Source organism: Roseobacter cerasinus, assembly GCF_009811755.1.
Taxonomy (GTDB): Bacteria; Pseudomonadota; Alphaproteobacteria; order Rhodobacterales; family Rhodobacteraceae; genus Roseobacter; species Roseobacter cerasinus.
Genome location: NZ_BLIV01000006.1, coordinates 56,724 through 112,464 on the forward strand (window position 1 = coordinate 56,724; position 55,741 = coordinate 112,464).

The window sequence follows — 55,741 nt, forward strand, 5'->3', positions numbered from 1 at the left end:
TCGCAATCAGGGCCAGCACGGAGAGGCTCTCTCCCACGGAGGCGGCATGAAACCAGATCAAAGCCCCGCCACCCCGGCGCGGCGCGCTGGCATTGCCCATGATCTCATGCGCGCGGAGCGCCGGAATGCCCTGTTTGCGCAGCTTGCGGATCTGCGCCCATGCGACAAACGGGGCCAGCAGCACCGTGGCCGCCACATAGAGATGATAGAGCGGCGGCGCGCGCATTGGAGGTCTCAGCCGCCCGTATGGCTCATATGCCGGGGCATCTGACCATCCAGCTGCTGGCGCGAATAGTCAAAGTCGTGCCCTTTGGGTTTGAGCGCGATTGCAGCACGGATCGCATCTTCAAGCGGGCCGTCGTTGGCAGGGTGCGCGCGCAGCGGGGCTCGCAGATCCGCACGATCTTCCTGCCCGAGACACATGTAGATCTCTCCGGTGCAGGTGACGCGCACCCGGTTGCAGCTTTCGCAGAAGTTATGGCTGAGCGGGGTTATGAACCCAACCTTCTGACTTGTCTCCTCCAGCCGGGCATAGCGTGCAGGTCCACCCGTGCGTTCAGCCAGATCGGTGACCGTGTAATGTTCGGCATAGCGCGCGCGCACATCCTTGAGCGACCAGTACTGGCCCAGACGATCCTCGTTTCCGATGTCACCCATCGGCATGACCTCGATCCAGGTCAGATCGATCCCGCGTTTGGTGCACCATTCGGTCATCGAGGGCAGCTCGGCCTCGTTGAACCCTTTCAGCGCCACGGCGTTCAGCTTGACGCGCATGCCAGCGGCCTGCGCCGCATCAATCCCGCGCAAAACCTGAGGCAGGCGGCCCCAGCGGGTAATCTCGGCAAATTTCGCCTCGTCCAGCGTATCGAGCGAGACATTCACCCGGCGGACGCCGGCAGCATAGAGGTCCTTGGCAAAGCGCTCCAGCTGGCTGCCATTGGTCGTCAGCGTCAGCTCTTTCAGCTGGCCAGTCTCCAGATGGCGAGACATGCTTTGAAAGAACGTCATGATGCCTTTGCGCACCAAAGGCTCACCGCCAGTGATCCGCAGTTTCTCGACACCCAGCTGCACAAAGGTGGAGCAGAGCCGGTCCAGCTCTTCCAGCGTCAGCAGCTCTTTCTTGGGCAGAAACGTCATGTTCTCCGACATGCAATACACACAGCGGAAGTCGCAGCGGTCCGTCACCGAGACGCGCAGATAGGTGATGGCGCGGGCAAAAGGATCAATCAAAGGCACTGTCATATCCCCATAGGTAATGGTCTGCGCAAGGCGCAGCAAGAGGTGAACGGCATGGCCTTAAGTCGGAATGCGCCCCAAAAGCGCCCCGTTAGGTGCCGGGTTCGGTCACGTAGGTTGGTGCGCCATCGATTGTCTGCTGGTTTCTGGTGGTCCAATAGTCCGAGACACCATCCGGCCCTTTCTGCTCCGCCCAACCTTTCAACACCTCACGGTCTTCTACGTAATCCATGAAAGGTACCGCGTATCCGCAGCTCGACTGCACCAGGTCGATCAACATGTCATAGACCTGCCGCGCGCCGGGCGAGGCGGGGAAGAGCGCATTCAGCTCTGCAAAATCGGCGTCGCGGGGGTGCAATGTCCGGGCCGAACCATAGGTGCGCAGGATCATCGGCTTGGCCTCAAACCCGCACCACATCAGCGTCATGCGGTTGATCTGCGCCAGATGGCCCGCCGTTTCATTGCCCGACCCGGTAAGGTTGCGCCAGACGATCCGGTTCGGCGACATCACCCGCAGACTGTCCATACCCTTGGGTGAGATATTGACCCGGCCCTGGGGCCCGGCGGTGCCCACGAAGAAGATATGTTGTGCCTCAATGAAGCGCGTGAGCACCTCGCTGAGCTGATCGAATTGCTGGCCCATGCGCTATTCCACCGTGACCGATTTGGCGAGATTGCGCGGCTGGTCGACGTCTGTGCCTTTGGCGACTGCTGTATGGTAGGCAAGCAGCTGCGCCGGGATTGCATACAGGATTGGGGCCAATACATCCGGCACCGTGGGAAGCGTTATGGTCGCAAAGGCACCTTCGCCCGCATCCTCGACACCCTGCCTATCGGACACGAGGATCACGCGGCCCTTGCGTGCCATGACCTCCTGCATGTTGCTCACCGTCTTGTCGAAGAGCGCGTCACGTGGTGCCATGACCACAACGGGCACATATTTGTCAACCAGCGCAATGGGCCCGTGTTTAAGTTCGCCTGATGCATAAGCTTCAGCATGTATGTAGCTGATTTCTTTCAGTTTAAGCGCGCCTTCATGGGCGAGAGGATACATCGCACCACGCCCCAGAAAGAGTACGTCTCGGGCTTCGGCCAGCCGCAGTGCTGCCGCCTGCATTTGCTGATTGGCTTCAAGCGCGGTTGCGATCAGGCTGGGCATACTGCGCAAGGCTGACAGATGATCCGACAGGCTGCGATCATCGATCTCGCCGCGGTCATGAGCCGCTTTGAGCGCAAGAATGAAGAGAACGGTCAGCTGGCAGGTGAAGGCCTTGGTGGAGGCGACACCTACTTCGACACCGGCGTGAATTGGCAAAACCAGATCGCTTTCGCGGGCAATCGAGCTTTCTGAGACATTCACCACCGAGACGATCTTGTCGGCTTTATCCGCGCAATAGCGCAGCGCGGCGAGCGTGTCTGCCGTCTCCCCGGATTGGCTGACGAAGAGCGCTGTGGTCCGTGCAGGCACGGGCGGCTCTCGGTAGCGGAATTCGGAGGCCACGTCGACGTCCACCGGCAGCCGCGCGATTTGCTCGAACCAGTATTTCGCCGTCAGGCAAGCAAAGTAGGCGGTGCCACAGGCGACCATGCTGAGGCGGTCGATCTTAGCAAAGTCGAGACCGGGCTCCGGCAGATGGATGTTGCCGTTGTGATCCAGATAGTTGCTGAGCGCTTCACCGATAACCGTCGGTTGCTCGGCAATTTCCTTTGCCATGAAGTGTTTATGGCCGCCTTTGTCGATCAGCGTATCGCCGATCTGTACGGTTTTTACCGGGCGATTGGCCAGCGATCCATTGGCGTCACGGATTTCGACGCCTTCGCGGGTGACCACGGCCCAGTCGCCTTCCTCAAGATAGCTGATCCGGTCAGTCAGCGGGGCCAGTGCAATGGCATCCGAGCCCACGAACATCTCCCCTTCGCCATGACCGATGGCCAGAGGAGACCCCTTGCGGGCTGCGACGATCAGGTCATCTTCGCCCGAAAACAGAAAGGCCAGCGCAAAAGCTCCCTCCAGCCGTCCAAGGGTTTGCTTGGCCGCCTCGACCGGGCCTGCGCCCTGTTTCATGTGGTGCTCGGTCAGCAGGGCGATGGTTTCTGTGTCGGTCTCTGTGACAAAACCGACACCATGATCGGCCAGTTCCGCGCGCAACTCGCGGAAATTCTCGATGATGCCGTTGTGCACCACAGCCACGGGACCCGCCTGATGCGGGTGTGCGTTAGTCACGCTGGGCGCGCCATGGGTGGCCCAACGGGTGTGACCGATGCCGGATTTGCCGGTCAACGGCTCGTGCATCAGAAGATCAGAGAGGTTGATCAGCTTGCCAACCGCGCGGCGGCGATCCAGTTGGCCGTCCTCGACCGTGGCAATGCCCGCGCTGTCATACCCGCGATATTCCAGTCGTTTCAGCGCTTCCACCAGGATTGGTGCGGCTTCATGACTGCCCAGTACCCCTACAATTCCACACATTTTAGCTGCCTCTTTGCAGTTTGGCTTTGCGAGCCTTTAACATTTCGAACAATTTTACCGCCATGCCGGGTTTTTCCACCTGCGGGGCACGCGCAATCGCCAATGCCTCCGGCTCGACATCTGATGTGATGACCGAACCGCTCCCGGTCATCGCCCGATCCCCGATCGAGACGGGGGCGACAAGCATGGTGTTGGAGCCGATGAAGACCGCGTCGCCGATTTCAGTGCGATGTTTCAGCACGCCATCGTAGTTGCAGGTGATTGTGCCCGCACCAACGTTGGTTTTGGCCCCCAAAGTGGCATCACCGATATAGCTCAGGTGGTTGACCTTGGTGCCTTCGCCGATCTGCGCGTTTTTGACTTCAACAAAATTCCCTATGCGGCTGTTTTCGCTCAGTTCTGCGCCTGGCCGCAGCCGCGCATAAGGGCCAACAATCGCGCCGCGCGCCACATGGCAGCCTTCCAGATGCGAAAACGCCCGGATGGTCGCTCCGGACTCGACTGTGACGCCGGGGCCGAAAACGACATTCGGTTCAATCACAGTGTCCCGGCCGATCACCGTATCAAAGGCGAAGTGCACACTGCCCGGGGCGGGCATGGTCACACCGCTGTTAAAGGCCGCGCTGCGCGCGCGGGCCTGAAACGCCGCCTCGGCCTCAGCAAGCTCGGCCCGGGTGTTGATGCCCAGTGTTTCGCTTTCCTCGCAGGTCACCACTGTCGCCGACAGCCCGCGCGCGCGGGCCAGACCTACGATCTCCGTCAAGTAGTACTCGCCCGCCGCATTGTCATTGCCGACGGCCTCAATGAGATCGAACAGCAGCGCGGCCCGGCAGGCGATCACCCCGCTGTTGCAGAGCGTGATCGCACGTTCCGCCTCTGACGCGTCTTTGAACTCGACAATCCGGTCGAGTTGATCGCCCTGCATCACGAGGCGGCCATAACGGCCTGGATCCTTGGCCTGAAATCCCAGGACAACCACATCATGCGCGCCTTGCGCCTCTACCATCGCCGTCAGCGTCTCAGGCCGGACGAAGGGTGTGTCGCCAAACAGAACGATGGCGGTGCCCTCGAAATCGCCCAAGGCTGGCCGCGCTTGCGCTGCGGCATGCGCGGTGCCCAGTTGTTCGGTCTGTTCCACGACCTGCGCTGCCTCATCATAGTCGAGCGCCGCTTTGCGCACGTGCTCCACGCCATGGCCAGCCACAACAACTGTGCGTTCGGGCGCCAGGCTTGCGCCTGCGCGCATGGCATGAACCAGGAGCGGGGCGCCTGCCAGCGGGTGCAAGACCTTGGGCAGGTCGGAGTTCATGCGTGTGCCCTTGCCAGCAGCCAGAACGATCAATCCGGTGTTCATAATGTTTCTCTTTGTGTTCTGCTTGGGCTCTGTTTATCCATCTGGCGCAGCGGCGCAAGGCGCGGGCTCATCAAAGAAGGTTGCGGCCTGCAATATGTTTAGGCGGTGCTTTGCGCAGGGCAAGGGGGCGGGGAGCAACCATGAAATCGGTCATATTTGACCTCGACGGGACGCTGGCAGACACCAGCGGAGATCTGATAGCGGCGGCCAACGCATGTTTCCGCGACATGGGCGCCGGTGACGTGCTCGATCCGTCAAGGGACGCCGCGACCGCGTTGCGCGGCGGTCGGGCGATGCTGACCCTCGGCTTGAAGCGCCTCGATCACGCAGATGGGGCTGGCCTCATCGATCACTATTACCCTGTGTTGCTGGAGGCGTATGGCGCGGCGATCGACGTGCATACGCATCTCTACCCGGGCGCGATGGAGGCAGTGGAGAGGCTCAAGGCCGCAGGCTACGGTGTAGGCATCTGCACCAACAAGCCAGAGGGTTTGGCACATAGTCTTCTGCGGCGTCTGGGCGTGCGAGATGCCTTTGCCTCGCTTGTAGGAGCGGATACCTTGCCAGTGCGCAAGCCGGACCCAGAGCCGCTGTTTGAGGCCGCGCGCCGCACCGGGGGGGACCCGGCGCGATGTGTGCTGATCGGCGACTCCGATACCGACCACAAGACCGCCCGGGCTGCGGGTGTGCCTTGTGTCCTTGTGACATTCGGCCCGGCGGGTGGGGACATGGCTGCGCTCGAACCCGAAGCATTGCTGGACGACTACCGTAACTTGCCCGCTCTGATAGGTCGTCTGCTGGCTTGACCGCGCCCGCCGCCGCCTGCAATGTCGGCGAACATGAGGGCAGCGGATGACCGAGATCTTTAGAGGCAGTTTTACCCAGCAGGAGCCGATCCCGGAGGCGGGGATTGAGGCCGCGCTGAAGGTCATGCGCGGCGGTCGGTTGCATCGCTACAACACGAGCCCCGATGAGGTCGGCGAGACGGCTCTGCTGGAGCAGGAGTTCGCAGCAACGGTCGGGGCGACGTATTGCCTTGCGGTTGCTTCGGGTGGCTACGCAATGGCGACGGCGCTGCGGGCGGTTGGCGTGCAGCCGGGCGACCTGGTGCTGTCGAACGCCTTCACGCTGGCCCCGGTGCCGGGGGCAATTGCGGCGGTCGGGGCCAAGCCTGTCTTTGTGGGCGTGACCGAAGACCTGACCATCGACCTTGACGATCTGCGCGCCAAGGTGGGGCAGGCGAGGGTGCTTCTGCTCAGCCATATGCGCGGGCACATCTGCGACATGGATGCGCTGATGGAGATCTGCGATGGCGCGGGCATCAAGGTGATCGAGGATTGCGCGCATACGATGGGCGCGGCGTGGAACGGTGTGCCCTCCGGTCGGCATGGTATCGCGGGCTGCTACTCCTGCCAGACCTACAAGCATGTGAACTCCGGTGAGGGTGGCTTCCTGGTGACCGACGATGTGGAGGTTGCGGCGCGGGCGGTGATGCTATCGGGCTCTTACATGCTTTACGAGCGGCATTTGGCGGCACCGCCGAAGGAGGCTTTTGAGACGATCCGTTATGAGACGCCGAATATCTCGGGCCGGATGGACAATCTGCGCGCGGCGATCCTGCGCCCGCAGGTGGCGGATCTGGCGACGCAATGCGCCCGTTGGAACGAGCGCTACCTGCGGCTGGAGGCGGGGCTGCGCGGCACGCCGGGGCTGAGAGTGATCGAGCGGCCCGAGGCCGAGACCATCGTGGGCTCGTCCATTCAGGTGTTGCTACTGGATTGGGCGCCCTCGGACGTGCAGGCCGTGGTGGCCCGCTGTGCGGCGCGGGGGGTGGAACTCAAATGGTTCGGCGGGGCGGAGCCGGTTGGCTTTACCAGCCGTTATGACAGCTGGCGCTATGCCGAAACCCCGCGCATGCCCGCGTCGGACCGGGTGCTGGCCGGTATCCTCGACATGCGCGTGCCGCTGACCTTTTCGCTGGAAGACTGTGACCTCATTGCCCGTATCATCCGGGCCGAGGTGGGCGCCGTCTATCAGGAGCAGTCGACCGCTGCGGAGTAGGCCGCCCGCTTGACCGGTGCGGTCCGCTATGACATTAATGAACGCGTGTTCAATAAATTCTGAGGGGAGGTCCGCGCGATGTTCATGGCCACCATGGCATTCGATCTGGGCGAGGATGTGAACGCGCTGCGCGAGGTCGTGCACCGCTGGGCGCAGGACCGCGTCGCCCCGATGGCCGCCGAGATCGACACGAAAAACGCTTTCCCGCCAGAGCTTTGGCCCGAGATGGGCGCGCTGGGACTGCTGGGCATCACGGTTGGGGAAGAGTTCGGCGGCGCCAGCATGTCCTACCTCGCGCATACCGTCGCCATTGAGGAAATCGCACGGGCCAGCGCCTCGGTCTCGCTGTCCTACGGGGCGCATTCCAATCTTTGCGTGAACCAGATCAAGCTGAATGGCACGCAGGAGCAGAAAGAGAAATACCTGCCGGGGCTGATTTCGGGCGAGCACGTGGGCGCGCTGGCGATGTCCGAGGCAGGCGCGGGTTCCGACGTGGTCTCGATGAAACTGCGCGCCGAAAAGCGCAACGATCACTACCGGCTGAACGGCACGAAGTACTGGATCACGAACGGGCCGGATGCCGACACGCTGGTGGTCTATGCCAAGACCGACCCGGATGCCGGGTCAAAGGGCATCACCGCCTTTCTGATCGAGAAGGAGATGACCGGCTTCTCGACCTCACCACATTTCGACAAGCTGGGGATGCGTGGCTCGAACACGGCGGAGCTGATCTTTGAGGACGTCGAGGTGCCCTTCGAGAATGTGCTGGGCGAAGAGGGTAAAGGGGTGCGTGTGCTGATGTCCGGCCTCGATTATGAGCGTGTCGTGCTGGCGGGCATCGGCACGGGCATCATGGCGGCCTGCCTCGATGCGATCATGCCCTATCTCAGCGAGCGCAAGCAGTTCGGCCAGCCCATCGGAAGCTTCCAGCTGATGCAGGGCAAGATTGCGGACATGTATACCGCGATGAACTCGGCGCGCGCCTATGTCTATGAGGTGGCCAAGGCCTGCGACCGGGGGGATGTGACGCGACAGGATGCGGCGGCCTGCTGTCTCTATGCCTCTGAGGAGGCGATGAAACAGGCGCATCAGGCGGTGCAGGCGATGGGGGGCGCAGGGTTCTTGAACGACAGCCCTGTGGCTCGGATTTTCCGGGATGCAAAGCTGATGGAGATCGGCGCCGGCACGTCAGAGATCCGCCGCATGCTCGTGGGCCGCGAGTTGATGGCGGCGATGGGCTGACCCGATGGGAGGGACCGGATCAGCCCAGCGTGATGCGCCGCGTGCCTCAGAACTTATGCACGTAGGCGACGCCAAAGAGGAACGGGTCGATCTCGGCAGTACCGATATCCGCGCCGTTCAGGCTCGCGTCGGTGTCAATGTCGAACCAGCGCACATTGGCCCGCAGCCAACCGTTCTCGCTGATCTTGTAGTCAAGGCCGACCTGCACCGAGATCCCAAAGGAATCGTCCAGCTCAAGCGTGCCAAGGCTGGTCTCTTCCTCGAAGAAGGTGGTGTAGTTGATACCAGCACCGATGTAGGGCTTCCACGGGCTCGCATTGGTGAAGTGGTAGTTCACCGACAGGGTCGGCGGCAGGTGCCTGGTGGTGGCCGCAGGCGAGCCGCCCAGCGAAATCTCATGCTCGAAGGGGGTCGCGGCCAGCAATTCGATCCCGATGTTGTCGCGTATGAAATATTCGAAGGTCAGCGTGAGCGCCTCATCGCTGGCAATGGTGGCCGCCGATCCGGCGAGCGTGCCGTTGTCGGATTTCGGGTCGACGCTGCCGACACCGATCCCGAAGGTCCAATCACCTTGGGATTGCGCGAATCCGGGCAGAGCGCAGACCGCAAGGGCGCTGCTCAGAAGGAGGGTTTTGACGGTGACTCTCATTGGTTTTTTCCTTCCGTTATCGAGTTCGCTCATGTCATGCACCCTGTGGATTGCTGCTGCATTGATACAGATCAACAGGGGTACGGTGCCGCCTGTGCGAAAACGCCGCAGGAGGTCTGTGGTGTGGGGGTCTGATGCCAAGGTGGATATGGTTCGCACCGCTGACGCTCCTGATCCTGGCAGGGGCTGTCTGGGCGTTTCGCTGGGGCTGGATCGCAGCGACAATCACCGAAACGGATGTGATCAACATCTATACGCAGCGGTATCTGTCGGAAGGCGGCGCAACGGCGCGCCTGACCGATTGTACGGCCGTACCGGGCCAGCAGTCCGGTGTCTGGATTGTGGTGCGCTGTGTGGGGGCAGAGGCCCGTTTCGACTATCCGGTCGACCGCTTCGGCCGGTTGCGGGCGGTTCCCGCGCCGCAGCGTGCAACAGACGCGCCGGAAACATGATAGGCTTGGCGGCGGGACTGCGCTGCAAGGAGGGCGTGGCATGAAACTTAGATCACAGGCGCTGCCCTCTTCGGAAGGGTTTCAGAGCAACCGCAAGGCGCATCTGAAGGCGCTCGCCGAAATCGCTGAGGCGGCTGAAGCGGCGGCCTTGGGGGGCGGCGAGAGGTCGCGTGCGCGGCATGTGAGCCGGGGCAAGATGCTGCCGCGCGAGCGGGTGGCGAACCTGCTGGACCCCGGCAGCCCGTTTCTGGAGGTGGGCGCCACGGCGGCCCATGGCTTGTACGACGGCGCGGCGCCTTGCGCGGGGGTGATCGCGGGTGTGGGTCAGGTGCAGGGGCAGGAGGTCATGGTCGTGTGCAACGACGCCACAGTGAAGGGCGGCACCTATTATCCCATGACCGTGAAAAAGCACCTGCGCGCACAAGAGATCGCGCAGGAGAACCATCTTCCTTGCGTCTATCTCGTGGACAGCGGTGGGGCCAACCTGCCCAATCAGGATGAGGTCTTCCCCGACCGCGATCACTTTGGCCGCATCTTCTACAACCAGGCGCGGATGTCGGCGATGGGCATTCCGCAGATCGCCGTGGTCATGGGCTCTTGCACGGCGGGCGGCGCCTATGTGCCTGCCATGTCCGACGTGACGATCATTGTGCGGGATCAGGGCACGATCTTCCTCGCGGGGCCACCGCTGGTGAAAGCGGCGACTGGAGAAGTGGTCAGTGCCGAAGATCTTGGCGGTGGCGATGTGCATACACGGCTGAGCGGGGTGGCGGACTATCTGGCGGAAGATGACGCTCACGCCTTGGCGTTGGCGCGGCGGGCTGTGGCGTCGCTGAACCGGGCAAAGCCCGCAACTGTGCAGTGGGAAGCCCCGGAAGAGCCAGCCTATGAGCCCGAAGAGCTTCTGGGCGTGGTGCCTGCCGATCTGCGCACCCCTTATGACATTCGCGAGGTGATCGCACGGCTGGTGGATGGCTCGCGCTTTGACGAGTTCAAGCCACGCTTTGGCGAGACTCTCGTGACCGGCTTTGCCCATCTGAAGGGCTGCCCCATCGGAATCATTGCCAACAATGGGGTGCTGTTCTCGGAAGCTGCGCAGAAGGGTGCGCATTTTGTCGAACTGTGTTCGCAACGCCGCATCCCACTGGTGTTCTTGCAGAATATCACCGGCTTCATGGTCGGGCGGACCTATGAAAACGAAGGCATCGCGCGGCACGGGGCCAAGATGGTGACGGCCGTGGCCTCGACCAATGTGCCGAAAGTCACCTTACTGGTGGGCGGCTCCTTTGGCGCAGGCAACTATGGGATGGCCGGGCGCGCCTATTCACCACGGTTCCTCTGGACATGGCCCAATTCGAGGATCTCTGTCATGGGCGGGCCACAAGCGGCGGGCGTTCTGGCCACGGTAAAACGTGACGCAATAGAGCGCGCAGGCGAAAGCTGGTCGGCTGAGGCGGAAGCTGCGTTCAAGCAGCCAACCATCGATATGTTCGAACGCCAAAGCCACCCGCTCTACGCTTCGGCGCGTCTCTGGGATGACGGGGTGATCGACCCGCGCCGCAGCCGCGACGTGCTCTTCCTGTCGCTCTCTGCCGCCCTGAATGCTCCAATCGAAGAGACACGTTTTGGCGTGTTCCGGATGTGAGGGCGCGAAGATGGTGACGCTCGCAGAGGTCAAAGCACGCTATCCAGACGCAGAAGTGTTCAGCTTTGGCGATACTCCGGAGTTGATTGCAGTGCTGACGGCACTCGTGCGCTCCGGCGCCAAGCGCGCGACCTGCTCTGCGGTCGTCGATATCGAGGCGGGTCGACAGGAAGCCCCGCAGGTTGGCCGCCGCGACATCGCACTGGGGCCGGGTGGCGCCCCTGCGCTGGTCATCGAAACGCTCGAACTGCGAGAAACGACCTGGGAGACGATGCCGGAGGAGATGGCTCTGGCGGAAGGAGAGAACGAGACGCTCGAAGGCTGGCGCGCCGATCACAAGAGTGAGTATGAGCGCCATGGCATCTTTGCCCCGGACATGGGGCTGATCTGGGAACGTTTCGAGGTCATTGAGGATTTCGGAGAGGACCCATGAAAGGCATCCGCGCGCTTGGGGATCGGATTGTGGATACCGTCGGCGGGTTGAGCCTGCCCAAGCTGGGCCGGGAGGTAGAGCTGCCGGTCTATCTCATCCACAATTCTCCGGATGCCGAAGATTATTTTTTCATCTTCGATTTTGAGGATTTCGTGGAGCAGTCGCGACAAGGCTGGTTTGTGCGACCCAAGCTGCGGCTTTGGGCCGGGCGGTCTGACTTCAACCGCCGGGCCTTTGCCCGGCTGTTCCGCGAGAGCTTTGCGCAGGAGTTCGAGCTGGCGCGGGTCGAGCTGGCCCGACGGCCTGAGGCCAAGCGCGGTTGGTTTGGTGGGCTGCCCGGGTTCTTTCGGGACATCGCGGCGCCGTCGATCCCGGGGATGCTGGCGAACCTTGTGCTGCTCGTTGCGGTCTCGGCAGGCGGCAAGGTGCTGGGGCAGATCCTGCCTGCCAGCTGGACGCGGCAGAAAACGGATGCGCAGAAGCTCGAAGAGGGTATCACCGAGACCCAGGGCAAGGTGGACGCAGCGCTCAGCGAAATCGAGATTTCGCTGCATATGGAGCTTTACCGGCACGCCTGGCGCGGTCAGCCGCCGGGGCGGCTGACCGGTGTGGAGTATGATGCCTGGCCGCTGCCGAATTACGTGCGGCAGCATCTGGAGGACGGGACCTCGGGGTCGTGGTGGTAAGAGATGTTTGACAGAATTCTGATTGCAAATCGGGGCGAGATCGCCTGTCGGGTGATGGAGACGGCGCAGGGCCTGGGTGTGTCTTGCGTGGCGGTCTATTCGGATGCGGATGCGGGCGCGAAACATGTGGCGATGGCGGATGTGGCGGTGCACATCGGCGGGGCCGCCCCGGCGGAGAGCTATTTGCGCGGCGATGTGATCATTCAGGCAGCTTTGGACACCGGCGCTCAGGCGATCCACCCCGGCTATGGGTTTCTGAGCGAGAACCCGGAGTTTGTGGAGGCGGTTGAGGTGGCGGGGCTCACCTTCATCGGGCCGTCGGCATTGGCGATCCGGGCGATGGGTCTGAAAGATGCGGCGAAGGCGCTGATGGTCGAGGCGGGCGTCCCGGTGGTGCCGGGCTATCACGGCGCCGATCAGGACGACGCGCTGCTGGCGGCTGAGGCCGAGGCGATCGGCTATCCGGTGCTGATCAAGGCGGTCGCTGGCGGCGGCGGCAAGGGCATGCGGCTGGTGGAGGATGCGTCGGGCTTTGCGGCGGCGCTGGCCTCGGCGCGCAGCGAGGCGCAGACAGCCTTTGGCAACTCTGACGTGCTGGTCGAGAAATTCGTGACTCAGCCGCGCCATATCGAAGTGCAGGTCTTTGGGGACGGCACCAGCGCCGTGCATCTTTTCGAACGGGATTGTTCCTTGCAGCGGCGGCACCAGAAGGTGATCGAAGAGGCGCCTGCTCCGGGGATGACGGAGGAGATGCGCGCGGCGATGGGTGCCGCAGCCGTGCGCGCGGCGACGGCCATCGGGTACTGCGGCGCGGGCACGGTGGAATTCATCGTCGATGGGTCGGGCGAACTGAAACCTGACAACTTCTTCTTCATGGAGATGAACACACGGTTGCAGGTAGAGCACCCTGTGACCGAAGCGATCACGGGTGTCGATCTCGTGGAGTGGCAGTTGCGGGTGGCCGCAGGCGAAGGCCTCCCGACCGCGCAGGAGCACCTGTCGATCAACGGGCATGCATTCGAAGCGCGGCTTTACGCCGAAGATGTGCCTGCCGGGTTCCTGCCCGCGACCGGCACGTTGAGCCACTTGCGGTTTCCTGACGGGGTGCGGGCAGACAGCGGCGTGCGTGCGGGCGATACAATCAGCCCGTTTTACGACCCGATGATTGCCAAGGTGATTGTGCAGGGGCCGACGCGGGCAGTGGCATTGAAACGGCTGTCGGCAGCGCTGAAGGCCACGCAAGTGGGCGGCACGGTAACCAACCTCGCCTTTCTCGGAGCCTTGGCCGGGCACGCCGGGTTTGGGCGCGGGGAGGTCGATACGGGATTGATTGCGCGAGATCTTGAGACTCTGACAGCGGCGCCGGAAGTCGCGCCGCGACATCTTGTGGTGGCGGGTATGGCCGCACTCGACCTGCTGGAGCCGGGTGAGATGGCGGGCTTCACGCTCTGGCAGCTCTTACGGCACTCCGTCACGTTGGTCGCGCAGGAGGTGCGCCATGAGGTGAGCGTCGAAGTGCTCTCACCTGTTCGCCAGCGATGGTATGTCAATGAGGAAGAGATCATCGCGGAGCGCCTGGGCGAGTGCTGGCAGATTGGTGGTGTGCCAGCACCTGCGGTGGCGGTCGCCGGGTCATTGGTCACTGTTTTTGATCGCTATGGGCTGACGATCGCTGTGGTGGACCCGCTGGACCAGGCTGTGGGTGCAGCAGGCGATGGCAATCTGATCGAAGCGCCGATGCCGGGGCTTGTGAAGGCGGTTGACGCTGTGCCGGGTCAGGCTGTGTCTCAGGGTGACCGGCTGGCGGTGCTGGAGGCGATGAAGATGGAACACAGCCTGCTCGCCGCGCGCGATGGTGTGGTGGCTGAGGTTTTGGCTGCGGCTGGCGATCAGGTTGAGGCTGGGGCGGCGCTGATCCGATTGGAGGCAGAGGCATGATCACGTTGCATCATTGTCCGCAGACGCGTTCGATGCGGACGCTTTGGCTTTTACATGAGCTGGGCGTGGAGTTCCAGCTGCGCAGCTATCCCTTTGATCGGACCTTGCGGGAACCGGAGTTTCTGAGCCTGTCGCCCGCCGGGCGGGTGCCCGCGCTGGAGATCGACGGCGAACGGATGTTCGAGACAGGCGCGATCACCGAATATCTCTGCGAGCGGTTCAGCCCGGACGGGCTGGGCCGGAGCCCGGGGAGCCCTGACCGGATGAGCTGGCTGGTATGGCTGCATTTCGCTGAGACTGTGAGCCAGCATACGGCGGCGCTGACCCAGCAGCATGTGGCGCTTTATGAAGATGATATGCGCAGCCCGATTGTCATGAAGCTGGAAGCCGCGCGCGTGGCCAAGTGCTATGCTGCGATCGAGGCGCGGCTTCAGACACCGATTGAAAGCCGGGACCATCTGCTGACCAGCGGGTTTTCGGCAGTTGATATTTCTGTCGGCCAGGCAGTCTACATGGCACGGCATTTCGTGGCACTGGATGATTTTCCGGCGACTGCGGCGTGGTATGATCGGATCACGGCGCGGTCTGGGTTTGAGGCGGCGCTGCCGGATGGTGACGGGATTTACGACCGGGCGTTCTATGCACCTTGGCCGGTGGACTAGGAGGCGGCGGCGGATGCATATTTTGGGAACAATGAAGATGGGGCGAAGGAGTGACTGATGAGCCTTGGGCCGTGTGAGATCTTTGAGGTGGGCCCGCGGGACGGGTTGCAAAACGAAGCCCGGGATATTCCCGTGGCGGAGAAGGTGGCGCTGGTTGATTGTCTGAGCCGGGCGGGGTTTTCGCGGATTGAGGTGGCGAGTTTTGTCTCACCCAAATGGGTGCCACAGATGGCCGGATCAGCGCAGGTGTTGGCTGGCATCACTCGGGCTGACGGTGTTCGCTACGCCGCGCTGACGCCAAACCCGCGCGGGTTTGCCGATGCCAAAGCTGCGGGTGTGGATGAGGTCGCCGTCTTTGCTTCCGCCTCCGAAGGGTTTTCCAAGGCAAATGTGAACGCCAGCATTGCCGAGAGCCTTGCGCGGTTTGCGCCTATACTGGAGGACGCGCGGCACATTGATCTACCGGTGCGCGGCTATGTCTCCTGCGTGGTCGAATGCCCTTACGATGGCACCGTTAAGCCTGCGGCAGTGGCGGACGTGGCCGACAAGCTCTTTGCGATGGGGTGCTATGAGATCAGCCTGGGCGACACAATCGGGGCGGGGACTCCCGACAGCATTGCGCGCATGCTGCTTGCTGTGCGCGATGTGGTGCCGGTGGGGCGGCTGGCCGGGCATTACCACGACACGCATGGTCGAGCGCTTGAAAACATTGATACGTCCCTGAGCCTCGGCCTGCGGGTCTTTGATGCGGCTGTCGGGGGTTTGGGCGGGTGCCCCTATGCGCCGGGGGCTGCGGGCAATGTGGCGACCGAGGCCGTGGCGCGGCACCTCGCGGCACTTGGGTACGACACGGGGCTCGATCTTGCTGTCATTGATGAAGCTGCTGCCATGGCGCAAGCGATGCGCGGTGAGAGTGCTCATGTTTGACACCCTCCGGATCGAAACCGACGCGCGCGGCATTGCGACACTGACGTTGAACCGGCCCGACAAGCACAATGCGATGTCGGCGCAGATGCTGGTCGAGCTGACCGACGCCGCCGAACAGTTGGGCGCAGATGACAGGGTTCGGGCCGTTGTGCTCACAGGGGCAGGGGGCAGCTTTTGCGCTGGGGGTGATCTGGCCTGGATGCAGGCGCAGCGAGAGATGGACAGGGCGACCCGCAGTGCCGAGGCCCGCAAGCTCGCCACCATGCTGGAGGTGTTGAATACCTTGCCAAAACCATTGATCGGGAAGGTGCAGGGGAATGCCTTTGGCGGCGGGGTTGGGCTGGCATGCGTCTGCGATGTGGCGGTTGCATGTGACACTGCCCGGTTTGGATTTACCGAGACGCGGCTGGGACTCATTCCGGCCACCATCGGGCCCTATGTCCTGGCGCGTATGGGCGAGGGCCGGGCGCGGCGGGTCTTCATGTCGGCCCGCATCTTTGATGCGGCGGAGGCGGTTGATCTGGGGCTTGTCGCGCGGGTTGTGCCTCAGCAGGAGTTGGCGGAGGCGGTGGAGGCGGACGTGCGCCCCTATCTCTCCTGCGCGCCTGGGGCTGTCGCTGCGGCAAAGCGCCTGGCACGGGATCTGGGCCCGCAGATCAACGCGGCCGTGGTGGATCGCACCGTTGCGGCGCTTTCGGCGCAATGGGAGACGCCCGAGGCCGATGAAGGCATCAGCGCGTTCTTTGACAAGCGAAAGCCGCGCTGGGTGACGTAGCCACCCGTTGGTGCCCCTGCTGCAGGGGTCTATGTGCTCTTCCCCGCCTTTCTAGTCTGGCGTAAGAGGCAAGGGCAATCAGCTGAGGGTGCCATGGACCGGGTCCAGATCGTACATGACAATTTCCTGCGCCGCGTGGCCAACGGTGATTTTCCTGCCGGTACGCCGCCTGTGGGGTCGCTGGAGCCGACAACGGCCTTGACGCTCTACCGCGCGCAGGTCGCCAGCCGCGCACTCGACATCCAGAGCCGGGCGATGCAAAGCGCGGGGCAGGGGTTTTATACGATTGGCTCCTCAGGCCACGAAGGAATGGCTGCCGTGGCGCAGGCGCTGCGCATCGATGATATTGCTTTCCTGCACTACCGCGATGCGGCCTTCCAACTGGCGCGTGCGGCGCAGGCCGGACAAACGGGCATGATCCGGGATATGCTGCTCAGCTTTGCCTGTTCGTCGAAAGACCCGACAAGCGGCGGGCGCCACAAGGTGCTGGGCAGCAGGCCTTTGATGATCCCTCCGCAGACGTCGACGATTGCCAGCCACCTGCCCAAGGCGTTGGGCGCGGCCTACAGCCTCGGCTTGGCGCGCCGCCACGCGCCGGAGCATCGCGTTTTGCCCGAAGACGGCCTTGCCATGGTCAGCTTTGGCGACGCCTCGGTCAATCACTCCACCGCGCAAGGCACCATCAATGCGGCGGGGTGGGCCAGCGCGCAGAGCGGGCCGCTGCCGCTGCTGATGGTCTGCGAAGACAATGGCATCGGCATCTCCACCAAGACACCCAAAGGATGGATCAAAGCCTCGCTGCAGCATCGCCCCGGGTTGCGGTATTTCGAGGCCAACGGGTTGGATATGTTCGAAACCTATGCGGTGGCCTTCGCGGCGGCGGATTTTGTGCGTCGCCAACGCAAGCCGGCGGTGCTGCATCTGAAGATGGTGCGGCTTTACGGTCATGCGGGCGCGGATGTGGCCACCAGTTACCTGCCCCGAGCCGAAGTCGAGGCTGAGGAGGCCAATGATACGCTGCTGCATTCCGCGCGTCTGCTGACAGAAGCGGGGGCCGCGTCCGCCGCGGATCTTCTGCACATCTATGAACAGACCTTGGAGGAGGTTGCGGCGGAAGCCATGCAGGTCGTCAAGGAGCCGCACTTGAAGACGGCGCAAGATGTCATGTCCAGCCTGATCCCGCCCGCCCGGGTTTGCGCGCCCAGCAACGTGCCGGACCCCGCCGCGCGCGCAGATGTTTTTGGCAAGGACCTGGCGCAGATGGACAGCCCCCAGCCCATGTCCCGCCTGATCAACTGGGCGCTGCATGATCTGATGCTGGCTCACCCCGAGACCTTGATCATGGGCGAAGACGTGGGTCGCAAGGGCGGTGTCTACGGCGTGACCCAAAAGCTGGAAGCGCGGTTTGGCCGAGACCGTGTGATCGACACGCTTTTGGATGAGCAATCCATCTTGGGTCTGGCCATCGGCACGGCGCACAACGGCTTTCTGCCGATGCCTGAGATCCAGTTCCTCGCGTATCTGCACAACGCCGAAGACCAACTGCGCGGCGAGGCGGCGACGCTGCCGTTCTTCAGTTGCGGTCAGTGGACGAACCCGATGGTGCTGCGCATTGCGGGGCTGGGCTACCAGAAGGGCTTCGGTGGGCATTTCCACAACGACAACTCGCTGGCCGTGCTGCGCGACATTCCGGGCCTCGTGATCGCCTGCCCCTCCACCGGTGCTGATGCGGCCCGCATGCTGCGCGAATGCCACCGCCTGGCGCGGGAAGAGCAGCGGGTCTGTGTCTTTGTCGAGCCGATTGCCCTTTATCCCATGCGCGACCTCGCAGCACCGGGTGACGAAGGTTGGATGACGCGCTACCCCGAGCCTGACCAGCGCGCAGCGCTTGGTCAGGTCGGGGTGCACGGGGATGGCACGGATGTGGCCATCGTGACCTATGGCAATGGGCATTACCTGTCGCGACAGGCGCAGCAGTTGTTGGCGGAGGACGGTATTGCGGTGCGCGTGATTGACCTGCGCTGGCTGGCGCCGCTGCCGGAGGCCGCCCTGCTCGAAGCGGCGGGGCCTTGCGCTGAGCTGCTGATCGTCGACGAGTGCCGCCGGACCGGCGGGCAGGCCGAAGCGCTTATGGCACTCTTTGCAGAACAGGGCCGCCTTGCCGCGCGCTACGCGGCGGAGGACAGCTTCATCGCTACCGGGCCTGCCTATGCGGCCACGCTGCCCTCGCGCGACGGGATTGTCACGGCGGTCAAAGCGCTCTTATGACAGCGCGTTGGACCGGGCGATCAGATCCACACCCATCTGCTGCATGAGATCCATGTAGTCGAGCAGCACCCAGTTCTCGGCAATCTTGCCGTTCGCGCAGCGGTAGAAATCCATCACTCGCAGGGTCAGCGCTCGGCCTGTGGGTGCAACACCCAGATAGGGGCCTTGATGGGTCATGGTCATGGAGGGCCAGCCCGAGACAGCGGCGTAGTTGCCATCGCCGATCCGGCAGTAGTGGTTCCCGCCTTTGCGGTCTGGGAAGGCGGCCAGAAACGGGGCCCGGTGATCCTTTACGAACCCCTCCCACCGGTAGTTCGACCCGATCCCGCAGGGCCCGTACCACATCATGTCATCTGCCCAGTAGCCATTGGTGCCCGTTTGTCCCTTTGACCCACCCGTGGCGGGGTCATAGATGTGCAGATCCGCCAGCATCGCCTCCACCAGATCCAGGCTCGCCACACCGTCGCCGGTTTTCGGCAGCACGCCGTCGTGGGTTGCAGGGCCGGGAAAAAGCCCTTCCAGCCCAAGCTGACCACCAAACGGGTCGCGCCCGGCCGCCGCATCAGATCCGGCAGATCGAGGATGATTCGCGCCTGGGTTATGCGCCCATCCTCGACGCGGTAGAACTCCCCCGCGCGCAAAAACGCTAGCCGATGCGAGGGTTCGATGCCAAAAAAAGCGGCATCAAAAGTGCCAACGTAGTGCGCCACCGCAGCAATCCACTGCCCGCCCCCGGCGCGCCGGTTCATCCCGGTGATGAATATTTCGTCTCTCCGATAGACATGTCGCAGAGCCGCGCGCAGAGGTGTGTAAAACCCGTCTATGATGACCTCACACCCCTGCAGACGGCCCAATGGGTGCGAGATTTCAAAGACGCACTCCGGGTGCAGAAGCTGGCGAAATGTGGCGTCACCCGCAGCAAGCCCTGTGTTTAACAAATCGTGAATCTTGTGCTGAAGATCGGGCATCGGTTGGCATCCTGGATGAGCGGTTTAATATTTGCACACGTGTGCAAAAAATCCTTGCCAAGTGCCGCGCCCGATGTCTAGCGTCAATACAACCTGGGAAAACAGGTCTGCGACAGCGGGGGACTTATGGCCGAAATTCAACTTCGGAACGTCAATAAACGGTGGGGCAGCTTTGTCGGTGTCGACAATTTCGACCTCACCATTGCCGATCAGGAATTCCTCGTGCTGCTGGGGCCGTCGGGCTGTGGCAAGACCACCACGATGCGCATGATCGCCGGGCTGGAGGACGCCACGGACGGTGACATCATCATTGACGGGCGCGTGGTCAACGATCTCGACCCAAAAGACCGCGACGTGGCCATGGTGTTCCAGTCATACGGCCTCTATCCGAACATGAACGTCTATGAGAATATCCGCTTCCCGCTGAAGGTGCGCAAAGTGCCCGAGGCCGAACACGACGAACGCGTGCGCCGCGCCTCAGCGATGGTGGAGTTGGACGATTTCCTGCACCGCAAACCGGCGGAGCTGTCGGGCGGTCAGCGCCAGCGCGTGGCGCTTGCCCGTGCGATTGTACGCGAGCCGAATGTCTTTCTCATGGACGAGCCGCTCTCGAACCTTGATGCCAAGCTGCGCGTCTCGACCCGCGCGCAAATCAAGAACCTCAGCCACGAGCTGAAGGTCACCACCGTCTACGTAACCCACGACCAGATCGAAGCGATGACGCTGGCCGACCGCGTCGTGGTCATGAAACAGGGCAAGGTGCAGCAGGTGGGTACGCCGACCGACATCTATGATCATCCGGCGAACACTTTTGTGGCCAGTTTCATCGGCAGCCCCGCGATGAACCTGATGGATGGCACGCTGCAGGGCGGCACGTTCTCTGGCGATAATGTGTCGATCTCGGGACTGAGCGCCCCGGATGGTCCTGTCACGTTGGGGTTCCGCGCGGAGGATGCGACCCTCGCCGAAGGGGCCAGCGGCCAGATCACGGCACCGATCTACACCATCGAGCTTCTGGGCGACGCGACCATGCTGACCGTGCGCGCGGGCGGGCAGCTTGTCTCGGTCAAGGCGCACAAGGAATACCGCGCCGAGATTGGCGATATGGTCTCTTTCTCAGTGCCCGTGGGCATCTGCCACCTCTTTCACAAGGACAGCGGTATGCGTCTTGAGACAGGCGCCGATCAACACGCCGAGATCGCGTGACCCGACACGCCCCGGCGTCGGGGCCAACCAAAGGGTGCAGCCTTGCAAGATGCACCCGAAGCCAACTGCAACAGGGAGTTTGCATATGTTTTTGAAGAGAATTGCTTTGGCGGGGGCCGTCTCGCTCATGGGAAGCGCGGCACTGGCCTGTTCCTACCAGAACGAGGTTCCGATCAAGTCGCTGAGCGCCGGATTTGAGGCGTGGAAAGCCGTGACGGACGCGATGGCCGAATGCGGGAACTTCCAGGCGGAGCTGGATCAGGAGTTTCGCAAAAAGCAGCCCGCCGCCTTTGAGGCCAACCCCTCGCTCTACCACATCGGCGGGGTGGCCAATGGCACCATCACGCCGCTGCTGAATGCGGGCACCATCCGCCCGCTGGATGATCTGGTCGAGAAATACGGCCAGACCCTCAAACCCAATCAGCTCATTCGCATCAATGGTCAGATCATGGCGGTCGCGATGATGGTGAACACGCAGCACCTGATGTACCGCTCCGACGTTCTGGCGGATCTGGGCATTGCAACCCCCACCACCTGGGATGAGGTCTACGCCGCAGCGGCCAAGATCAAAGAGGCTGGCGTGATGGAGTATCCGCTGGGTGCGACGATGAAGTCGGGCTGGAACATCGCGCAGGAATTCGTGAACATGTACCCGGCCCATGGCGGTGCGTTTTTCAATGCGGATAACACAACGGCGGTGAACTCGGATGCGGGGATGGCCGCACTTGAAACTATGAAGGCAGCGCTCGAATTCACCGACCCGGAGGTGCTGGTCAGCGATTCAACCTACGTTCAGCAGCAATTCCAGCAGGGCAAGATCGCGATGGCGAACCTCTGGGCCAGCCGCGCGGGCGCCATGGATGATGAGGCCGAAAGCCAGGTTGTGGGCAAGGTGGCCATGGCGGCAGCGCCAAAGGCTGTGGCCGATGGTGCACCGGCAACAACGCTCTGGTGGGATGGGATTGTGATTGCGAAAAACATCTCTGACGAGGAGGCTGAGGCGGCCTTCCGTCTGGCGATGGAAGGGCTTGATGCTGAGACCGTGCAGGGCGCCAATGACGCCGCGATCTGGCTAGTGGATGGCTACCAACCGACGGAGATTGCCCAAGGCGCAATCGCGACGGCAACCGCGAACCCGGCGCCGCCTGCGTACCCCTCGACCACTCAGATGGGGCTGCTGCACAGCGCGCTTGGCAACGAACTGCCGTCTTTCCTGACTGGAGAGCGCGACGCTGCAGCGACGTTGGCCGCGATTGAAGAGGCCTATACAACCTCCGCCAAGGAAGCGGGCGTTCTGAAGTAACACTGGCGCTGGCTGGGTCCGCCCGGCCAGCCTGCTTGCCCGGCTGGTGAGACAAACACATCACAAATGTGTTTTGCAAACTCTATCTGGTCAGTTTGCAAATCGATTTGACGCAAGGAGCGCGCCATGAAGTTCAAGACATTTGCAGCCTTTGTCGGCCCGTCGGTCTTCATGATGCTGCTCTTCATCGCGGCACCGCTTGTCAGTGTTTTCATTCAGAGTTTTCAGGTCACGCAACCGATCCTTGAACAGATCGAGGTGGAGACTTGCACCCCTGGTTTCCTAACCCAGACCTGCACCACGGAAATCAAGACCGTGCCCGCACTGGATGAGAACGGCAAGACCATCACCGAGACGCGCTGGGTGGGTTTGCAAAGCTATCAGAACGTTTTGCAAATGGATAAATTCTGGTCGGCCATCGGCAATGGCAGCTGGAATCAGATCATGCAGATCGATTTCTGGAAAGCGCTGCGCTTCACCCTGACCTTCACGCTTTTGACGCTGCCTCTGGTCATCGGGGTCGGGCTCGCCATTGCGCTTGCGGTGAACAACGCTACGCGCAGCATCCGCGGTCCAGTTATCTTCGTGTCGCTGCTGCCGTTCATCATTACCCCGGTTATCGGCTCACTGTCGATCTACTGGCTCTTTGTGGGTGACGGCATCCTGACCGTCATGCTGGAGAGGTGGTCAGGGCAAAATATCTCCATGTTTGCGCAGTCCTGGACGATCGAAATTCTGATGTATTTCTACCAGGTCTGGCATGTGGCCCCCTTCGCCTTCGTGATCTTCTACGCCGGGCTGCAGACCGTGAACATGGATACGCTGGAATCCGCAGTGATCGATGGCGCCAGCCGTTGGGAACGGCTGCGCCATGTGATCGTGCCGCATCTGATGCCGCTGATCATTTTTATTTCGCTCATCCACCTGATGGACACCTATCGCGCCTTCGAGGTCATCGTTGGCTTCCGCAGTCAGGCGCATGTGATCTCGCTGCAGTGGCTGACCTATGACTTCATGACGCCGGATGACGCAGGCAACCGGGCGATGTCCCGCGCCTCGGCCAGCGCCATGCTGACCATGATTGGGATCGTATTCCTGCTGATCCTGCCGCTGCGCCGCACCTGGCGCGACCACAAAGGGAGCGCGCACTGATGTCGACCCCCAAGGCCATGCAGCAGTCCTTTGCACTGCGTTTCTCTTCCGGCGCCTTCCTCGCGATCTGGTGTCTGCTCGCTGCCTTCCCGATCTTCTGGATCACGGTGATGAGCTTCAAATCGCCCGTAGATGCTTTTGCCGACAGCCCTCTGGATGTGATTTTCGGCCCGGTCACCCGCGCGAGCGGCGATGGGCTTTCGGTCGTCGACATCGTACTTGGGCTGGTGGTGCTGTTTTTTGCGATCCGCTGGGCCTTCACGCGGTTGCCAGCGCTTGTGCGACAGTACTGCCCGCCGGGGTTGATCGTGTTGGGCTGGCTGGTCGGCGCTTTGGTCTATGCCATCGCTTTCGTGCTCGTGTTCTTCGGCCTGCTGCCGCTTATCCTCGGCCTGCTGAATGGCCTGTTGGGCCCGCTTGGCACGCCGGTGCTGGGGCTTACCACAGATCACTATGTTGCGGTCTGGGCGGAGAATGAGTTTTACCGCAACTTCCTCAACTCCATGCTGGTGACAGCGGGCGTTGTGACCATCTCGCTCACGGTGGGTACGCTGGCGGGCTATGGTCTCGCGCGCTCAGGCTCTGACCTGGCGTTCTGGTTGCTGATTTTTGCGCTGGTGTTCCGGGCGCTGCCGCACTCCGTCCTGGTGGCGGGCTATCTGCCGGTGTTCATCAATTCAAGTGAGATCCTGCGCCCGATCTTTGGCGAAGGCGCGCCCACGCTCTATGGCCAGCCTTGGGCGGTGATCGCGGTGCTGGTGTCGATCAACCAACCCTTCACCATCTGGATGCTGCGCAGCTTCTTCCAGAACATCCCCGCCGAGCTGGACGAGGCCGCCCGAGTGGATGGCTGCAGCCACTTCCAGGCGTTCCGCCGGGTGATCATGCCGGTGATGTGGCCCGGAGTGATAACCACAGGGCTGTTCTCCTTCCTACTGGGCTATAACGACTTCCTCGTGACCTCGCTGCTGCTCGATGCGCAAAACCAGACGATGGTTCCGGCCATTGCGGGCTATTTCAATCGTGAGACAACAACCACCGATCAGGTGGAGGCGGTCGCGGCGGCGGTCTCGATCACAGCACCCTTGTTCCTGCTGGTCATGATCTTCCAACGCCAGATCGTCAGCGGCCTGACAGCGGGGGCGGTGAAGGGCTGATGAGCAAACATGCCAGATCCGGCTTGATGCAGCGCCATCCGGCGCTGAACCGGATGCCACGGGATTTCATCAGCGGAGACGTGTCTTAGCCTACGCGTTTTCCATTTGATGACAGGAGCACCCGATGAAGGGATCCAGACCAGAGCAGGCCGTGCTGAGCAGAGACACGGATATGAGCAAAACAGAGGCCACCCGCGCTGTGATTGAAGGCATGGTTGATGGGCTGAACGACCACCGTATCGACGACATCGGTGCGTTTTTCGCCGAAAGCTTCCGCTGGATGGGCAATCATGGCTGCGGCATCAAAACCGGCTTGCGCGAGTTTCAGGACAACTGGCAGCGCCCGTTCCAGGCGGCCTTTTCGGACAAGATCTGCGTCGATGAAGCACGGCTTTATATGGGGGAATGGGCGGCGGCCTTTGGGCGGCAGGAGGCGACGCATTCGGGTGCTTTCATGGGCGTGGCCCCTACCGGTAAGCGGGTGGACATTCGCTATATGGATTTCTGGAAGGTGGAGGACGGCAAGATCATCGACAATTGGGTGATGGTCGATTTTCCGCATGTATTGGCCCAGCTGGGCGTGGATGTGTTCGGCGGCGAGGGCTGGGAAGCCTTTGACCGGGGTGAGAAAACTCCGCCGCGCCCCGATCAGTGAGGAGAGAGTGAGATGGCGATAGAGTATCTGAAACGTGGCAAATCCGACGCGGAGCGGGCGGATGATGATGCCAAGACACGAGCAGCGGTCGAAGGGACACTGGCTGATATCGAGGCGCGCGGCGATGTGGCCGTGCGGGAGTTGAGCGAGAAGTTCGACAGCTATTCGCCTGCCTCGTTCCGGCTCAGCCAGCAGGAGATTGACGACCTGATTGCGCAGCTCTCCCCGCGCGAGCTGGAGGACATCAAGTTCGCCCAGGAGCAGGTGCGGAATTTTGCGCAGGCGCAGCGGGATTCGATGCTGGATGTTGAGGTGGAGACGATGCCCGGTGTGATCCTCGGCCACAAGAACATCCCTGTGCAGTCGGTGGGCTGCTACGTGCCGGGTGGCAAATTTCCCATGGTGGCCTCGGCGCATATGTCGGTGGCGACGGCCAGTGTCGCGCAGGTGCCGCGCATCATCGCCTGCACCCCGCCATTTCAGGGCAAGCCCAACCCCGGTGTGATCGCGGCGATGCACCTGGGTGGCGCGCATGAGATCTATGTGATGGGCGGCATTCAGGCCGTGGGGGCCATGGCGCTCGGGACGGAGACCATTGACCCCGTGCATATGATCGTCGGGCCCGGCAATGCCTTTGTGGCCGAGGCCAAGCGCCAGCTCTTCGGGCGCGTTGGCATTGACCTCTTCGCCGGGCCGACCGAGACGATGGTGATCGCCGATGAGACCGTGGATGCCGAGATGTGCGCGACGGACCTGCTGGGGCAGGCCGAGCATGGGTATAACTCACCCGCGGTGCTGCTGACCAACTCCCGGGAGCTCGCCGAAGGGACCCTGGCCGAGATCGACCGGATCCTGCAGATCCTGCCGACGGCAGAGACCGCACGGGTGAGCTGGGAGGAGTATGGCGAGGTCATTCTCTGCGATAGCTATGACGAGATGCTTCAGGTGGCAGACGATGTGGCGAGCGAGCATGTGCAGGTGATGACCGATCGCGACGACTGGTTCCTCGCGCATATGACCTGCTACGGGGCGCTGTTCCTGGGCCCACGGACCAATGTGGCCAATGGCGACAAGGTGATCGGCACCAACCACACGCTGCCGACGAAGAAGGCGGGGCGGTATACCGGCGGGCTCTGGGTCGGCAAGTTCCTGAAAACACACAGTTATCAGAAGGTCACCACGGATGCGGCGGCGGCTGAGATCGGCGCTTACGGGTCGCGGCTTTGTATGCTGGAGGGCTTCGTGGGGCATGCCGAGCAGTGCAATCTGCGGGTGCGGCGCTATGGCGGGGTGAATGTGCCTTATGGTGAGGGCGCGCCCGCGGTGGAGGCGGCGGAGTAGGTGGGGGACGGCCGGGGGCGCTGCCCCCGGACCCCCGGGATATTTTTGGCCAGAAGAAGACATGGACGCACAGTCAAGACATAAGGCGCTGATCGCTCCGCTGCGTGCGGCGATGTATGATTTTGACCTCGCGGCGATGCGCGCCGCCTTGCAGGAGGTTTGTGCGCCAGAGGCGGTGTTCCGGCTGGCCTTTCCGTTTGAGACCATCGAGGGCGTCGAGGCTTATGTGGAGGCGGCCTATGCGCCGCTGGTGCGGGCGGTGCCCGACCTGGAGCGGCGCGATCATATCGTCATGGCGGGGCCCACGCCCGAGGGGGCGGAGTGGGTTGGCTGCGGAGGGTTTTACACCGGTACCTTCCGCGCGCCCTGGCTCGACATTCCGCCCACGGGGCATGTGGTGCACATGCGGTTTCACGAGTTCTATCGCTTTGAAAACGGTCGGATTGTGGAGATGCAGGCGCTCTGGGATTTGCCGGAGGTGATGATGCAGGCGCGGGCCTGGCCGATGGTGCCATCGCTGGGGCGGGAGTGGCATGTGCCGGGGCCCGCGACCTGTGACGGGCTGGTGCCGGGGCCTTATGACGTGGCGCAGGGGGCGGCCACCTGCCAGCACATCATCGACATGCTGGACCATCTCAAGCGCCACCCGTCGCAGGGCGGGCCGGAGGTCATGGAGATGCAGCGCTTCTGGCATCCGCGCATGAGCTGGTACGGGCCCTCGGGCATTGGCACGGGGCGCGGCATCGAGGGCTTTCGCAAGTGGCACCAGATCCCGTTCCTGAACGGCATGCCGGACCGGGGGCATTATCTGGACGAGGTGGAATATCACTTCTTTGGCGACCGCAACTATGCCGCCGTGACCGGCTGGCCAGATATGGTGCAGTCGATCACTCACGGCGGCTGGCTTGGCATCGCGCCCACAGGCCGGAAGATCGACATGCGCTCGCTTGACTTTTGGCGCGTGGAAGGCGGGCTCATTCGTGAGAACTGGGTCATGGTGGATCTTTTGCACATGTATGATCAGATCGGCGTGGATGTCTTCGCGCGGATGCGCGAGTTTAATAAGGCGCGGGCGGGCTTTGACCCGGAGACGGGGGTGGCGCTGTGACACCTCTGCCCCGGACGCCGAGCTTTGATTTGACGGGCAAGCGGGCGCTGGTGACCGGCGCCTCCTCGGGCATTGGGCTTGGCTGTGCCGTGGCCCTGGCGGAGGCGGGCGCGCATGTGGTTTGTGCGGCGCGCCGGGCCGAGGTGCTGCAAGAGGCGGTCGGCGCGATGGCTGCGCAAGGCTGGTCGGCCGAAGCGATGCCACTTGATCAGAGCGATGTGGCCGCGATGAGCGCCGCCTTTGAAGCCCCGTTCGACATCGTGGTGAATTCGGCTGGGCTTGCGCGGCATGCGCCCGCCATCGAGACGACGCCCGAGGACTACGACGCGGTGATGAACCTCAATCTGCGCGGCGCGTATTTTCTCTCGGCTCGGGCCGCCAAGGCGTTGATTGCGGACGGAAAGCCGGGCTCGATCATCCATATCTCCAGCCAGATGGGTCATGTGGGGGGCGTTGACCGGGCCGTCTATTGTGCCTCGAAACACGGGCTCGAAGGCATGGTCAAGGCGATGGCCATTGAATGGGGCAAGGCGGGTATTCGCATCAACACCATCTGCCCCACCTTCATTCGCACACCGCTCTCCGCGGTCACCTTCGACAATCCCGAGCGGCTCGCCTGGATCATGGAAAAGATCAAGCTGCCGCGCGTGGGCGAGGTGGAGGATATCATGGGCGCGGTGCTTTTTCTGGCCTCCGACGCCTCGGCCATGGTCACCGGCACCTCGATGCTGATCGACGGCGGCTGGACCGCAGGCTGATGAGCAAGGTGACCGCCCTCGATGTGGCTGAAAAGGCCGGGGTCAGCCGCTCTGCGGTGAGCCGGGTGTTCACGCCCGGCGCCTCGGTGAGCAAGGGCACGGCGGAGAAGGTGCGCAAAGCCGCCACTGCGCTCGGCTACCGGCCCAATGTGCTCGCACGCTCGCTGATCACGGGGCGCAGCCGGATCATCGGGCTCGTCGTCGCCTATCTGGAAAACCAGTTCTACCCCGAGGCCATCGAACGCCTGTCGAAGGCCCTGCAGGCCGAAGGCTACCACGTGCTGGTCTTCATGGCGTCGAATGACCACGACGCCACCCAGACGGTGATTGACGAGTTGCTCGATTACCAGGTGGATGCGATCATCGCCGCCTCTGTGGGGCTCTCGAATGATCTCACGCAGCGTTGCGAGGGCCTCGGCATCCCCATCGTGCTCTTCAATCGGCACCAGTATGATGACCGGCTGACCTCCATTGCCTCGGACAATGAGGCGGGGGGGGCCAAGCTGGCGGAGTTCCTGATTGCCGGGGGGCATCGCCGCATCGCGCATATCGCCGGGTGGGAAGGCGCGTCGACCCAGATCGACCGCGAACGCGGCTTCATGGCGGGGTTGGCGGCGGCGGGTCTTGAGCTCTATGCCCGGGGCCTTGGGAATTTCGACTTTGAGACCGCGCAGGCCGCTGCGCGCGAGATGTTTGACCGCCCCGAGCGCCCTGATGCCGTCTTTGTCGCCAATGACCACATGGCCTTCGCCGTCATGGATGTGCTGCGCTACGAGCTTGGGCTGCGCGTGCCGCAGGATGTCTCGGTCGTGGGCTATGACGATGTGACCTTGTCGCATTGGCCGAGCTATGATCTGACCACCGTGCGCCAGCCCGCTGGGCGCATGGTGGCCGCCACGGTGGATGCGCTGATGGCGCGGCTCACCGACGCGGACACCGCCCCGCGCCGCATCACGCTCGACGGCCCGCTGATTATACGCGGCTCCGCCCGCACACCCAAAGGACAGACCTCATGAAAGGCTTCGACCCGAAGTTCCGCGATTTCCCCGATTACATCATCGGGATCACCAGAGAGATCTGGGAGGATCGTGGCATCGCGACCCTGCACCAGTATTACTCTGACGATATCGTTGTGCGCACACCGGCTTCGGTGACGCTTGGCAATGCCAATGTGATCGGAGCAACCATGGCGACCTTGGCGGAGTTTCCCGATCGCACGCTTTTTGGCGAGGATGTGATCTGGTCTGGGACGCCGGAAGAGGGGATGCTCTCCTCGCACCGTATCCTGAGCACGGCGACGCATGCGCATGACGGGGTCTATGGAACGGCGACAGGCAAGACACTGACCTACCGGATTCTTGCGGACTGTCATGCCATCAACAACCAGATCAACGATGAATGGCTGATCCGGGATCAGGGCGCCATTGTATGCCAGTTGGGGTGGGAGCCGAAGGCCTATGCCGCCGATCTCATCGCGCGCGAAGGGGGGCCGGAGGCTTGTGTGCAGCCGCTGACCCCTGCCAATGACCAGCCCGGGACTTACAAAGGTAGCGGCAATGACAACGCGTGGGGGGCGAAATACGCGGATATCCTGACCCGCATCATGGGGGCGGATATGGCGGCGATCCCGGCGGACTACGACCGCGCCTGTCACGTCGAGTACCCCGGCGGGCACACCGGCCACAGCCACGGCGATGTGGACCAGTTCTGGATGGGGCTGCGCGCATCCTTTCCCGATGCCACCTTCCAGATCGACCATCAGATCGGGCGCGATGATCCGATGATGCCGCCGAGGGCTGCCTTGCGCTGGTCGCTGCATGGGCGGCATTCCGGCTGGGGCCGTTTTGGCGCGCCCACCGGGGCCGAGGTCTATTTACTGGGCATTTGTCATGCGGAGTTCGGCCCCTGGGGTCTGCGCCGCGAATATGTCATCTTTGACGAAACCGCGATCTGGAAACAGATCCTGCTGCAGACGGGCTGAGCCGCAGTGTCTTTGCATATTTTTGGAACAATGAAGGAGGGGACCCAGTGCCCGCAGGAACATGGTAACATCTGCTGAGATGGAAGCGCGGATTGTCCGCTATGGCGATCTGAGGCCCTGCAAGACCGCTTTCATCGATGCCCACACTCCGGGCAGCGATCAGAAGGAGAACTTTACGATCATTGGTGGTGGGGTGTCTGAAAGCCCTGATCAGCACGTGCATATCTCTATTCCGCATGGCTTCAACATCGGTGCCGCAGGTCAGCCGCCCAAGTGTCGTAACTCCTTGCACAGCCATCGCACAGCGGAGGTTTTCTTTGTGCTCAAGGGGCGCTGGCGCTTCTTCTGGGGGCGCTGGGGCGATGCAGGTGAGGTGGTGCTGGAGGAGGGCGACATTTTCAACATCCCCACCGGTACTTTCCGGGGATTCGAGAATATCGGCAATGACTATGGGATGATCATGGCGATCCTCGGCGGGGACGACGCGGGCGGTGGCGTGATCTGGGCGCCGCAGGTGATCGAGGACGCGGCGGATCACGGGCTGGTGCTCTCGGAGGAGGGCAAGCTCTATGACAGCAAGCAAGGCCAGACACTGCCCGAGGGCGTGAAGCCCATGCCACTGTTGACCGATAACGAGTTGAAAACCTACCCTGAGCCCACCACTGCGGATGTGATCCCCGGCTATGTGGCACGCTATTGGGATATGGTCGCGCTGGCGGATCGCACCCCCGCCAAGGTCATCGGCCCGGACGCCATGCTGCGCGACAGGCCGGGGTTCGAGGTGTCATTGATCACGCGCGGCTCTGCCAGTGATGCGATGCATAGCCACGACAACCCTTCGGTGCTAATGCCCGTGACTGGCCACTGGAAGGTCACATGGGGGGGTGGCAGCGCCACGCTGGCGCCGGGCGACACGATGTCGGTTCCTGAACATCTGGCCCACAGCACCGTACCCTCGATGACCGGTGAGGCCGCGCTTTATCACATCGTCGGGACAGGTGATCCCGCAGGCCCCACATGGCAGGGATAACTGCCGATCCCGACAACACCCGCGATGCCTATGAGAGCCAGGCGGCACTCTATGATGCGCAACGGTCCCGGGCGCTTTTCGAGGCGCGCTGGCTTGCGCGCTTTGCCGCCTGCCTGCCCACGGGCGGGCGGGTGCTGGACCTGGGGTGCGGTACAGGAGAGCCGATTGCGCGCTGGTTCATCGCAGAAGGCTATCGCGTCACTGGTGTGGATTTCGCCGAGGCGATGTTGGACATCGCCCGCAGCCGCTGGCCTGACGGCGACTGGCGGCAAGGTGACATGCGCAGTTTTGATCTGGGCGAGACCTTCGACGGGATCATCGCCTGGAACAGCTTTTTCCACCTCACGCCCGACGAACAGCGCGCATGTATCGCGCGCATGGCCGCTCATCTTGAACCGGGCGCCTCGTTGCTGATGACCGTGGGGCCCGATGCCGGGGAGGCATCTGGCACCGTCGGGGATCGCGCCGTCTATCACGCTTCGCTTTCGCCCGCGCAATATGCCACATGTTTGGAGCAAAACGGCTTGCGTCTCACCGGCTATCTCGCCGAAGACCCGGAGACCAACCAACACAGCGTGCTCATGGCGCGCAAGATCTGAGGAGACCACCATGCCCATCCTGACGACCCACGCGGGCTCGCTGCCTCGCACGCAGAAGGTGGTGGATTTCATCTTTGCTCGTGAACATGGCGCGCCTTATGACGCCTCGGAATTCGATGCAGCAATGACCGAGGCCGTATCGGCCACCGTTGCCAAACAGGTCGCCGCAGGTGTGGGCGTGGTCAGCGACGGTGAGACCTCCAAGATTTCCTACGCCACTTACGTCAAGGACCGCTATACCGGATTTTCCGGGGACAGCCCGCGCAATGCGCCCGCTGATCTGAAGAAATTCCCGACCTTCCTCAAGCGCCTCGCGGATGACGGTGGCACGCCCAAATACGCGCGTCCCATGTGTACCGGCGAGGTCAAATCCAAAGGGCAGGGCGAGCTGCATAAGGACATTGCCAACCTGCAGGCCGCCATGGCTGGGCATGGCGCCGCGCGGGGGTTTATGAACGCCGCCTCGCCGGGGGTGATCTCGCTCTTTCTGCAGAACGACTTCTATCCGACCCGCGACGCCTATCTCGCGGCCCTCGCCGATGCCATGCGCGAGGAATATCGCACCATTGTCGACGCGGGCCTCGATCTGCAACTTGATTGCCCCGACCTCGCATTGTCGCGCCATATGCTCTTCAACGACCTCTCCGATGAGGAATTCCTCAAAGTCGCAGGCGCCCATGTGGAGGCACTGAATCACGCGCTTGATGGCATTCCGCAGGAGAAAGTGCGCGTGCACATCTGCTGGGGCAACTACGAGGGGCCGCATGTTTGCGACATCGGGATGGAGAAGGTCTTTGACACGCTGATGTCGGTGAACGCAAGCTATCTGCTTTTCGAGACCTCGAACCCCCGCCACGCCCATGAATGGGTCGTCTTCCGCGACCGCAAGGCCGACATACCTGACGACAAGGTGCTGGTGCCCGGCGTGGTGGATACGACGACGAATTTTGTTGAGCACCCCGAACTGGTGGCTCAACGGCTTGACAGATTTACACAAATTGTGGGCCATGACCGCGTCGTGGCGGGATCAGATTGTGGGTTTGGAACATTTGCCGGGTTTGGTGCGATTGACCCGGATATCGCCTATGCCAAGCTCGAAGCCCTGCGCGACGGGGCGAAACTTGCGGGCGCGGGGTGATGGACGACGCCCTTCTTGCGCTGCTGAAAACGGTCGACACGCCCACCGTCTGCAACGCCATCGAGGTGGCGCAGGGCCAGCGCGGCTTTGACGATTTCACTCGCGGCACGATGCTCTGCTCGGCACCGGGCGAGGCCATGGTGGGCTATGCGCGCACCGCCTGCATCCGCGCTGTGACGCCCTCGGAAGAGCCGCCCGAGGTGATCAAGGCGCGCCGCATGGCCTATTATGAGTACATGGCCGAGGGGCCACGCCCCGGCATCGCCGTGGTGCAGGACATGGACGGGTCGGAGGCCATCGGCGCCTATTGGGGTGAGGTGAACACGAATATCCACAAGGCCTTTGGCCTGTCGGGCGCGCTGACCAATGGTGTGATGCGTGACCTCGGTGATCTGCCCGAGGGCTTCCCGGTTGTCGCGGGCTCTATCGGTCCGAGCCATGGGTTTGTGCATGTGCTGGATTTCGATGTGAAAGTGGAGATTTTCGGCATGCAGGTTGCGCCCGGCGCGCTGGTCCATGCGGACCGTCACGGCGCGGTTGTGGTCCCTGAGGATGTAGTGCCACTGCTCGGCGACGCCATCTCGACGCTCATCCGCTCGGAAAAAATCATTTTTGACGCGGTGAAGGGCAAGACGCTGGGGTTTGACGAGTTTGAAGCCGTCTGGGCTGCGTTTGAGGCGGCGCGGACATAGGCCCTCTGGCTGGTAACGCAGTCGCATTGCGGCGGTCTAGTCTTTGGGGACCGGCGCGCCCCCTTCGAACGCATTCCCTTGCGCGTAGTTGCAGGGCGCCTCTTGCATGTCCAGATGTAACCCATCGCCTGCATAGGGGTGCGCGCGGGCGAGGTCTTCGTCCACCTCGATGCCAAGGCCGGGGGTGTCTGGAGGCGTGATGAAGCCTTCCTCGACCCGTATGCTGGAGCGGATCAACGCATCGTGGAACGACGTTTCGATGGTTTCGGCCATGAGCAGGTTGGGGATGCAGGCGGCGAGCTGAATGTTGGCGGCCCATTCGATGGGACCTGCATAGAGGTGCGGGGCTATCTGGGCGTTGTAAGCCTCTGCCATGGCGGCGATTTTTCGGCACTCCCAGATCCCGCCTGCGCGGCCGAGAGCGGGTTGCAGGATTGTGGCCGCTCCAGTGCGCAACACCGGTGCGAATTCTGCTCGCGTCGTCAGACGCTCGCCCGTGGCCACGGGGATGCGCACGGCGCGAGCCACTTTGGCCATCTCTTCCACAGCGTCGGGCGGGATGGGCTCTTCGAACCAGAGCGGGTCGTAAGGCTCCAGTGCGCGGCCAAGACGGATCGCGCCTGCTGTGCTGAACTGCCCATGGGTGCCAAAGAGCAAGTCGGCGCGGTTGCCCACCGCCTCGCGGATCGCCTTGCAGAAGGCCACGGACTGCGCGATGTCGCGCATCCCCGGCATATGCCCGCCGCGCATCGTGTAGGGGCCTGCCGGGTCGAACTTGACGGCCGTGTACCCTCTTGAAACGCAATCCTCTGCGGCCTCCGCTGCCATGACGGGCGAGGTCCAGAAGGTTGCAATGTCGTGGTGCGGCAGCGGGTAGAGGTAGGTATAGGCGCGGATGCGGTCATTCATCTTGCCGCCCAGCAGCGCCCAGATCGGGCGCTCGCGTGCTTTCCCCAGGATGTCCCAGCAGGCGATTTCGAGGCCGGAAAACGCGCCCATGACCGTGAGATCGGGGCGTTGGGTGAAGCCGGAGGAATAGGCCCGGCGGAACATCTTTTCGATGTTTTCTGGGTTTTCGCTCTGCATATGGCGATCGAAGACATCTGCGATCACCGCCTGCATGGCGCCTGGCCCGACCGAGGCGGCGTAGCATTCGCCCCAGCCGGTGATGCCGTCATCCGTTGTGAGCTTCACGAGGATCCAGTAACGCCCGCCCCAGCCGGGCGCGGGCGGGGCGGTGACGATGATGTCCAGATCCTTCAGTTTCATCTGTGGTCTCCGTGGGCGGTGGCCTAAAGCCCACCGTACCTGTCAGTTGCCTTCGTTGTGGAAGACAATCACGTTGCGCCGGGCAGACCCGGATTTGGTATCCGCAATGGCCTCATTGATCTGGTCCAATCGCCAGCGACCCGAGATCAGCTCGTCGAGTTTGAGGCGGCCTTGCGCGTAGAGATCGACCATCCAGGGGATGTCGCGCTGGATCACCACATCGCCCATTTTGGAGCCGACCATGCCCTGACCGACGGCAGCAAAGATCACCGGCTCGTAGGATGAGGTGGCTCCGGAATGTGGCATGCCGACCATGACCACCTTGCCGCCATAGCCCAGATAGCGCGGCGCCTGATCATAGGCGGGAATGGCGCCCACGGTCACGATAACCGCATCTGCGCCGCGCCCGCCGAGCGCTTTGTAGCTGGCTTTCCATGGTTTGGGATCGGTGGCCAGGATGCCGTGGGTTGCGCCGAAGTCCTTGGCGATCTCCAGCTTCTCTGCGCTCATGTCCACCGCGACGATGCGACGTGCACCTGCGATCCGCGCGCCTTGAATGGCGTTCAGGCCCACACCGCCTGCGCCGATCACAACAACGTCTTGCCCGGCGCGCAGACCGGCGGCGTTGACCACCGCACCGACGCCTGTGATCACGCCGCAGGCGATCAGGCTGGCGGCGTCCTTGGGGATGTCCGCGTCGATGCGCACCACCTGACTTTGCGCTACCACCACTTTCTCAGCAAAGGCGCCGCAGGCCATGGCTTGATGCAGAGTACCGCCGTCTGCGGTGGTGATGGGACCGGCGTCTCCATCATAGGGGGTTTCGCACAGCGTGGGATGGCCGCCTGCGCAATTCCCGCAGGTGCCGCAGGCGCGGATCAAGGTCACAACCACGCTGTCCCCCACGGCCAGCCCGGTGATGCCGGGCCCCAGCGCCGTCACCACTCCAGCGGCTTCATGGCCGTAGACCGCAGGCAGCGTTCCGCCCCAGGCGCCCTCCGCAAAGGAGATATCCGAATGGCAAATCGCCACCGCATCCAGGGTCACTTCGATCTCGCCCATCTGGGGGGCGCGCAGCCGGATGTCTTCGATTTGAAGGGGTGCGCCGAAGGCGCGGCACACGGCGGCTTTGATGGTTTGCATGTGGGGTCTGGTCTTTCTGCGCGACGCGGTTTCCGGCTAGCGTGCCTGCATCTGCTGCGGGAGCGCAAGGCGGAAACCGACATGGGGTGTCGCTGTTACCTCATGTCAGGTGCTGCCATCGCGCGGGCAGGTGCCTTCAGAAAGACAGCGAGGCCGAGGAGGATCAGCCCGGCAGAGAGCAGGAAGGGCGCCCCGGGCAAGTAGAGGGTCGCATCGGCATCGGTGAAGGCGGCGAAGGTCCCGGTCATTGCCATGGGAGAGATGATCATGGCCAGTGCCATGACCGAGGTGAGCGCGCCTTGCAGCTCCCCTTGGGCATCTCGCCCGACGGCCTTGGACATGATGCCCTGCAGCGCGGGTGTGATGACAGCGGCAAGGGCGGCCAGCGGCGTGAGGATCAGCGCGACCGTCCCGCTGGCCACAAAGGCGAGTGCGAGAAAAGCCGCCGTATCAAAGAGATGGCCGTATATCACGGTGCCGCGTTCGCCCAGAAGACGCAACACCGGGCGGATCAGGCCACCTTGCACCACCGCCATCATGATCCCGAAGAGCGCAAGGCTCAGCCCGATGGTGGCAGGCTCCCAGCCAAAGCGTTCCTTGCCGAAGTAGGACCAGATCGCGGGGTAAACCATGAAGGCAACCTGATAGAGGAAGAAGACCAGCAGCAGGGGCGCAATGCCCGGCAAGCGGCTCAGTTGGCGGAAGCTGCCCAGTGGGTTTGCGCGTTTCCAGTCGAAGGGGCGGCGGATCTGATCCGTCACGGTTTCCTTCAGGACAAAATATCCGAAGACGGCGTTCAAGGCGGCAAGTGCAGCGGCAGCGAGGAACGGCGCGCGGGTGCCGTATTCTCCCAGAAGCCCGCCCAGAAGGGGGCCCAGCACAAAGCCCAAGCCAAAGGCGGCCCCCACCAGCCCGAAGTTCGCCGCGCGGTCCTCGGGGCCGGAGATGTCGGCCATGTATGCATTGGCGGTGGATTGCGTGGCAGCGGTGATCCCGCCAACCACACGGCCCAGGAGCAAGAGCGCCATGCTGCCGGCGACGGCCATCACAAGATAGTCCAGCGCCATGACCGTGAGCGAGACCAGCAGCACCGGCCGCCGCCCGAACCTGTCTGACAGCCCGCCGATCACCGGCCCAAAGAGGAACTGCATCACCGCAAAGGTGGTGGATAGAACACCACCCCACAGGGCGGCAGTGCTCAGATCTGCCCCCTGCACCTCCTGGATCAGATCTGGCATGACCGGGATGATCAGCCCGATGCCCATGGCGTCGATCATGACGGTGATCAGGATGAACAGGACGGTGGGGCGCATGGCTCAGAGCGCTCTGACCCGGGTCGCAAAGGCGCGCGCGTCAGCGGTGGCATGTCCAAGCTGATCCATGGGCTGAAACAGGGTCTCGGGCAGGGTGTCGTAGCGGGCCAGCGCAAGTTCGGCGAGCGGCGTTTGGGTTTCAAGGGCGGCCATGCACAGGGCCTTTGTGACGGCCTGCGCTTCGGGGCGCGTCATGGTCTGCGCCAGAGCAAAGCTGAGCGCTTCGGCATGCACCAGGCCGAGGTTTGCGCCGAGATTGGCCGCCATCCGTGCGGGCACCGGGCGGAGAGCGCGGGTTGTTTGCAGAGCGATTTGCAATGCGGCTGCGCAGCTGAGCGCGATCTGCGGCAGGACCATCCATTCGGTAAACCAGGCGGCGCCGTCGCGTTGGTTCTGATGCACCGCTGCGGTTTGCAGGGTGCTGGTCAGGCCCGCCATCTGATGGGACAGCGCGACCAGAGTTGACGGCCCGACGGGGTTCTGTTTTTGCGGCATGGTCGAGGAGGCGCCCGCGCCGTCGATCAGCACCTCGCCCACATCACTGGCGGTCAGCGCAACCAGGCTGCTGCCGAAGGCCGCCAGGGCGGTGGTGACCTCGGCCATCCAGGCGGCACTGCGCAGAAGAGGGCCGCGATCCGTGTGCCAACTGCGCTTTGGGTCGATCAGATTCAGATCTTTCGCAAGGGCCGCACGCAGATCTGGCGCATGTTCCCCGAGCGCGGCACTTGTTCCTGCGGCTCCGGACAAGGAGACCCACAGGCTGCCTTTGCGCAGATCCGGCAGCGCGTCCAGCGCGTGCAGCAACGGGTTGCCCCAACCGGCCACCACCGCGCCCCAACTTGTCGGCGTGGCGTGCTGGCCATAAGTCCGGGCTGCCATGGGCAGCCCGGCGGAGTGCTCAGCCTGATCCGCCAAAAGACTCAAAAGCGTGCGCAGATCCGCCTCCGCCAGAGCCAGCGCCTGACGCAGGCGCAGCATCAGGCCAGTGTCGCTGATATCCTGCGAGGTGGCGCCCCAGTGCACATATTGCGCATGCTCCGGCGCGTTCATCTCGCTGCGAAAGGCGGTGACCAGACCAGGCACGCTGACGCCGTTCTGACCGGTGGCTTGAGCCAGTGCTCCGGGGTCGACCTGTATTTCCAGGCTCGCCCGGTGAATGGCGGCAGCGCTCACCTCCGGGATAATGCCCAGCCTGCCTTGGGCCTTGGCCAGCGCTCCCTCGACCAGCAGCATGGCGCGCAGGGCGGCGCTGTCGGAAAACAGCCGCCCCGTCTCGCCGGTTGGAAACAACTGCGCGTAAAGTGGGCTGTCAAAGACGCTCGCGGCCACGGATCAGCGGACCCTACACATGGCCGACCTCTTTCAGGAAAGCCGTCAGTAGGGCGGCATATTCCTCGGGCTTCTCAACGCAGGGCAGGTGGCCTGCGTTGCGGATCACCTGGCAGCGGCTGCCCGGGATCAGGTCAGTGGTCTCGCGCACGAGATCGGGCGGGGTGGAGCCGTCCTCCGATCCCGAAATGCCCAAGGTTGGCAGGCGCAGGGTGGCGGTTGTCGTATAGAAATCGGTGCCCGAGATGGCAGCGGAGCAGCCAATATACCCCTCATCCTCCTGCCGGGTCAGCATGTTGCGCCAAAGTTCCAGCTCGGGCGTTGCGAGAAACTCGGTGGAAAACCAGCGTTCCATCACCGCATCGGCCAGCGCCTCGATCCCGCCTTGGCGGACGGCTTCGATACGCTCTGCCCACATATCCGGCGTGCCAATCTTGGCCGCCGTATTCGACAGGACCAGCGCGCGGATCATATCGAGCCGCTTCACCGCCAGCCCCTGGGCGATCATGCCGCCGATGGAGAGGCCGACAAAGACGCAGTCGCGCACACCGATATGGTCGAGCAGCTGCTCGGTCTCGGTGATCAGCGCGCCCATGCTGTAGGGCCCGGGCGGACAGCTTGATAGCCCATGTCCGCGTTTGTCGAAGCGGATGATTCGCAGCCCCTCGGGCAGCAGCGGCAGGATCGGATCCCACAGCCGCATATCGGTGCCCAGCGAATTGGCAAAGACCACCGGTGGCCCGTCCGCCGGCCCGTCGACACGGTAGTGCAGGCGCACATCGCCGAGGCCGAGCATCTTCATGCAGCGCTCCCTCTTGAGTATGGGGCGGTCTCCAACGTGGACAAAGCGCGTTGAAACACATCCGGGTCGATGTTGCCGCCTGAAATTGTCACAATTACATCGTCTCCGGCAAGTGTATCTGGCTGGAATAGAGCGGCGGCGAGGGCAACCGCTCCGCCAGGCTCGGCCACAACCTTCAGCCGGGTGAAGGCAAGTGCGACCGCGCGCAGCGCGTCCGCCTCGGGGACCGCGAAACCGGGCCCGGCCAGGCGCCTCAGGATCGGAAAGGTCAGCACACCGGGCTGTGGCGTGACAATCGCATCGCAAAGACTGCCGGAGAGCCGGGTGTTGCGCTCAACCCGTCCGGAGTGCAGCGAGCGCGCCACATCGTCGAAGTCTTCCGGCTCTGCGGTGCGCACCCGCAGCCCCGGGGCCTCTGCGTTGAGCGCGAGCGCGATCCCCGAGGACAGCCCGCCGCCGCCACAGCAGACAATGACATCCGCCTGAGCGATCCCGACCTCTGCGGCTTGCTCGGCAATCTCCAACCCCGTTGTGCCCTGTCCGGCAATGACCTGCGGGTCGTCATAGGGTTTGACAAGCGTGAGGCCGCGCTCGGCTTCCAGCACCGCGCCGATTTCATCCCGGTCCTCCCCGGCGGCGCGGTCATAGAGGATCACCTCAGCGCCCAGCTGTCGGGTGTTGTCGATTTTCACGCGCGGTGCGTCCTGCGGCATGATGATCGTGGCTGGTACGCCGTGCGCGCGGGCGGCCAGTGCAACGCCTTGGGCGTGATTGCCGCTTGAAAACGCCAGCACGCCCCGCGCGCGCACGTCATCCGGCAAGGCAGAGACCGCCGACCACGCGCCGCGAAACTTGAAGCTGCCAGTGTGCTGTAGACACTCGGCCTTGATCCAGACACGGCGGCCCGCAATCTCATCCAGGAACGGCGAAGACAGCAGCGGCGTCCTGCGGGCGTGCCCCCGCAGGCGCTCCGCAGCGGCTCTGATCATGTCAATATTCATGTGCGTGCCCCCGTTTCACTGCATTGATCCAGGTTTGCAAGGCCGCCACGGCCTCGGGTTCGTCGAGGAAGGGGATATGCCCCCGCCCATGCACTGTGACCGCGATCATATCGGGCCTGCGGCGTTGCATCTCTTCCAGCGTTTCGCGGCTCAAAAGGTCAGAATTCTCGCCCCGGATGCAGGCCAGGGGCAGCCCGCTCAGCGCATCAAAATAGGGCCAGAGATCAGGCGCCGCCTGCGCGCCCAGGCTTTCGATGGCCGTCCGAAGGCGCGGATCATAGGTGATCTCCAGCCCCGTTCGGCTCTTCTCAAAATGCTTCTCGGCCTCTTCCATCCAGCGCGCAAAGGGCACGTCTCTGAACCCGGTGTAGGTGCTCTCCATCGCGCGGGCGGCGTCGACCATGGTTTTGGCGCTGGGGGCCCGCCCGAGATAGGTGGATATGAACTCAAGCCCTTCAGGCTCAATCACCGGGCCAATGTCGTTCAAGGCAACGCCCAGCAGCCGGTCTTTCGCCGACATGGCAAGCCCCATGGCGTTGAGCCCTCCGCGCGAGGTCCCGAGGATCGCGACCTTCTCAAGCTCCATATGATCCAGCAGTTCGATCACGTCGCGGCATTCCACGGGCAGGCTGTAGTTTTTCCAGTTCGTATCCCAATCGGATTGCCCGCGGCCGCGATAGTCCATCTTGATCAGCCGAACCCCGGACAGATGCGGGGTGGCATAGTCGAAATCGCGGGTCGTGCGGGTCAGCCCCGGCAGGCAGAGTACCGGCAGGCCGCGACCCTCATCGGTGTAGTGCAGCGACAGCTTGTCAGAGGTGCGGAAAAAGCTCATGTCGTCCCTGCCAGTCCCGGAATGCCGGTCAGATCGCTGAGGATGTGCGCCGGACGCCAGGGCAGCCGGTCGACAGGCTCACCGGCGCGGTTGACCCAGGCGGTGGTGAAGCCGTAGCCGGTGGCGCAGCCTGCATCCCAGCCGTTGGATGAGACAAACAGCACCTCCCCCTTTGCGCAACCAAACCGTTTGCACACGAGGTCATAGACCCGCGTGTCGGGTTTAAAGACGCCGACACTCTCGACCGATAGGCTGTCATCCAGCACATCACCGATGCCAGCGGAGGCAACCGCCCCTTTCAGCATGTCCGGCGATCCGTTGGACAGGATGGCCGTTGTCATGCCCGCGTCTTTCAACTGACGCAGCATGTCCGGCACCTCCGGATAGCTTTGCAGTTCCCAATAGAGAGCGAGCAAGCGTTCACGCAGCGCCGCGTCACCGTCCAGCGCGGTTTTCTCCAAAGCCCAGTCGAGACCGTCTTGCGTGACCTGCCAGAAATCGCAGTGATCTCCCGTGACCGCGCGCAGCCAGGTATATTGCAGTTGTTTCTGGCGCCAGTGTTCGGCGAGCGCGGGCCAGGTGTCCTCAAGACGGGAGAAGCCCGGTTCCGCAGCCACCTGCCGGGCTGCGGCGGCCACATCGAACAAGGTCCCATATGCGTCAAAGACACAGGTTGTGATCGGCATGATGGATCCCCCGCACGTGCTTGTGGTTAGAGTGTCACGCCAAGGGCCGGGCGGAAAGGGCCAAATGTCGGGTTTTTCGGCTTTACTCTACGGGGTTCGCCGGGCAGGCTGGGCTGCACATCCCGGAGAACCTGCGCAGATACGCGGCCTCTACCACTTCTTCAATCAGGATCGGAGCTTTGATGGCGCAGGTGAAGTCGGGCGATACGGTGGGCATCCACTACACAGGGACGCTGCAGAACGGGACCGTCTTTGACAGCTCCGACGGGCGCGATCCGTTGCAGTTTACCGTGGGGTCTGGGCAGGTGATCACGGGGCTTGATGCCGCCATGCCCGGTATGGCGCTTGGGGAGAAGAAGACCGTTCAGGTGCCCTGCGACGAGGCCTATGGTCCCATCAACCCGCAGATGCGGAAGGCAGTGCCGCGCGAAGGCATCCCCGATGATGTCCCGCTCGACCTGGGCACGCTCCTGAACGTGGAGACGCCTGAAGGGCAGGCCATGCAGGTGATGGTGGTGGATGTGGATGAGGCAACCGTGACGATCGACGCCAATCATCCGCTGGCCGGGCAGGATCTGACCTTTGATATCGAAGTGATGTCGATTTCAGGCGACTGACCCGGGCTGCGCTAAGGCGTCAATTGAAAATCCCACTCCACCAACGCTGCCTGAAATCAACGATTTCGACGCGCTAAGTGATGCGTGAGGTGTTTCGTTGGACGCTCTAGCTGTCTTGGTCGGGCCGATGGATCGGTGTGCGCGTCACGGGCAGGCCTGTCAGCGTTGCGTTCAAATCTGCTGCTTGGCCGGTCGGCTCATGCTGAAAGGCGAAACTGTCTTCCGCTGTGCTCTCCCGAGACACAAGGCTCATGGCGAGCGGGGCCAATCCCTCAAGACCGCTTTGCAGCCGTGGCTGCAAAACAGGATCCGACCACAAGGCCGCCAGAAAAGTGGCACCCGTCACAGGCATCAGCAGCCAGGCAACGCTGCGCGCCCGTGTGGCGCGTTCATTGCAGCGCGCCTGACGCAGCGCGCGGGTATCCAGATAAGAAACCATACATCCAACCATACAGGCCAAATGTGGCGGTAATTTGGCGGACTGCAGGCAGTGTCAGATCAGAGGTGTTCGACCTGCGGCATACCGAGCACGTGATAGCCGCCATCCACCCGGATCACTTCACCGGTTGTGCAAGCCCCCGCATCAGAGGCGAGATAGACTGCCGTGCCACCCACCGCCTCCAGCGTCGCGTTGGAGCGCAGCGGGGCATTCTGGTCGGTGAACTTATATGTCTTGCGCGCGCCTCCGATGGCGGCGCCAGCAAGGGTCTTCATGGGGCCGGGTGAGATCGCGTTCACGCGGATACCGTCAGGGCCCAGATCATTGGCCAGATAGCGGGTGGCGCTTTCCAGCGCAGCCTTGGCCACGCCCATCACATTGTAGTTTGGCACAACCGTGTTGCTGCCCTGATAGGTCAGGGTCAGCACCGTCCCACCGTTCTCGACCATCAGCGGATGCGCCCGGCGAGTGACCTCGATCAGCGAATAGGCGCTGATGTCCATGGTCCGTTTGAAGTTCGTGCGGCTGGTGTTCAGGATGCGCCCGGTCAGCTCCGCCTTGTCGGAAAAGGCAATGGCATGCACCAGAAAATCGATGGTCGGCCAGCGATTGCCCAACTGGTCAAAGGCCGTATCCAGCGACGCATCATCAGTCACATCCACATCGACCATGAAGTCGGAGCCGACCGATGCGGCCAGCGGCTTCAGCCGCGTGCCAAAGGCGTCACCCTGGTAGGTGAACGCCAGTTCGGCGCCTGCCTCGGACATGGCTTTCGCGATGCCCCATGCGATGGAGCGTTCATTCGCAACGCCCATGATGAGCCCGCGCTTTCCGTTCAGTAGACCAGACATATATGCCTCTTAACCGAGATACTTTGACAGAATCATCGACCCGTTCGTACCGCCAAACCCAAAGGAGTTGGTCATGACGGAATCCAAACCTGCATTCTCAACCAGCTCCGTCGCAATCTCCGAGGCTTGAAAGGCCGGGTCCAGCGTTTCGACATTGATCGACGGTGCGATAAAGTCATCTTTCAGCATCAGCAAGCAATAGATTGCCTCTTGCGCGCCGGCGGCACCCTGGCTGTGACCCGTCATGGATTTGGTCGAACTGACGGGCGGTTGCGTCTTGCCGTCGAATGCGCGGCGTACCGCCTCCATTTCCGGCTGGTCACCTGCGGGGGTCGAGGTGCCGTGTGCGTTGATGTAGCTCACGCTGCGGCCTTCGGGCAGGGTGTCAAGCGCCAGCGTCATGGCCCGCTCGCCGCCTTCGCCCGACGGGGCGACCATGTCGTGGCCATCAGATGTCGCGGCGTAGCCGGTGACTTCCGCATAGATATGCGCGCCGCGCGCCAGGGCGTGTTCCAGCGTTTCCAGAACCACAATGCCACCGCCGCCGGAGATCACGAACCCATCTCGGTTCTCATCGAAGGCCCGCGAGGCCTTGTCAGGCGTGTCATTGAATTTGGACGACATCGCCCCCATCGCGTCAAAGAGGCATGACAGTGTCCAGTCCAACTCCTCCCCGCCGCCTGCGAACATCACGTCCTGTTTGCCCAGCATGATCTGCTCGGCGGCATTACCGATACAGTGCAGCGAGGTGGAGCAAGCCGAGGTGATGGAATAGTTGATGCCCTTGATCTTGAACGCGGTCGAGAGGTTCGCGCTGACCGTCGAAGACATGCATTTGGGCACGGCAAAGGGACCAATCCGTTTGGTCGCCCCGGTGTTTTTCACAACCTCATGCGCGGTGAGCATCGCGCTGGTGGATGGCCCGCCAGAGCCTGCCACCAGCCCTGTGCGTGGGTTCGAAATGATGTCTTCATCCAGCCCCGCGTCCGCAATCGCCTGCTCCATGGCGATATAGGCATAGGCCGAACCCGGCCCCATAAAGCGCAGTGTGCGCTTGTCGATATGCTCTTTCACATCGAGTTTGAGCGTGCCCGCCACCTGACTGCGGAACCCGTGCTCTGCCATCTCGGGGCTGGCGACGATCCCGCCGGCGCCGGATTTCAACGAGGCCAAAACCTCTTCGGCGTTGTTCCCGATGGATGAGACGATGCCCAACCCTGTCACGACGACGCGGCGCATGGCGCTCTCCTTCATAGTCTCAAATCGCCTGCCCGGGGTTAGTTTTCCGACAGCGCGACCTTCATGTCGGTGACCTGATAGATGGTTTCTCCATCCGCTTCCACCCGGCCATTTGCGACCCCCATTGTCAAGCGCCGGGTCTGCACCGCTTTTGTGAAATCCACGTAGTAGGTCAGCATCTTGCGATCCGGCCGCACCATGCCTGTGAGCTTCACCTCGCCGACACCCAGCGCATAGCCGCGCCCCTGCCAGCCGCGCCAGCCAAGGTTGAATCCGGTCAGCTGCCACAAACCGTCAAGACCCAGGCAGCCGGGCATGATCGGATTGCCCGGAAAGTGACAGTCGAAAAACCACAGATCGGGCGTGATGTCGAACTCGGCCACCACATGGCCTTTGCCATGGTCTCCACCATCGCCTGAAATATCGGTGATCCGGTCCATCATCAGCATCGGCGGCTCTGGAAGCTGCGCATTGCCGGGCCCGAAAAGCTCTCCCCGCGCGCATTTCAGCAGGGCGTCTTTGTCAAATGTGGTGGGGTATTGGCCCATGTCGGCGCCTCTCCTGCTCGGCATTCTTTTATGTTCAAACCCCTCTAGCATCGCGTTTGCAGCCTTCGCAAGTCTGTGCCGCTTGGCTGGCCCAAGCGGCCCGCGGCACGGGGCTGCGGCAAATGCGACCCGTCAAATCGCCGGAATCCAATTGAAAACACCCCCTATTGACCCTTATATGATCAAGAAGACGTAACAAGAGCGTGCCATGACACCTGCGCAACAGATCATCGGGGCCGACTGGCTTGCCAAAGCCGGGCTGAGACCAACCCGGCAACGCGTCACCCTGGCGACGCTACTCATCGGCGATGGACAGCATCGCCACGTGACGGCGGAAAGCCTGTTCGCAACGGCCAAAAAGCAAGGTGAGACGGTATCGCTCGCGACCGTCTACAACACATTGCGTGCCTTCTGCGATGCGGGGCTGATGCAAGAGGTGACCGTGGACGGTGCCAAAAGCTACTTCGACACCAACACACACGACCACCCGCATTTTTTCTGGGAAGAAGAAGACCGGCTGACCGATGCGCCAGCCGAAGAGTTGGTGATCGCGCAGCTGCCGGACGCGCCGGAAGGCGCGGAGATCGCGTCGGTCGATGTTGTGATCCGCTTGCGTCGGAAACCCTAGGGTCTCCCCTCAAGAATGACACCGTTGATTTCGCGGACCGATATCGAAACCTATGCACGCGATGGGGTTGTCTTCCTTCGTGGTCTGTTTGCCGATCATGTGCAGGGCTTACGGGCGGGCGTGGCACGCAATATGGCACAGCCGGGTCCTTACGCCGCCGAAAACCTGCAGAAACACGAGACAGGCCGCTTCTTTGATGACTACTGCAACTGGCAACGCATACCGGAATTTGAGGCCGCCTGCCACGACGCTGCCATCCTCGATGCCGCTGCAGACTTGATGCAAAGCGACAGGGTCCAGCTCTTCCATGATCATGTGCTGGTCAAGGAGCCGGGCACGTCGAAACCCACGCCATGGCATCAGGATGCGCCTTACTATTTTGTAGAGGGCTGCCAGTTGATCAGTTTCTGGGTGCCGCTCGACCCGGTGAAGGAGGCAACGCTGCGCTGCGTCGCGGGCTCTCACCTTTGGCCGAAGCCGGTCTTGCCGACGCGCTGGCTGGCCGAGACGAATTTCTACCCCGACAGTGACGCCTATATGCCGGTTCCCGACCCGGACACCGAAGAGATGGACATCCGGGAGTTCGAGATGCAGCCTGGCGACGCGATAGCCTTCCACTACGGTGTGCTGCACGGCGCGCGCGGTAATACGGCCGCAACTCGTCGGCGCGCCTTTTCGCTGCGCTTGCTAGGTGACGACGCGCGCTATGTGGCACGTCCGGGGCCAACCTCGCCCCCTTTTCCTGGCCATGACATGACACCGGGTCAGAGCTTGCGGAGCGACTGGTTCCCAATTCTCCTGGACCGTGCAACAGGCAGGTAAGGTGGGCTTTCAGGCCACCTTTGCCTCCCTCAAAACCATTGCCCCGGCTCCATAAGCCCCAGATCAAGCAGTTGCCGCGACTGCCATTCAAAGGGTGCCGAGTTGTGCCATTTGAAGGTCTGGATAGCCTCCCGGCTGCCCGGATTGCGCGTGAGCGCCTTGGCGGCCCGGAAGGAACAAATGGCTGCGGTGATGTTGTGATGCCATGGACAGGCGAATGTGTTGTACTCCTCGTCGGAGAATCTGTGGTCCTCCTGCATCTTCAGCCCCGGTTTCGCCCGAAACAGCGCGATCCGGTCAATCCTGCGCCTTGTGGCCGGCACATATTCTTCAAATCGCCAGCGCAACCCGCCAAAAAAATCGAGCTGCCGTTCCTTCGGTGCGCCGTCTTGCGCCGTATCCTTCCGCGCCAAAGCATAATACCCCGACCGGTCCAGGAAGGCGTGCTCACGAGAGACGGCATGGGGGTGTGCGCTCAGATCATCCGCATAGAGATCGATCACATAGGAGAGCATCGCATCGCGCCGCTCTTCGCTGTGAAATGCCAGCAACTCCCCCACAGTGCGGGTCTCGCAGAACGGAAAGAACAGATACTCGGCGTTGTAACAGTAGTAGATCCAGGCGCCGGGTGCGGCCGCCGAAACCGCATCGACCGCGCTGCGCACGGCACCCTGCGCCGTGGCGTCATAACTCACGCGGTGAATCTGCTGTGCCAAGTCTTCGGGAAGGGCCATCCTTTGCGGCATGAAGACAACAACGGCGCCAAACCCCATCTGCAAATGATGCTGCAGGGTCGAGGCGATCTCGACCTCATCCTCGACAAAGATCAAAGCCACTGGTCCCCTGCGCAGCTCCGCCCGAGCGGTCTTCAGAAAACTGTCGAGACTGTCATGGGTCATGGGCGCTCCTGCGGTCGCATTAGGGCAGGTTTGGTTAAATCCCGGTTCATTGCAAGCTGTGGCAGCGGCTGATATGCAGCGCGCATTTCCACCTCAGAACCGGACACCTGCCATGACCGCGCCCAAGAAGCTCTTTGTAAAGACCTACGGCTGCCAGATGAACGTCTATGACAGCGAACGCATGGCCGAGACGCTGGGCGGGCAGGGCTATGTGCAGACCGACGTGGCGGAAGACGCGGATATGATTCTGCTCAACACCTGCCACATCCGCGAAAAAGCGGCAGAGAAGGTCTACTCCGAACTGGGCCGCCTGAAGCCTTTGAAGATGGCCAATCCCGATCTCAAGATCGGCGTGGCGGGCTGCGTGGCACAGGCTGAAGGCGAAGAGATCATGCGCCGCCAGCCAGCGGTGGATCTGGTGGTGGGCCCGCAGTCCTACCACCGCCTGCCGCAAATGGAGGCGCGGCTGCGGCAGGGCAAAACCGCGCTCGACACGGATTTCCCGGAAGAGGACAAATTCGACCGTCTGCAAAGCCGCCCAAAGGCGAAACGCGCGCCCTCGGCCTTTCTGACCGTGCAGGAAGGCTGTGATAAATTCTGTGCCTTCTGCGTGGTGCCCTATACCCGTGGGGCCGAGACCAGCCGCCCGATGACCCGCATCCTCGATGAGGCGCGCGACCTGGTGGAGCGGGGCGTGCGCGAGATCACCCTGCTGGGTCAGAACGTGAACGCCTATCACGGCGCAGGCCCGGACGGCGCCGAGCAGAGCCTCGCACAGCTGATCTGGGCGCTCAACGATATCGACGGGCTGGCGCGCATCCGATTCACCACGTCGCACCCAAATGACATGAGCGACGATCTGATCGAGGCGCATGGCAGTTGCAAGAAGCTGATGCCTTATCTGCATTTGCCGGTGCAGTCCGGCTCGGACAGGATCCTCAAACGGATGAACCGCAGCCATACTGCGGAGAGCTATCTGCGGCTGATCGAACGGATTCGCGCCGCGCGCCCTGATATTCTGATGTCCGGGGACTTCATCGTGGGCTTCCCGGAAGAGACAGAGGCGGATTTTCAGGCGACGCTCGACCTGATTGAAGCCGTGAAATACGGCTACGCCTATTCCTTCAAGTACTCCACCCGGCCCGGCACACCGGCGGCGGAGCGTCCGCAGGTCGATCCGGATGTGGCGGACGAGCGGCTTCAACGTCTGCAAGCCCTGATCACTCGCCAGCAACAGCAAATCCAGACCGACATGGTCGGTCGCAGCACCAAGGTGCTGGTGGAAAAACCCGGGCGTGATCCGGGGCAGATGCTCGGGAAATCAGAGTATCTGCACGCGGTGCACATCGACGGCTCAGACGCTGCCATCGGTGATATCGTCCCGGTGAGAATCACCGCTGCCAAACGCAACTCCCTGGCTGCAGTGCGGCAGGATTAATAGTTAACCGTCGCTCAGAACTGAGAAATCGCGGTGTTTGAGGCACAGTGATGCTGAAAACCGAACAATCTCCGCCCTTTGTTGCGCAAAAGCTCTTCGGAATTTACAAAAAACGACGCAGTTTTTTGGCCACTGCGATGTGGATCGCCGGAGGCCGGATGGAGAGGCAAGTGAAGGATGGTCGTGTGATGGTGCGTTTTGAGGGAGCCGGTCGTGCTCTGATCGCAGGGGCGCTGGCAATGGCGTTGCAAGCGGGTGCCGCCGCTGCTCAGACAAGTTCGCAACAGGGGTTGGACAGGGGCCAGTACATCCCCAGCATCTGGGTTGATCCGGACGGATGCGAGCATTGGGTCATGGATGATGGCGCCGAGGGGTTCATGACCCCGCATGTCAACAGGCAGGGCATTCCCGTCTGTCGCGAAGGCCGGGTCTGCGCCCTGGTGCGCTCTGACCAGTTCTTCGCCACCGACAGTGCCACCATCAGTGCCGAGGGGCGCGACAGCTTGCGCGCGTTCTTCCGGCAATCTGACGCACGGGCCTTTGTGATCACGGGGCACACCGACAGCGACGCCTCTGACGCTTACAATATGCGCCTGTCGCTGGCGCGGGCCAACACCGTGGCCGGGATTGCCCGGGCTGCGGGCGTTTCGGTCTCGGATGTGCGCGGGCTGGGCGAGCGCAATCCGATTGCCTCCAACGCCACCGCTGACGGCAAGGCGCGCAATCGCCGTGTCGAAATCACCTGCATCGGATAGAGAGGGCCGCTGGATGACACGTTTGACATGTATCGCGCTGACATGCGGCGCCCTGGCCCTGTCGGCCTGTAGCGAGCTGAGCTCCGAGAAAGGGGTCGACCGCGGCCCTGATTCCAAGGATCTGTTGGATCTGCAGGCGGGCATCTGGGTCGATCCCAACGGCTGCGACCACTGGATCATCGACGATGGGCTCGAAGGCTATCTCTCTGCCCGGCTGGACCGTAATACTGGCAAGCCGGTCTGCTCAGGCGTGGCGGCACCCACCCAGACGGTGGGCGACTTCAAGGGCGGCGGTACGCAGATCATCGGCGATCCGTTCTGATCCCGGACTTGAGACCTGACGGTTGGCCCGCGTCCTCACAGGCGCGGGCTATTTTTCTTTGCAAAATCGCTAAAAACCCAGCGTCCCGCTTGCGCCTGCTCTACGGAATTGGCACCGTCTGCGAGAACCTCATCCCAAGGACAAGCGCTTGGCCATCAGTGACCAGATCCAAACCGACACGGTGACCCCGGCTCCGGGCGGCACGGTCGAATTTCCCGATAATCGTCTTTTGATCGACTTGTGTGGCGCTTATGATGCCAATCTTGCGCAGATCGAGGCGGCTTTGGGTGTTCAAATCGTGCGTCGCGGCAACCAGCTTGCGGTGGCGGGAGAGGGGGATGCCCAGACCGATGCGATTCGGGTGCTGCACGCGCTTTATGCGCGGCTGGAAAGCGGCCGGGCGGTGGAAGCTGCGGATGTGGACCGTGAGCTGCGCATGGGCCCGTTCGAAGAAGCGACAGGTGTGCAGGATGGTGATCAGATGGAAATGCCCATCGGCACCCGCATCGAGATCCAGACCCGAAAGAAGCGGGTGGAGCCGCGCACCGATGCGCAGAAAGCCTATGTGCAGTCACTCTTTGAGAATGAACTGGCCTTTGGCATCGGGCCTGCGGGCACCGGCAAGACCTATCTGGCCGTGGCTGTGGGTGTCTCCATGTTCATTTCCGGCCATGTGGACAAGATCATCCTGTCGCGTCCCGCAGTTGAGGCGGGCGAGCGACTGGGCTTTCTGCCCGGTGACATGAAAGACAAGGTCGACCCCTATATGCAGCCGCTTTACGACGCGCTGGGAGATTTCCTGCCGGGCAAGCAACTGGCCAAGCTGATCGAGGAAAAGCAGATCGAGATTGCGCCGCTGGCCTTTATGCGGGGGCGTACGCTCAGCAACGCTTTTGTGGTGCTGGATGAGGCGCAGAACGCGACCTCTATGCAGATGAAGATGTTCCTGACCCGTCTGGGTGAGGGCTCGCGCATGGTGATCACAGGCGATCGCACGCAGATCGATCTGCCGCGCGGCGTGTCCTCGGGCCTTGCGGATGCGGAGCGGTTGCTGAAGACGATTCCCAAGATCAGCTTCAACTACTTCACCTCGAAGGATGTGGTGCGTCATCCGCTGGTCGCTGCCATCATCGAAGCCTATGAAGCGGACACCCCGCCGGCCTGATGCTTGATGTTCTGATTGAAGCGCCCGACTGGGGCCGTATCCCGCTGGAAATGCTGGCTGACCGGGCGACGGTGGCGACGCTGGATCATCTGGGCCTTCCGTTGGAGCAGTCGAATATCTCGTTGATGGCCTGTGACGATGATCGCATCGGGATCCTCAATGCGACGTTTCGGGAAAAGCCGGTCCCGACCAATGTGCTGAGCTGGCCCTCCGATGAGCTGGGGGCGGGGGAGGACGGCAAAGACCCGCGCACGCCGATGCCGGGGTTTGACGGCACATATGAGCTTGGCGATATCGCGATTGCCTATAACACCTGCTCCCGGGAGGCCGAAGAACTGGGCAAATCGCTCGAAGATCACGTAACCCACCTTATTGTTCACGGAATCTTGCATCTTTTGGGCTATGATCACGTCCGCGACCGCGATGCCACGCTGATGCAGGGCCTCGAAGTTGAAATACTTGGCAAACTGGGTCTTGATGACCCATATAGGATTTGATCGGCAGCATGCCGGGCCACGCTTGAACAGGACCCAATGGGCGATAACGACGGACAATCTGAAGCGGCGCACCGCGCGCATGTCGAAGCAGACACCCCACCAGAGCCAGAGCCTTCTAAACAGGGCGGTTTTTTCAGCCGCGTGATTGAAGCGCTCAGCCCCACCGAAGATGAAGAGCCGGCCTCCATGGCGGCTCTTGCGCCCAGTCGTCCGCAGACCCATGGCATGATGAACCTGCGCCGGATGCGGGTTGAGGATGTCAGCGTGCCCAAGGCGGACATCACGGCATTGCCCCTGACAGCATCCCTGGAAGAAGCGGTTGCGGTGTTCAAGGACAGCGGGCTGACCCGCTTACCGGTTTATGACGGCACGCTCGACACGCCGATCGGTCTGTTGCATCTGAAGGATCTGGCGCTCAATCACGGCTTCAACGGGGATGGGCACGGGTTGGATCTGCGCGCCATTCTGCGCCCGCTGCTGTTTGTGCCGCCCTCCATGACAATTGGCGTTCTGCTCACCAAGATGCAGGCGGAGCGGCGTCACATGGCGCTGGTCATTGACGAATACGGCGGTGTTGACGGGCTGGTCACCATCGAGGACCTGATCGAACAGGTCATCGGGGAGATCGAGGACGAGCATGACGTGGACGGAGACCAGTTCTGGACCGAGGAAAAACCGGGCTGCTATCTGGCGCTGGCCAAGACCCCGCTGGATGATTTCGAGGCAGAGATCGGCCAGTCGCTGACCGAACATGAGGAGGTCGACGAAGAGGAAATCGACACGCTGGGCGGCCTCGTTTTCATGTTGTCGGGGCGCGTGCCCGCCCGCGGCGAGGTGGTTGTGCACCCCGACGGGCCAGAATTTGAAGTGCTGGACGCAGACCCGCGCCGGATCAAACGCCTGCGCGTGCGCACACCTGCTGCCAGCGCCGGATGATCACGGCCACGCCCCGGCCCGCCAAGCCCTGGGGGTGGTACGCAAGACTGCCACGCTGGGGCCAACTGGCCTTCGCGGCGGCTTTGGGCGGTTTGGGGGCGCTTGGGCAGGCGCCTTATGAGCAACCGCTGTTGCTTTTGATTGCGCTGAGCCTGGCATTTCTGGTGTTCCGGCAGCACGCCCATGGGCGTGCGGCGGCGCTGGTTGGGTGGTCTTACGGGGTCGGGTATTTCTGCACCGCTCTGGTATGGATCCTGCAGCCTTTCCAGATCGACCCGGACAAACACGCCTGGATGGCGCCGTTTGCGCTCTTGTTCCTGAGCGCGGGGCTTGCGCTCTTTTGGGGGGCTGCGTTCTGGATTGCGCGGCGTTTGTCTGCGCAGGCCTGGCCCCTTCTCTTGACATGGCCTGCTGCCGAGCTGCTGCGGGCTTATGTGTTCACCGGTTTCCCCTGGGCCAGCCCGGCGCAGGCATTGGTCGACAGCGCTGCGGGGCAGGCGCTGGCCTGGGTCGGGCCACATGGGGTGACGCTTTGGCTGATCTCGCTTGCATGGTTTTTGAGCGCGCGTGCGCGGTTGCGCTGGCGCGGGGCCATGCGGGCTGCGCAGTTTTTCACCCTGGCCGGGGCCGCCATATCTTTTTATCTGCCACCGTCTGCGCCGATCGCAGCGCTGACGCCGCATATTGTGCGTCTGGTCCAGCCGAATGCGGAACAACATCTCAAATGGCAGCCTGATTTTGCGCAGGCTTTCTTCCAGCGGCAGCTTGAGTTCACGGCGGAGCCCGCAACCACCGGAGCGCCACCCGCGCTCACCCTCTGGCCGGAAACCGCGATCCCGTGGACTTACGAAAACGCAGGCCCGGCGCTGGATCTGATATCGGAGGCTGCCGGGGGGCGGATGGTTGCCCTTGGTCTGTTGCGCAGGACCGACCGCGCAGTTTTCAACAGCATGGCCGTCCTGGGGCCCGAGCAAGCCGCCACCCAGCTTTACGACAAGCATCATCTCGTCCCCTTCGGCGAGTTCATCCCTTTCCCGAGGCTGGCTGAGCGCCTGGGCCTGACGGGTCTGGCGCAGGTTTCGGCGATTGGTTTTGCGGCCGGACCTGGCGCACGCACGCTGGATTTTGGCGCTTTGGGTCGAGGCTTGCCGCTGATCTGCTACGAGGCGGTCTTCGCCCATGATGTGAATGCAGCCCCCGAGCGTCCAGACTTCATCATTCAGATTACAAATGATGCCTGGTTCGGGCGCAACATCGGCCCGCAACAGCATCTCGCGCAGGCGCGCATGCGCGCCATCGAGCAGGGGCTGCCCTTGATTCGCGCGGCAAACACGGGTGTCTCTGCGATGATCGACCCTTACGGGCGTATCCTCGATAGCTTGCCAATGGGGGCTGCCGGGTTCATCGATACGCGCCTGCCGCACCCTCTGCCTCCGACCTTTTACAGCCGCATCGGCGATCTTCCGATCATGGTTTTGTTGCTGGCCGGTCTTTTGATTGCCGGGCTGCGTAACCATGCCATCAAATAGCAATTGACGGGTCCTGATGGTCCACGTATGCAGCGCCGAATGCGTCACAACGGCTTCCTGACGTGGCGTCTGATGATCCAATGGAGCGTTTCATGTCCCGTAAAAATTATGTCTTTACCTCTGAGTCCGTGTCAGAGGGCCACCCCGATAAGGTCTGCGACCGGATTTCCGATGCCGTGCTGGATGCCTTTATTGCGTCCGAGCCGGAGGCTCGCGTCGCTGCAGAAACCTTTGCCACCACAAACCAGGTTGTGATCGGAGGAGAAGTGGGGCTGTCCGACAAGACGGCTCTGAAGACCCACATGGAGCAGATCGAGGATATCGCGCGCGCCTGCATCAAGGATATCGGCTACGAGCAGGACAAATTCCACCACGCCACCTGCAAGGTCACCAACCTGCTGCATGAGCAGTCTGCACACATCGCGCAAGGCGTCGACGCGCGGGACAACAAGGACGAGGGTGCGGGTGATCAGGGGATCATGTTCGGCTTTGCCACGGATGAGACGCCAGAACTCATGCCGGCTCCGATCCACTACGCGCATGCCATGCTGCGCCGACTGGCCGAAGTGCGCAAGGACGGCACTGAACCAACCCTGCGCCCGGATGCCAAGAGCCAGCTGTCCGTGCGCTATGAAGATGGCAAGCCGGTGGGGGTCACCTCCATCGTGCTCTCGACGCAGCATGCGGACGAAAGCCAGACCTCTGATGATATCCGTGCCATTGTGGAACCCTACATCCGCGACGTGCTGCCCGAAGGCTGGGTCACGGATGCCACGGAATGGTGGGTCAACCCGA

59 protein-coding genes and 1 riboswitch (2 of these 60 only partly in view) are annotated in these 55,741 nt (G+C 62.6%); of the genes, 38 read left to right on the forward strand and 21 right to left on the reverse strand.

Annotation, left to right across the window (positions count from 1 at the left end):
- From So717_RS15310 to glmU, 5 genes are all read right to left on the reverse strand, one after another.
- On the reverse strand, positions 1–226 hold the 5' end (the start) of the coding sequence (locus So717_RS15310; protein WP_159978857.1) for a 3-deoxy-D-manno-octulosonic acid transferase. It extends 1,073 nt beyond the left edge of the window; 226 of the gene's 1,299 nt are visible here — the first part of the coding sequence; the start codon lies at positions 224–226; the stop codon falls past the left edge of the window.
- An 8-nt stretch (positions 227–234) separates the two neighbouring features.
- Positions 235–1,242, reverse strand: coding sequence for a GTP 3',8-cyclase MoaA (gene moaA / locus So717_RS15315; protein WP_159978859.1), 1,008 nt, complete (start codon positions 1,240–1,242; stop codon positions 235–237).
- 85 nt (positions 1,243–1,327) lie between these two features.
- Positions 1,328–1,879: a pyridoxamine 5'-phosphate oxidase family protein gene (locus So717_RS15320; protein WP_159978861.1), complete on the reverse strand. Its 552-nt coding sequence runs from the start codon at positions 1,877–1,879 to the stop codon at positions 1,328–1,330.
- 3 nt (positions 1,880–1,882) lie between these two features.
- Complete coding sequence (gene glmS, locus So717_RS15325) at positions 1,883–3,703, reverse strand: glutamine--fructose-6-phosphate transaminase (isomerizing) (protein ID WP_159978863.1); 1,821 nt, start codon at positions 3,701–3,703, stop codon at positions 1,883–1,885.
- Position 3,704: 1 nt separating this feature from the next.
- Positions 3,705–5,057 carry a bifunctional UDP-N-acetylglucosamine diphosphorylase/glucosamine-1-phosphate N-acetyltransferase GlmU gene (glmU, locus tag So717_RS15330; RefSeq protein ID WP_159978865.1) on the reverse strand — a complete coding sequence of 451 codons (1,353 nt, stop codon included), beginning with the start codon at positions 5,055–5,057 and terminating at the stop codon, positions 3,705–3,707.
- Positions 5,058–5,197: 140 nt separating this feature from the next.
- On the opposite strand from glmU, the gene So717_RS15335 reads away from it, so the two are divergent.
- The 3 genes from So717_RS15335 (at position 5,198) to So717_RS15345 (ending at position 8,360) form a co-directional block, all read left to right on the forward strand.
- Complete coding sequence (locus tag So717_RS15335; protein WP_159978867.1) at positions 5,198–5,863, forward strand: HAD-IA family hydrolase; 666 nt, start codon at positions 5,198–5,200, stop codon at positions 5,861–5,863.
- A gap of 46 nt (positions 5,864–5,909) precedes the next feature.
- Entirely contained in the window at positions 5,910–7,118 is a 1,209-nt protein-coding gene (locus So717_RS15340) for a DegT/DnrJ/EryC1/StrS family aminotransferase (protein WP_159978869.1), read from the forward strand.
- Positions 7,119–7,196: 78 nt separating this feature from the next.
- Positions 7,197–8,360: an isovaleryl-CoA dehydrogenase gene (locus tag So717_RS15345; RefSeq protein WP_159978871.1), complete on the forward strand. Its 1,164-nt coding sequence runs from the start codon at positions 7,197–7,199 to the stop codon at positions 8,358–8,360.
- Positions 8,361–8,406: 46 nt separating this feature from the next.
- Here So717_RS15345 and So717_RS15350 read toward each other — a convergent pair whose 3' ends face one another.
- Entirely contained in the window at positions 8,407–9,009 is a 603-nt protein-coding gene (locus tag So717_RS15350) for an OmpW/AlkL family protein (protein WP_159978873.1), read from the reverse strand.
- 134 nt (positions 9,010–9,143) lie between these two features.
- Between So717_RS15350 and So717_RS15355 the strand changes: the two genes are divergently transcribed.
- The 9 genes from So717_RS15355 to So717_RS15395 all read left to right on the forward strand — a co-directional run bounded on the left by So717_RS15355 (position 9,144) and on the right by So717_RS15395 (position 18,795).
- On the forward strand, positions 9,144–9,461 hold the full coding sequence (locus So717_RS15355; protein ID WP_159978875.1) for a hypothetical protein: 318 nt from the start codon (positions 9,144–9,146) through the stop codon (positions 9,459–9,461).
- A 40-nt stretch (positions 9,462–9,501) separates the two neighbouring features.
- Positions 9,502–11,106 carry a carboxyl transferase domain-containing protein gene (locus tag So717_RS15360; protein ID WP_159978877.1) on the forward strand — a complete coding sequence of 535 codons (1,605 nt, stop codon included), beginning with the start codon at positions 9,502–9,504 and terminating at the stop codon, positions 11,104–11,106.
- A gap of 10 nt (positions 11,107–11,116) precedes the next feature.
- Positions 11,117–11,539 (forward strand): ASCH domain-containing protein, encoded by a 423-nt coding sequence (locus So717_RS15365; protein ID WP_159978879.1) that lies wholly within the window; start codon positions 11,117–11,119, stop codon positions 11,537–11,539.
- Positions 11,536–12,225: a hypothetical protein gene (locus So717_RS15370; protein ID WP_159978881.1), complete on the forward strand. Its 690-nt coding sequence runs from the start codon at positions 11,536–11,538 to the stop codon at positions 12,223–12,225. The genes So717_RS15365 and So717_RS15370 overlap by 4 nt, the downstream gene beginning before the upstream one ends.
- A gap of 3 nt (positions 12,226–12,228) precedes the next feature.
- The gene (locus So717_RS15375) at positions 12,229–14,163 is read left to right on the forward strand and encodes an ATP-binding protein (RefSeq protein WP_159978883.1); all 1,935 of its coding nucleotides are present in this window, start codon (positions 12,229–12,231) and stop codon (positions 14,161–14,163) included.
- Positions 14,160–14,825, forward strand: a complete 666-nt coding sequence (locus So717_RS15380; RefSeq protein ID WP_159978885.1) for a glutathione S-transferase family protein — start codon at positions 14,160–14,162, stop codon at positions 14,823–14,825. The genes So717_RS15375 and So717_RS15380 overlap by 4 nt, the downstream gene beginning before the upstream one ends.
- 57 nt (positions 14,826–14,882) lie before the next feature.
- A complete protein-coding gene (locus So717_RS15385) occupies positions 14,883–15,752 on the forward strand; it encodes a hydroxymethylglutaryl-CoA lyase (protein ID WP_159978887.1) in 870 nt (289 codons plus the stop codon).
- Positions 15,745–16,527, forward strand: a complete 783-nt coding sequence (locus tag So717_RS15390) for a crotonase/enoyl-CoA hydratase family protein (RefSeq protein WP_159978889.1) — start codon at positions 15,745–15,747, stop codon at positions 16,525–16,527. Before So717_RS15385 ends, So717_RS15390 begins: the two co-directional genes overlap by 8 nt.
- Before the next feature lie 93 nt (positions 16,528–16,620).
- The gene (locus So717_RS15395; protein WP_159978891.1) at positions 16,621–18,795 is read left to right on the forward strand and encodes a thiamine pyrophosphate-dependent enzyme; all 2,175 of its coding nucleotides are present in this window, start codon (positions 16,621–16,623) and stop codon (positions 18,793–18,795) included.
- Here the strand turns inward: So717_RS15395 and So717_RS22335 are convergent.
- Both So717_RS22335 and So717_RS22665 read right to left on the reverse strand, forming a co-directional pair.
- Complete coding sequence (locus So717_RS22335; protein ID WP_368854958.1) at positions 18,790–19,227, reverse strand: ester cyclase; 438 nt, start codon at positions 19,225–19,227, stop codon at positions 18,790–18,792. The genes So717_RS15395 and So717_RS22335 overlap by 6 nt on opposite strands.
- Entirely contained in the window at positions 19,140–19,544 is a 405-nt protein-coding gene (locus tag So717_RS22665) for an ester cyclase (RefSeq protein WP_368854959.1), read from the reverse strand. The genes So717_RS22335 and So717_RS22665 overlap by 88 nt, the downstream gene beginning before the upstream one ends.
- Here So717_RS22665 and So717_RS22670 point away from each other — a divergent pair.
- The 15 genes from So717_RS22670 (at position 19,449) to So717_RS15470 (ending at position 33,883) form a co-directional block, all read left to right on the forward strand.
- On the forward strand, positions 19,449–19,730 hold the full coding sequence (locus So717_RS22670) for a hypothetical protein (protein ID WP_368854960.1): 282 nt from the start codon (positions 19,449–19,451) through the stop codon (positions 19,728–19,730). The genes So717_RS22665 and So717_RS22670 overlap by 96 nt on opposite strands.
- 159 nt (positions 19,731–19,889) lie before the next feature.
- The gene (locus tag So717_RS15405) at positions 19,890–20,969 is read left to right on the forward strand and encodes an ABC transporter ATP-binding protein (RefSeq protein ID WP_159978893.1); all 1,080 of its coding nucleotides are present in this window, start codon (positions 19,890–19,892) and stop codon (positions 20,967–20,969) included.
- 85 nt (positions 20,970–21,054) lie between these two features.
- Positions 21,055–22,272, forward strand: a complete 1,218-nt coding sequence (locus So717_RS15410) for an ABC transporter substrate-binding protein (protein WP_159978895.1) — start codon at positions 21,055–21,057, stop codon at positions 22,270–22,272.
- Between the two features lie 126 nt (positions 22,273–22,398).
- The gene (locus So717_RS15415; protein ID WP_159978897.1) at positions 22,399–23,424 is read left to right on the forward strand and encodes a carbohydrate ABC transporter permease; all 1,026 of its coding nucleotides are present in this window, start codon (positions 22,399–22,401) and stop codon (positions 23,422–23,424) included.
- Positions 23,424–24,581: a carbohydrate ABC transporter permease gene (locus So717_RS15420; protein WP_159978899.1), complete on the forward strand. Its 1,158-nt coding sequence runs from the start codon at positions 23,424–23,426 to the stop codon at positions 24,579–24,581. The genes So717_RS15415 and So717_RS15420 overlap by 1 nt, the downstream gene beginning before the upstream one ends.
- A gap of 124 nt (positions 24,582–24,705) precedes the next feature.
- On the forward strand, positions 24,706–25,236 hold the full coding sequence (locus tag So717_RS15425) for an ester cyclase (RefSeq protein ID WP_159978901.1): 531 nt from the start codon (positions 24,706–24,708) through the stop codon (positions 25,234–25,236).
- A 12-nt stretch (positions 25,237–25,248) separates the two neighbouring features.
- On the forward strand, positions 25,249–26,577 hold the full coding sequence (gene hisD / locus So717_RS15430; RefSeq protein WP_159978903.1) for a histidinol dehydrogenase: 1,329 nt from the start codon (positions 25,249–25,251) through the stop codon (positions 26,575–26,577).
- A 61-nt stretch (positions 26,578–26,638) separates the two neighbouring features.
- Positions 26,639–27,685 (forward strand): ester cyclase, encoded by a 1,047-nt coding sequence (locus tag So717_RS15435; protein ID WP_159978905.1) that lies wholly within the window; start codon positions 26,639–26,641, stop codon positions 27,683–27,685.
- The gene (locus So717_RS15440) at positions 27,682–28,443 is read left to right on the forward strand and encodes an SDR family NAD(P)-dependent oxidoreductase (protein ID WP_159978907.1); all 762 of its coding nucleotides are present in this window, start codon (positions 27,682–27,684) and stop codon (positions 28,441–28,443) included. Before So717_RS15435 ends, So717_RS15440 begins: the two co-directional genes overlap by 4 nt.
- A complete protein-coding gene (locus tag So717_RS15445; protein ID WP_159978909.1) occupies positions 28,443–29,459 on the forward strand; it encodes a LacI family DNA-binding transcriptional regulator in 1,017 nt (338 codons plus the stop codon). The genes So717_RS15440 and So717_RS15445 overlap by 1 nt, the downstream gene beginning before the upstream one ends.
- On the forward strand, positions 29,456–30,424 hold the full coding sequence (locus So717_RS15450) for a nuclear transport factor 2 family protein (protein WP_159978911.1): 969 nt from the start codon (positions 29,456–29,458) through the stop codon (positions 30,422–30,424). Before So717_RS15445 ends, So717_RS15450 begins: the two co-directional genes overlap by 4 nt.
- Before the next feature lie 61 nt (positions 30,425–30,485).
- Positions 30,486–31,454: a cupin domain-containing protein gene (locus So717_RS15455; RefSeq protein WP_159978913.1), complete on the forward strand. Its 969-nt coding sequence runs from the start codon at positions 30,486–30,488 to the stop codon at positions 31,452–31,454.
- The gene (locus So717_RS15460; RefSeq protein WP_159978915.1) at positions 31,442–32,053 is read left to right on the forward strand and encodes a class I SAM-dependent DNA methyltransferase; all 612 of its coding nucleotides are present in this window, start codon (positions 31,442–31,444) and stop codon (positions 32,051–32,053) included. The genes So717_RS15455 and So717_RS15460 overlap by 13 nt, the downstream gene beginning before the upstream one ends.
- Before the next feature lie 10 nt (positions 32,054–32,063).
- On the forward strand, positions 32,064–33,191 hold the full coding sequence (locus So717_RS15465; RefSeq protein WP_159978917.1) for a cobalamin-independent methionine synthase II family protein: 1,128 nt from the start codon (positions 32,064–32,066) through the stop codon (positions 33,189–33,191).
- Positions 33,191–33,883: an RraA family protein gene (locus tag So717_RS15470; RefSeq protein ID WP_159978919.1), complete on the forward strand. Its 693-nt coding sequence runs from the start codon at positions 33,191–33,193 to the stop codon at positions 33,881–33,883. Before So717_RS15465 ends, So717_RS15470 begins: the two co-directional genes overlap by 1 nt.
- Before the next feature lie 36 nt (positions 33,884–33,919).
- On the opposite strand, the gene So717_RS15475 is transcribed toward So717_RS15470, so the two are convergent.
- The 8 genes from So717_RS15475 to So717_RS15510 form a co-directional block, all read right to left on the reverse strand.
- The gene (locus So717_RS15475) at positions 33,920–35,152 is read right to left on the reverse strand and encodes a mandelate racemase/muconate lactonizing enzyme family protein (RefSeq protein ID WP_159978921.1); all 1,233 of its coding nucleotides are present in this window, start codon (positions 35,150–35,152) and stop codon (positions 33,920–33,922) included.
- A 42-nt stretch (positions 35,153–35,194) separates the two neighbouring features.
- Positions 35,195–36,295 carry a Zn-dependent alcohol dehydrogenase gene (locus So717_RS15480; protein WP_159978923.1) on the reverse strand — a complete coding sequence of 367 codons (1,101 nt, stop codon included), beginning with the start codon at positions 36,293–36,295 and terminating at the stop codon, positions 35,195–35,197.
- 95 nt (positions 36,296–36,390) lie between these two features.
- Positions 36,391–37,608 (reverse strand): TCR/Tet family MFS transporter, encoded by a 1,218-nt coding sequence (locus tag So717_RS15485; protein ID WP_159978925.1) that lies wholly within the window; start codon positions 37,606–37,608, stop codon positions 36,391–36,393.
- Between the two features lie 3 nt (positions 37,609–37,611).
- The gene (locus So717_RS15490; RefSeq protein ID WP_159978927.1) at positions 37,612–38,937 is read right to left on the reverse strand and encodes a lyase family protein; all 1,326 of its coding nucleotides are present in this window, start codon (positions 38,935–38,937) and stop codon (positions 37,612–37,614) included.
- A 13-nt stretch (positions 38,938–38,950) separates the two neighbouring features.
- A complete protein-coding gene (gene pcaD, locus So717_RS15495; protein WP_159978929.1) occupies positions 38,951–39,739 on the reverse strand; it encodes a 3-oxoadipate enol-lactonase in 789 nt (262 codons plus the stop codon).
- Entirely contained in the window at positions 39,736–40,740 is a 1,005-nt protein-coding gene (locus So717_RS15500) for a threonine ammonia-lyase (RefSeq protein ID WP_159978931.1), read from the reverse strand. The genes pcaD and So717_RS15500 overlap by 4 nt, the downstream gene beginning before the upstream one ends.
- The gene (locus So717_RS15505; RefSeq protein ID WP_159978933.1) at positions 40,730–41,575 is read right to left on the reverse strand and encodes an alpha/beta fold hydrolase; all 846 of its coding nucleotides are present in this window, start codon (positions 41,573–41,575) and stop codon (positions 40,730–40,732) included. Before So717_RS15505 ends, So717_RS15500 begins: the two co-directional genes overlap by 11 nt.
- Positions 41,572–42,261 carry a haloacid dehalogenase type II gene (locus tag So717_RS15510; protein WP_159978935.1) on the reverse strand — a complete coding sequence of 230 codons (690 nt, stop codon included), beginning with the start codon at positions 42,259–42,261 and terminating at the stop codon, positions 41,572–41,574. The genes So717_RS15505 and So717_RS15510 overlap by 4 nt, the downstream gene beginning before the upstream one ends.
- 182 nt (positions 42,262–42,443) lie before the next feature.
- Here So717_RS15510 and So717_RS15515 point away from each other — a divergent pair, with 182 nt between their 5' ends.
- On the forward strand, positions 42,444–42,878 hold the full coding sequence (locus So717_RS15515; RefSeq protein ID WP_159978937.1) for an FKBP-type peptidyl-prolyl cis-trans isomerase: 435 nt from the start codon (positions 42,444–42,446) through the stop codon (positions 42,876–42,878).
- A 106-nt stretch (positions 42,879–42,984) separates the two neighbouring features.
- Here the strand turns inward: So717_RS15515 and So717_RS15520 are convergent, their stop codons facing one another.
- The 4 genes from So717_RS15520 to fabA are packed head-to-tail and all read right to left on the reverse strand — an operon-like array spanning position 42,985 to position 45,955.
- On the reverse strand, positions 42,985–43,317 hold the full coding sequence (locus So717_RS15520) for a hypothetical protein (RefSeq protein ID WP_159978939.1): 333 nt from the start codon (positions 43,315–43,317) through the stop codon (positions 42,985–42,987).
- A 59-nt stretch (positions 43,318–43,376) separates the two neighbouring features.
- Positions 43,377–44,168, reverse strand: a complete 792-nt coding sequence (locus So717_RS15525) for an enoyl-ACP reductase FabI (protein WP_159978941.1) — start codon at positions 44,166–44,168, stop codon at positions 43,377–43,379.
- Between the two features lie 9 nt (positions 44,169–44,177).
- On the reverse strand, positions 44,178–45,407 hold the full coding sequence (gene fabB, locus So717_RS15530; protein ID WP_159978943.1) for a beta-ketoacyl-ACP synthase I: 1,230 nt from the start codon (positions 45,405–45,407) through the stop codon (positions 44,178–44,180).
- A 38-nt stretch (positions 45,408–45,445) separates the two neighbouring features.
- Positions 45,446–45,955, reverse strand: a complete 510-nt coding sequence (fabA, locus tag So717_RS15535) for a bifunctional 3-hydroxydecanoyl-ACP dehydratase/trans-2-decenoyl-ACP isomerase (RefSeq protein WP_159978945.1) — start codon at positions 45,953–45,955, stop codon at positions 45,446–45,448.
- A gap of 208 nt (positions 45,956–46,163) precedes the next feature.
- Here fabA and irrA point away from each other — a divergent pair, with 208 nt between their 5' ends.
- Together irrA and So717_RS15545 are read left to right on the forward strand one after the other, a co-directional pair.
- Complete coding sequence (irrA, locus tag So717_RS15540; protein ID WP_159978947.1) at positions 46,164–46,583, forward strand: iron response transcriptional regulator IrrA; 420 nt, start codon at positions 46,164–46,166, stop codon at positions 46,581–46,583.
- Positions 46,584–46,598: 15 nt separating this feature from the next.
- On the forward strand, positions 46,599–47,405 hold the full coding sequence (locus So717_RS15545; RefSeq protein ID WP_159978949.1) for a phytanoyl-CoA dioxygenase family protein: 807 nt from the start codon (positions 46,599–46,601) through the stop codon (positions 47,403–47,405).
- A gap of 29 nt (positions 47,406–47,434) precedes the next feature.
- On the opposite strand, the gene So717_RS15550 is transcribed toward So717_RS15545, so the two are convergent.
- A complete protein-coding gene (locus tag So717_RS15550; RefSeq protein ID WP_159978951.1) occupies positions 47,435–48,304 on the reverse strand; it encodes a glycosyltransferase family 2 protein in 870 nt (289 codons plus the stop codon).
- Between the two features lie 112 nt (positions 48,305–48,416).
- On the opposite strand from So717_RS15550, the gene miaB reads away from it, so the two are divergent.
- The 8 genes from miaB to metK all read left to right on the forward strand — a co-directional run.
- A complete protein-coding gene (gene miaB, locus So717_RS15555; protein ID WP_159978953.1) occupies positions 48,417–49,742 on the forward strand; it encodes a tRNA (N6-isopentenyl adenosine(37)-C2)-methylthiotransferase MiaB in 1,326 nt (441 codons plus the stop codon).
- A 188-nt stretch (positions 49,743–49,930) separates the two neighbouring features.
- Complete coding sequence (locus tag So717_RS15560; protein ID WP_159978955.1) at positions 49,931–50,497, forward strand: OmpA family protein; 567 nt, start codon at positions 49,931–49,933, stop codon at positions 50,495–50,497.
- A gap of 13 nt (positions 50,498–50,510) precedes the next feature.
- Complete coding sequence (locus tag So717_RS15565; protein WP_159978957.1) at positions 50,511–50,819, forward strand: hypothetical protein; 309 nt, start codon at positions 50,511–50,513, stop codon at positions 50,817–50,819.
- A gap of 148 nt (positions 50,820–50,967) precedes the next feature.
- Entirely contained in the window at positions 50,968–51,984 is a 1,017-nt protein-coding gene (locus So717_RS15570; RefSeq protein WP_159978959.1) for a PhoH family protein, read from the forward strand.
- On the forward strand, positions 51,984–52,481 hold the full coding sequence (ybeY, locus tag So717_RS15575; RefSeq protein WP_159978961.1) for an rRNA maturation RNase YbeY: 498 nt from the start codon (positions 51,984–51,986) through the stop codon (positions 52,479–52,481). Before So717_RS15570 ends, ybeY begins: the two co-directional genes overlap by 1 nt.
- A gap of 36 nt (positions 52,482–52,517) precedes the next feature.
- The gene (locus So717_RS15580) at positions 52,518–53,417 is read left to right on the forward strand and encodes a hemolysin family protein (protein ID WP_159978963.1); all 900 of its coding nucleotides are present in this window, start codon (positions 52,518–52,520) and stop codon (positions 53,415–53,417) included.
- Positions 53,414–54,946 carry an apolipoprotein N-acyltransferase gene (gene lnt / locus So717_RS15585; RefSeq protein WP_159978965.1) on the forward strand — a complete coding sequence of 511 codons (1,533 nt, stop codon included), beginning with the start codon at positions 53,414–53,416 and terminating at the stop codon, positions 54,944–54,946. The genes So717_RS15580 and lnt overlap by 4 nt, the downstream gene beginning before the upstream one ends.
- Before the next feature lie 38 nt (positions 54,947–54,984).
- Positions 54,985–55,034: riboswitch (SAM-SAH riboswitch) on the forward strand.
- 4 nt (positions 55,035–55,038) lie between these two features.
- Positions 55,039–55,741, forward strand: partial view of a methionine adenosyltransferase gene (gene metK / locus So717_RS15590; RefSeq protein WP_159978967.1) — the 5' portion only. It continues 479 nt past the right edge of the window; only the first 703 of its 1,182 coding nucleotides appear in the window; the start codon lies at positions 55,039–55,041; its stop codon lies off the right edge, out of view.

Coding starts and splice junctions, on each gene's coding strand:
- So717_RS15340 (WP_159978869.1), top strand. CDS start 5,910: ATGACCGAGATCTTTAGAGGCAGTTTTACCCAGCAGGAGCCGATCCCG.
- So717_RS15580 (WP_159978963.1), top strand. CDS start 52,518: ATGGGCGATAACGACGGACAATCTGAAGCGGCGCACCGCGCGCATGTC.
- So717_RS15410 (WP_159978895.1), top strand. CDS start 21,055: ATGTTTTTGAAGAGAATTGCTTTGGCGGGGGCCGTCTCGCTCATGGGA.
- So717_RS15365 (WP_159978879.1), top strand. CDS start 11,117: ATGGTGACGCTCGCAGAGGTCAAAGCACGCTATCCAGACGCAGAAGTG.
- So717_RS15500 (WP_159978931.1), bottom strand. CDS start 40,740: ATGAATATTGACATGATCAGAGCCGCTGCGGAGCGCCTGCGGGGGCAC.
- glmS (WP_159978863.1), bottom strand. CDS start 3,703: ATGTGTGGAATTGTAGGGGTACTGGGCAGTCATGAAGCCGCACCAATC.
- So717_RS22335 (WP_368854958.1), bottom strand. CDS start 19,227: ATGCTGGCGGATCTGCACATCTATGACCCCGCCACGGGTGGGTCAAAG.
- So717_RS15355 (WP_159978875.1), top strand. CDS start 9,144: ATGCCAAGGTGGATATGGTTCGCACCGCTGACGCTCCTGATCCTGGCA.
- moaA (WP_159978859.1), bottom strand. CDS start 1,242: ATGACAGTGCCTTTGATTGATCCTTTTGCCCGCGCCATCACCTATCTG.
- So717_RS15345 (WP_159978871.1), top strand. CDS start 7,197: ATGTTCATGGCCACCATGGCATTCGATCTGGGCGAGGATGTGAACGCG.
- hisD (WP_159978903.1), top strand. CDS start 25,249: ATGGCGATAGAGTATCTGAAACGTGGCAAATCCGACGCGGAGCGGGCG.
- So717_RS15520 (WP_159978939.1), bottom strand. CDS start 43,317: ATGGTTTCTTATCTGGATACCCGCGCGCTGCGTCAGGCGCGCTGCAAT.
- lnt (WP_159978965.1), top strand. CDS start 53,414: ATGATCACGGCCACGCCCCGGCCCGCCAAGCCCTGGGGGTGGTACGCA.
- So717_RS15420 (WP_159978899.1), top strand. CDS start 23,424: ATGTCGACCCCCAAGGCCATGCAGCAGTCCTTTGCACTGCGTTTCTCT.
- So717_RS15515 (WP_159978937.1), top strand. CDS start 42,444: ATGGCGCAGGTGAAGTCGGGCGATACGGTGGGCATCCACTACACAGGG.
- So717_RS15475 (WP_159978921.1), bottom strand. CDS start 35,152: ATGAAACTGAAGGATCTGGACATCATCGTCACCGCCCCGCCCGCGCCC.
- So717_RS15395 (WP_159978891.1), top strand. CDS start 16,621: ATGGACCGGGTCCAGATCGTACATGACAATTTCCTGCGCCGCGTGGCC.
- So717_RS15415 (WP_159978897.1), top strand. CDS start 22,399: ATGAAGTTCAAGACATTTGCAGCCTTTGTCGGCCCGTCGGTCTTCATG.
- So717_RS15505 (WP_159978933.1), bottom strand. CDS start 41,575: ATGAGCTTTTTCCGCACCTCTGACAAGCTGTCGCTGCACTACACCGAT.
- So717_RS15405 (WP_159978893.1), top strand. CDS start 19,890: ATGGCCGAAATTCAACTTCGGAACGTCAATAAACGGTGGGGCAGCTTT.
- So717_RS15470 (WP_159978919.1), top strand. CDS start 33,191: ATGGACGACGCCCTTCTTGCGCTGCTGAAAACGGTCGACACGCCCACC.
- So717_RS15380 (WP_159978885.1), top strand. CDS start 14,160: ATGATCACGTTGCATCATTGTCCGCAGACGCGTTCGATGCGGACGCTT.
- fabA (WP_159978945.1), bottom strand. CDS start 45,955: ATGGGCCAATACCCCACCACATTTGACAAAGACGCCCTGCTGAAATGC.
- So717_RS15565 (WP_159978957.1), top strand. CDS start 50,511: ATGACACGTTTGACATGTATCGCGCTGACATGCGGCGCCCTGGCCCTG.
- So717_RS22665 (WP_368854959.1), bottom strand. CDS start 19,544: ATGAACCGGCGCGCCGGGGGCGGGCAGTGGATTGCTGCGGTGGCGCAC.
- So717_RS15370 (WP_159978881.1), top strand. CDS start 11,536: ATGAAAGGCATCCGCGCGCTTGGGGATCGGATTGTGGATACCGTCGGC.
- glmU (WP_159978865.1), bottom strand. CDS start 5,057: ATGAACACCGGATTGATCGTTCTGGCTGCTGGCAAGGGCACACGCATG.
- So717_RS15320 (WP_159978861.1), bottom strand. CDS start 1,879: ATGGGCCAGCAATTCGATCAGCTCAGCGAGGTGCTCACGCGCTTCATT.
- So717_RS15435 (WP_159978905.1), top strand. CDS start 26,639: ATGGACGCACAGTCAAGACATAAGGCGCTGATCGCTCCGCTGCGTGCG.
- So717_RS22670 (WP_368854960.1), top strand. CDS start 19,449: ATGCGAGGGTTCGATGCCAAAAAAAGCGGCATCAAAAGTGCCAACGTA.
- ybeY (WP_159978961.1), top strand. CDS start 51,984: ATGCTTGATGTTCTGATTGAAGCGCCCGACTGGGGCCGTATCCCGCTG.
- So717_RS15450 (WP_159978911.1), top strand. CDS start 29,456: ATGAAAGGCTTCGACCCGAAGTTCCGCGATTTCCCCGATTACATCATC.
- So717_RS15485 (WP_159978925.1), bottom strand. CDS start 37,608: ATGCGCCCCACCGTCCTGTTCATCCTGATCACCGTCATGATCGACGCC.
- So717_RS15460 (WP_159978915.1), top strand. CDS start 31,442: ATGGCAGGGATAACTGCCGATCCCGACAACACCCGCGATGCCTATGAG.
- So717_RS15390 (WP_159978889.1), top strand. CDS start 15,745: ATGTTTGACACCCTCCGGATCGAAACCGACGCGCGCGGCATTGCGACA.
- So717_RS15465 (WP_159978917.1), top strand. CDS start 32,064: ATGCCCATCCTGACGACCCACGCGGGCTCGCTGCCTCGCACGCAGAAG.
- So717_RS15375 (WP_159978883.1), top strand. CDS start 12,229: ATGTTTGACAGAATTCTGATTGCAAATCGGGGCGAGATCGCCTGTCGG.
- miaB (WP_159978953.1), top strand. CDS start 48,417: ATGACCGCGCCCAAGAAGCTCTTTGTAAAGACCTACGGCTGCCAGATG.
- irrA (WP_159978947.1), top strand. CDS start 46,164: ATGACACCTGCGCAACAGATCATCGGGGCCGACTGGCTTGCCAAAGCC.
- So717_RS15560 (WP_159978955.1), top strand. CDS start 49,931: ATGGTGCGTTTTGAGGGAGCCGGTCGTGCTCTGATCGCAGGGGCGCTG.
- So717_RS15425 (WP_159978901.1), top strand. CDS start 24,706: ATGAAGGGATCCAGACCAGAGCAGGCCGTGCTGAGCAGAGACACGGAT.
- So717_RS15335 (WP_159978867.1), top strand. CDS start 5,198: ATGAAATCGGTCATATTTGACCTCGACGGGACGCTGGCAGACACCAGC.
- So717_RS15480 (WP_159978923.1), bottom strand. CDS start 36,295: ATGCAAACCATCAAAGCCGCCGTGTGCCGCGCCTTCGGCGCACCCCTT.
- So717_RS15545 (WP_159978949.1), top strand. CDS start 46,599: ATGACACCGTTGATTTCGCGGACCGATATCGAAACCTATGCACGCGAT.
- pcaD (WP_159978929.1), bottom strand. CDS start 39,739: ATGAAGATGCTCGGCCTCGGCGATGTGCGCCTGCACTACCGTGTCGAC.
- So717_RS15360 (WP_159978877.1), top strand. CDS start 9,502: ATGAAACTTAGATCACAGGCGCTGCCCTCTTCGGAAGGGTTTCAGAGC.
- So717_RS15350 (WP_159978873.1), bottom strand. CDS start 9,009: ATGAGAGTCACCGTCAAAACCCTCCTTCTGAGCAGCGCCCTTGCGGTC.
- So717_RS15510 (WP_159978935.1), bottom strand. CDS start 42,261: ATGCCGATCACAACCTGTGTCTTTGACGCATATGGGACCTTGTTCGAT.
- So717_RS15445 (WP_159978909.1), top strand. CDS start 28,443: ATGAGCAAGGTGACCGCCCTCGATGTGGCTGAAAAGGCCGGGGTCAGC.
- So717_RS15550 (WP_159978951.1), bottom strand. CDS start 48,304: ATGACCCATGACAGTCTCGACAGTTTTCTGAAGACCGCTCGGGCGGAG.
- So717_RS15455 (WP_159978913.1), top strand. CDS start 30,486: ATGGTAACATCTGCTGAGATGGAAGCGCGGATTGTCCGCTATGGCGAT.
- fabB (WP_159978943.1), bottom strand. CDS start 45,407: ATGCGCCGCGTCGTCGTGACAGGGTTGGGCATCGTCTCATCCATCGGG.
- So717_RS15525 (WP_159978941.1), bottom strand. CDS start 44,168: ATGTCTGGTCTACTGAACGGAAAGCGCGGGCTCATCATGGGCGTTGCG.
- So717_RS15385 (WP_159978887.1), top strand. CDS start 14,883: ATGAGCCTTGGGCCGTGTGAGATCTTTGAGGTGGGCCCGCGGGACGGG.